Genomic DNA, 56849 nt, shown 5'->3' on the forward strand with positions numbered 1-56849 from the left:
GCCCGACCCCCGCACCGGCGCGGTGATCGTGCCCATCTACCAGACTTCGACCTACGCGCAGGACGGCGTCGGCGGTACTCGCGAGGGCGATTACGAGTACTCGCGCACCGCGAACCCGACCCGCAGCGCGCTGGAAGAGGCCCTCGCCTCGCTGGAGGGCGGCCGGCACGCCCTCGCCTTCGCGTCCGGCATGGCCGCGTCCGACGTGGTGCTGCGCAGCACGCTGCGCCCCGGCGACCACCTCGTGCTCGGCAACGACGCCTACGGCGGCACGTTCCGCCTGATCGACAAGGTGCTCAGCCTCTGGGGCGTCGAGCACACCGTCGCGGACCTCGGCAACCTCGACGAGGTGCGCGCCGCGATCCGGCCCGAGACCAAGCTGATCTGGTGCGAGTCGCCGACCAACCCGCTGCTCGGCATCGCCGACATCGCCGCGCTGGCCGGGGTCGCGCACGACGCCGGCGCCCGCCTGGTCGTCGACAACACCTTCGCGACGCCGTACCTGCAGAACCCGCTGTCGCTCGGCGCGGACATCGTGCTGCACTCGACCACCAAGTACCTCGGCGGTCACTCCGACGTCGTCGGCGGCGCGATCGTCACCAACGAGGACGAGCTGCGCGAGCAGTTCTTCTACCTGCGCAACGCCGCCGGCGCGGTCCCCGGGCCGTTCGACGCGTGGCTGACCCTGCGCGGCATCAAGACCCTGGCCCTGCGCATGGAGCGGCACAGCGACAACGCCGAGCTGGTCGTGCAGGCGCTGCTGAAGCACCCGAAGGTCGCGAAGGTCTACTACCCGGGCTTGCCGGAGCACCCCGGCCACGAGATCGCGGCGAAGCAGATGCGCCGCTTCGGCGGCATGGTCTCGTTCAGCCACGTCGACGGCGAGCAGGCGGCGCTGGACGTCGCCGCGCGCACGAAGCTCTTCATCCTTGCGGAGTCGCTCGGCGGCATCGAGTCGCTGATCGAGCACCCGGGCAAGATGACGCACGCGAGCACCGCGGGCTCGACGCTGCAGGTGCCGGCGGACCTGCTGCGCCTCTCGGTCGGCATCGAAGACGGCACCGACCTGGTCGCCGACCTGCTGACCGCGCTCGGCTGACGTCCTGAACACAGCGAAACGGCCCCGGAACCGACTGGTTCCGGGGCCGTTCCGCGAAGGCTTCGCGCAGGTCAGGGGTTGTAGTTGCCGTGCACCACGGTGCCGGGCTTCGGGGTGCCCGCGGCGGGCAGGTCCGCGCCGTCGACGCAGCCGCCGACCAGCTCGACGTGGCTGTCGTGGCGGATGTACTGAGCCGGCGACGCGCACGAAGCGCTGTCCACCGTGATGTAGGCGGCTCCGGTGAGGGCGGCGGCCGACGCCAGCCCGATCACGAGCGGGACCAGCCCGGCGGAGCGGGTGGCGCGCGCCCGTTGAGCGGCGTTCGCGGGTTTCCCCCGTGCCATGGTTGCTCCCTGTTTACCGCAAGTTGACACGCCAAGGGTACCCGGCTCCCGGTCCGATCAACCTGTGGATCTCCTGAGTGGCATCATCCGGCTCATGGAACTCGTCACCATCGAGCGGATCCAGGCCGCCCGCGAACTCCTCAAAGGAGTGACCCGGGTGACGCCGATGGAGCACGCGCGCGACCTGCGCCGGCTCCACGGCGGTCCGGTGCACCTGAAGTGCGAAAACCTGCAGCGCACGGGCTCGTTCAAGATCCGCGGCGCCTACACCCGCATCCACGGCCTCACCGACGAGGAGCGCGCGCGGGGCGTCGTCGCGGCCAGTGCCGGCAACCACGCGCAGGGCGTCGCGCTCGCGTCGTCGCTGCTCGGCGCCCGGTCGACGGTCTTCATGCCGCTGCGGGCGCCGCTGCCGAAGCTGGCCGCCACGCGCGGTTACGGTGCCGAGGTCCACCTGCACGGCGCGCTGCTCGAAGAGACCCTCGCCGCCGCGATCGAGTTCGGCGAGCGGACCGGCGCGGTGTTCATTCACCCCTTCGACCACCAGGACGTCATCGCCGGCCAGGGCACGGTCGGGCTCGAGATCCTCGAGCAGGTGCCCGGGGTCAAGACGATCCTCGTCGCCACCGGCGGCGGCGGGCTGGTCGGCGGGGTCGCCTCGGCCGTCAAAGCGGTGCGGCCGGACGTCAAGGTCATCGGCGTCCAGGCCGAGGAGGCCGCCGCGTACCCGCCGTCGCTGGTCGCGGGCGCGCCCGTCCGGCTGAGCCAGACGTCGACCATGGCCGACGGCATCGCGGTCGGCGAGCCGGGCCCGGTCAGTTTCGCCCACGTCGCGTCGCTGGTCGACGACGTCGTGACGGTGTCGGAGCAGTCGCTCTCGCGGGCGGTGCTGCTCTGCCTGGAACGGCGCAAGCTGGTCGTCGAGCCCGCCGGCGCGGCCACCGTCGCCGCGCTGCTGCAGCACCCCGGCGCGTTCGAGCCGCCGGTGGTGGCGATCCTCTCCGGCGGTAACGTCGACCCGGTGCTGCTCCTGCAGATCATCCAGCACGGCATGACCGCGGGCGGCCGCTACCTGCGGCTGCACCTGCGGGTCCCGGACCGGCCGGGGTCGCTCGTGGGCGTGCTGTCGTGCGTCAGCGGGCAGGGCGCGAACGTGCTCGACGTCGAGCACTCCCGGATCTCCGGCAGCCTCGACCTCGGCGAGGCCGACGTCGCCCTGGCGCTGGAGACCCGCGGTCCCGAGCACTGCAAGGAGATCGAGATCGCGCTGACGAACGCCGGATATACGGTCGTCTAAGGCTTTCCGGTCACAGCCGCTCGCCGGTGATCGCCGCCAGCGCCAGGACCGTGGCCTCGGCGGAGACCTCCGACGGCGCGGCGAACCGCCGGGCCCGGATGTGGGCGACCAGGTCCGGATCCGGCGGCACCCCGTGCTCACGCAGGTAGTACCCGACGGCGCCGGGCCAGGCCCACGCCCCGTCGGTGCGGAAGTTCATCGGCACGGCGTCGGTCCGCTCCGGCGCGAACACGTCGGCGCCGTTGCTGCGGGACGCCAGGATGACCGGCGCCGCCTCCAGGTAGGCCAGCAACCGCTCGATCTCGGCCGGGACGAGGGCCGGCCGCCGGATGACCGGCCGGCCCGACGCGTCGAGACCGTCGTGGACGCGGGGCGTGCGCACCTTCTCGTCCGGGCCGAGCGGCGCCTGCGGGACCGGGGTCGACGTCGGCAGGCCGGCCCGCTCCCGCAGCCAGCCGGGGATCTGCTCGTCGGCGCGCGGGAAGAACCGCAGCTCGTCCTGGAAACCGATGGGCGGGGGCTGGTGCCGGAACGGCGGTTCGAGGTCCGGCCGCCCGAAGTCGGCGTCGGCCGGCCCGCCGGGGTCGAACACGAGGACCGCGCCGAGCCAGGTGCCGAGCCCGGGCTGGTACATGCCCGCCCGCAGGACGCCGAGCAGCCGCACGGCTTCCGGGTGCGGCGGCAGCGTCCGGGGGAGCCCGTCCGGGGCGGTCACCAGCAGGTCGGCCTCGATGTGCCGCCCGGCCGCGCGGTACTCGACCCGCAGCTGCCGCCAGCCCGGTGGCACCTGCCCCGTCAGCACCGCGCCGATCTGCCGGACGAGCTCATGCTGCTGCTCCGGCCGCAACGGTCCTCGTGGCTGGCTCACGGTTCATCCCCCTCCGGGTTCACTGACGAGCGGCCGCGGTCACGAACCGAGCTTCGCCCGGAACCACGGCGGGGTGTTTTCGGGGGTGCGCGGGTAGCGCTCCTGGTCCAGCGCGTACTGCTCGGGCGCCGGCGGGTTCCGGAACGGCGGCTCGTCGTCCCGGTTGAACCGCGCCTGGAACCGGTCGGGCCGGTCGATCACCATGTCCATCGAGTACCACGTGCCGATGCCGTCGGCGTACATCCCCCGGCGCAGTTTCGCCAGCGGCTTCGACACTTCCCGCGGCACGGGCACCGGCTGCCGGGCGCCGTTGTCCAGCGCCGCGCCGAGCCCGACGTCGACGTGCTTGCCGACGGCCATGAAGTCGAACACCAGCCGCTGCCAGTTCGGCGGGGCCGCCGCGATGAGCGACTCGGCGATCTCGCCGAGCAGCTCGTTCTGCTCGATGGGGGTCAGCGTCATGCTGTCCGGTCCTCCGTTTTCGTCCACCGGTGGGGGATTCGTCGTGGTGACCCTAGTCTTCCGGCACCGCCACGGCCGCCGCGTCGGCCAGCACCGCGCGCAGCCAGTCCGGGATCCGCTCGTCCGCACGGGGAAAAGCGGCGACGTCGCGGGCGAACGCCACCGGCGGCAGCTCCGGGAACCACCGCGGGTCCTGGTCGTAGTTGAACGACGCCTCGGGCTCTTCGCCCGCGCGCAGCCGGAAGCTCGCGGAGAACCAGGTGCCCCGGCCCGGCTGGTACATCACCTCGCGCAGCGCGGCGATCAGGTTCGTCACCGCGGGCGGCGCGACCTCCGGCGAGCTGCCGTCGGCCATGGCGACCGTCAGTTCGGTCTGGTAGGCCACGACCGTCGCCCACACCCGGAACGTGACGCGCCGCCAGTTCGGCGGCAGCGCCAGCCCGACCGCGTCGAAGATCGCCGGGACCAGCTCATCAGGGCTCGCCATAACGCCTCACCGTCGCGTTGGGGTCGATGTTCTCCGGCACGTTGACGAACACCCGCTCGTACACCCGGGAAACGCGCTCGCCCGTCTCCGGGTCGACCTCGGTGACCCGCCACCGCATGACGTCCTCTTCGGACAGTCCGTCGGCCCGCCGCGGCGTGCTCACCTGCAGCAGTTCGACCTCACGGTCGGGTGGGTTGTGGTACGAGGCGAGCTGTTCCTCCTGGCGCCGCCAGGTTTCCGGCGGATCCCAGCCGTCGCGGGCGTGCCCGCTGTTGGACGCGGCCATCTGCCCGTGCATGTTGCCGTAGCCCGGGGGGCCACCGCCCTCGGTGGAGACGAGGTGACCGCCCGCCCACCGGACTTCGCCGTGGTCGGGGTCGCCGCGGTAGGCGTTCTGACCTTCGTGGCCCGCCCGGCCCTGCCCGGTGAACCGGCCGCCGGCGTCGCGGTAGTCCTCGTTCGACTCGCGGTACTCGGGCTGCCCCGTCGCGGCGTCCGTCTGGCCACGGGCATCCGTGTGGTAGTCCAGTTTCTTCGCCGGGTCGTTGAAGTTGTCGACGCGGTACTGGCAGTCGGGCAGCAGCGGGTAGTTGAAGTCCGGGTTCGCGGGCAGCTTGACGCCGTCGGCCGTCCGGCCGCCACCGGGCGTGCACTCCACCCACTTGACCTTGCCCTCGGAGTCGGTGAAGAACCGCGTCTCCGACGCGATCTCCCCGGTCTTGGTCTTGTTGACCACCCGGTATTCGGTGTCGGGCTTGAGCTCGACGTCGCCGAGCACCCGGGGCTGGGTCGGCACCGGTGTCGAGAAGTCGCCCGGCGTGGTGCGGTCCCGCGGGCGCGGGCCGGACTCGATCGTCTGCGGCGAGTCGGGCGGCCGGTGGTACGGGTTGGCCGGCGAGTCGTGCGGGTGCTCGTGCCCGGGGCGGTCGAAGTCGACGAGCCGTTCGTCGTACCTCGGGTCCGTGGGCGAGATTTCGTGCTCGCCCCAGCCGTCGAGGTCGAACTCGTCGTCGTCTTCGTCCGCGTGGGAGGGCGAGCCGTCCTCGTCGCCATCGCCGCGGTGCCGGGCACTCTCGGCGTCGACGTCGTGCGGGTCGCCGTGGTGGCTGTCCGGCGCGAAGCCGTCGTCGCCGGCGCGGTGGGCCGTGCCGTCCGGGTGGTGGGTGTTCCACTCGCCGTCCGGCGGGATGCGCGGGCGCATCTTCCCGTCCGGGCCGATTTCGTAGTCGGACGAGAAGACCCGGCCGTGCGCATCGGTCCACGCCGGCTTCGTCGGGGCCATCACCTCGGTGTCGAGCTCACGGGAAAGCCGGTGCGCGAAGTCGTTGGAACTGGCGTCGCACCCGATCAGTCGGACGGGCCGGCCGTCGTAGTCACCGTTGCGGCGCAAGACATCCGCGAACTCTTCCGGCGTGTAGAGCCGGTCACCGATGCGGGCGTGGCCATCCGGAGTGACGTGCACATCGACGGTGTAGCGGCCATCGGGATCGGGCTGCACGCGGTGCGGCAGGTCGCCCATGTCCGGGTCACCGGCGTGGTAGGAGCTACCGGACGGCGTGCTTTCGGCGTGCCGCGCGTTGACCTCGTCCGGGCTGAGCGGCTCGCCGTGGTGGGGCGGACTGCCGTCCGTGTCGTGGTGGCCGCTTTCGTTTTCGTGCGGACGGTGTTCGTGCGGGCCGTGGCTTTCGGGATTGTGCGGACCACCGGGACCGGTGTGCCCGGGACCGCCCGGCCGGGTGCCGGGGGTGTGGCCGCCGGGGCGGGTGTCGGGCCCGTGGGTGCCGGGCCCGAAGCCGCGAGCCGCCGGCGCGGGCGCATCCGGAGTGCGCGGTCGCGGGGCGTCACCAGGCCGCCCCTCGGGGAGATCGCGGCCGGGACGCGGACGTCCATCGGGAATGTCAGTGCGCGGGCGGCCTTCAGGAAGGTCGGTGCGCGGCCGCCCTTCAGGGAGGTCGGTGCGTGGGCGCCCCTCGGGAGTGCCGGTGCGTGGACGGCCGTCGGGCAGGTCGCCGCCGGTGCGGGGCCGCCCGGGTGCGTCGACGTGCGGCGAGTGCGCCCCGGGGCTGCCCGGGGTACCGGTCCAGCCGGCACCGCCACCGGTGCGCGGGGTACCGCCACCAGGCCCACCGCCACCGCCGGGCCCGCCACCGGGCGGCATACCCCCACCCATCGGCGCGCCACCCTGCGGCGGAACACCGGAGGCGGCACCGTCCCCACCGCGCGGCGACGGGAACTGACCCCCCGGATCACCGGTGTGCAAGGGGGCGGGAGCGGTACCACTGGCGGAGGTGGTGCCATCGCCCCGCAGCGGCGCGGCACTGCCAGGACTGTCCCCACCGGCGTGCGAGCCGGGCCCATCAGCCCGCCCAGCGGGCGACGAGTGCGAAGGGCTCCCCGAGCCGGAGTGACCGGGCGCCCCGGAGTGTGTCGGTGCGGGGCCACTGTCGGCGGCCCGCACGGAGGGGCTGGAGTCCCCGGAATGCGAGGGAGAGCTGTCACCCGCACGGGTCGGCGACGAGCTCGAATCGCCGACGCGGGAGGGCGAGTTGTCACCCGCGTGTGCGGAGGGACTGCTGTCGGTGGCTCGTGCAGAGGGGCTGGAGTCGCCCGCGTGCGTGGGCGAACTATCGCCAGCGCGTGCCGCGGGGCTGGAATTTCCGGCGTGGGAAGCCGAGCTTTCGCCCGCATGCGTGGAGGGGCTGCTGTCCGCGGCCCGCGCGGAGGGGCTGGAGTCTCCGGCGTGCGAGGGCGGGCTGTTGCCCGCCCGGGTCTGCGAAGGGCCGTTGTCCGCGGCCCGCGCGGAGGGGCTGGAGTCCCCGGCATGCGTGGGCGAACTGTCGCCGGCGTGTGCCGAAGGGTTGGAATTCCCGGCGTGGGAAGGCGAACCGTCCGCGGCGCGGGAAGGCGCGTTGTCGCCCGCATGTGCGGAAGGGCTGCTGTCCGCGGTCCGCGCCGACGGGCTGGAGTCGCCCGCGTGCGTGGGTGAGCTGTCCCCGGCGTGGGAAGACGAGCCGTCCCTAGCGTGCGAAGGCGAGCTGTCGCCCGCGCGGGTCGACGGGCCCACGTTCCCCGCCTGCGAGGGAGAGTCACCGCGAGCCGTCGAGGGGCTCGAGTCGCCGGTCGGCGAGCCCCCGTCGCTGGCCGATGTGTTGCCGTCGGGTGCGTTGTCGCCGCTCGGAGAACCGGGCTCCTCGCGGCTCGGACTCCGACGTGAGCCCGCGTCGGGCGAGGAGTCCGTGTTCATCGGGTCCGCACTCGGCGAGTCCGAATCCCCGTGGCTGCCACCGGAATCGGTCGCGGAATCACCGGAGCCGTCACCGCTGTGGGAACCGTCGGAACCGTCCGGCGAGCTGTCGCCTTCCGAACCGCCGTGGGCTCTCGTGTGGACGCCTCCCTCGCCCTTGGGGACCTTGTGGACGAAGCCGCCCTCCTTGATCTTCAGCCCGTCCAAGCCGCTGACCTTGCCCAGGACCTTGCCGAAGACTTTGGCGATCTTCTCGAAGATGTCGACGAGCTTCGACAGCAGCGGCGACACCTTGCGGATCGTGTCGGTCAGCTTCTTGAGCAGGTCGCCGATCTTCTTGCCCCACTTGGCGATCGCGGCCGACGCCTGTGCGACGACGACCGGTGTGCCGAAGCCCAGTGAGAAGACTTCCTCCATCACCCACGCGATGAGCTTGCCGACCAGGTCCGCGATCAGCTGGCGCACGGTCTCCCGGACGAACGAGACGACCTGGCCCATGATCATGGTGACCGTGCTGATCGCGCCGGCGACCGTTGCCGCGCCGGACAGGGCGTCGCTGTGCTCGGTGGCGAACTTGCGGTACGCGTCGGCGCCCGCGCCCTGCCAGCCGGCCGTGCCCGTCTTGACCGCGTTGTCGAAGTCGGTCTTCCGCTCGCCCAGCGCCTTCGAGACGTTGCCCCAGGTGTCCGCGTACGACTGGATGACCGGCGGGTTGCCCGCGAGCGAGTCCAGCATGTCCTTCAACGGCTGGATGTGCTCCATCAGGAACGACGCCACCGACGACATCAGGTACCCGAACGGGTCGACGGCCGCGCCCGCGATCTCGCCGGCCAGGCTCAGCACACCCAGGCCGCCGGAAACCCAGTCGCCGTCCTTGATCCCGTTGAACGCGTCCATCGACGACTCGGCGATGCCGATGCCGCCGGCCCAGCCGTAGTCGCCGTTGCCTGCGGTCAGCGCGCCCGGCCCGTCGGGGTCCTGCTTGGCGTCCGCGACGAGCGGGTTGCCCTCGGGCATCAGGCACCGTCCGTGGACTTGGTCAGATCGTCGGCGACCCCGGCTTCGTAGGTGTGGTACGCCGCCGCGGCTCCGCGCACCTTGCCGGAGACGGCGGTCATCGCCTGCACGGCGTCCTTGAGCGCGTCGATTCCGTACTGCTCCACCGGGTCGAGCAGCATCCGGAACGGCTGGCAGAGGATGCCGTAGGCGTCCGTCGGCATGCTGACCTGGTTCGCCGCGTCGACGGCCTGCTGCAGCCCGTCACCGATGGCGTCCAGCTGCTTGGCGTGCGCGGTGAGGTCGGTGCTGAGTTCCACGTCTGACACGGTTTTCCCCCTCAGGAAAGGATCGGGCCGCCGAAGTCGTCGTCATCGTCGTTGTCGGCCGGACGGCGACGACGAGGCGGCTGCGGCGGCTGCGGCGGTGCCGGCGGTTGCGGTGCTGGCGGCGGAGTGCGCGGCGGCTGCTCTTCGTTGTCGTCGGGCAGGAACCGGCGGACGCGGTCGGGTTCCGGGAACGCGGGTTCGGGCTCCGGCGGCGGCTGCGGGAACGTGCTCTGCGCCTCGCGGACGATCTCCACGGCGGCCTGGTCACCCGTGCCGGTGGTCTCGGTCATGGCCTGCTGCAGCAGTTCCGGGATCCGCGCCTGCGCGCGCTGCACCAGCTGCATCACCTGCGCCGAGACCTCGGCCATCCGCTTGGCGCCGGCGGCGGACTCCGCGATGACGAGGTTCTTCAGCAGGCCGCGCGAATCGACCGTCACCGTGACGAGGCCGTCCTTCGACCGCTCGGTGACCGTCTGGCCCTGCATGCGATCGGCCAGCGCCTGGTACCGCGCGGCGTTGTCCTCGAGCCGCTTGGTCCAGTTGTCGATCATCTCGTCGCTCGCGTCGACGCTGTCCGGCATCCCGGCCCTCCCTCTCGACGTCTCCACACTGACGGATCGGCGCCGCCCGCGGTTCCGTCTGCGTCCTCAAAACACGCCAAAGGCCACCATAGGGGACCCGGAGGTGCCCGATGGTGGCCTTCGCCGTATCGCGTGTATCAGAGGTTGCCGCGGCGGTCCTGTTCACGCTCGATGGCTTCGAACAGGGCCTTGAAGTTGCCCTTGCCGAAGCCCAGCGAACCGTGGCGCTCGATGAGCTCGTAGAACACGGTCGGCCGGTCGCCGATCGGCTTGGTGAAGATCTGCAGCAGGTAGCCGTCCTCGTCGCGGTCGACGAGGATGCTGTGCTCCTTGAGCGTCTCGATCGACACGCGGACGTTGCCGATGCGGGCGCGCAGCTCCGGGTCCTCGTAGTACGACGCCGGGGTGTCCAGGAACTCGACGCCGGCGGCGCGCATCGCGGTGACCGTGGCGATGATGTCGTTGGTGGCCAGCGCGATGTGCTGGCAGCCCGCGCCGCCGTAGAACTCGAGGTACTCGTCGATCTGCGACTTCTTCTTCGCCACGGCGGGCTCGTTCAGCGGGAACTTGACCCGGTGGTTGCCGTTCGAGACGACCTTGCTCATCAGGGCCGAGTACTCGGTCGCGATGTCGTCGCCGACGAACTCCGCCATGTTCACGAAGCCCATGACGCGGTGGTACCAGTCGACCCAGTAGTCCATCTTGCCGAGCTCGACGTTGCCGACGCAGTGGTCGACGGCCTGGAACAGCCGCTTCGGCGCGCCTTCGGGCCGCTTGACGGTGCTCTCGCGCGGCTCGTAGCCGGGCAGGTAGATGCCGGTGTAGCGCGACCGGTCGACCAGCGAGTGGCGGGTTTCGCCGTAGGTCGCGATCGCGGCGACGCGCACGGTGCCGTGCTCGTCGGAGACGTCGTGCGGCTCCTCGAGAACGGTCGCGCCCTGCGCGCGGGCGTGCTCGATGCACTTGTCGACGTCGGTGGTCTCCAGCGCCAGGTCGATGACGCCGTCGCCGTGCTTGCGGTGGTGCTCGAGCAGCGCCGAGTCCGGCCGCACGCCACCGGTGATGACGAACCGGGCCGAGCCGGACTTGAGCACGTAGGACTTGCGCTCGAAGTTCCCCGTCTCGGGGCCGGAGTAGGCGACGAGCTGCATCCCGAACGCGATCTGGTAGTACCAGGCGGTCTGGGTCGCGTTGCCGGCGATGAACACGACCGCGTCCATGGCCTTGACCGGGAACGGGTCTGTCGAGGCGTCGTGGTCGACGAGGCCGACGAGCTGACGCAGCTGGTCGTAGCTGACGTCGTCGAGGGCACCCTGGTGGGGTTCGGCAGTCTGGGTCATACCTCGAAGGATCCGCCTCGTGAGGCAAGATGTGCAATGGTCTCAGTTTTTGCTGGACAATATGATCGGTGTCTGCGGGACATCGGCTGTCATCATGGACAACTTGTGCAGGGAAGAGGGCAATGTCGGAGAACCTCGACGCATTGGACGCGCGGCTGCTGCTGTTGCTCACGGACACCCCGCGGCTGGGGGTGCTGGAGTGCGCCCGCCGCCTCGGGGTGGCCCGCGGCACGGTCCAGGCGCGCCTGGACCGCCTGGCCGAGCGCGGCATCCTCGGCGGGTTCCCGCCGGAGCTCGACCTGGCGGCGATGGGCTACGGCCTCACGGCGTTCGCGGTGATCGAGATAGCGCAGGGCCGCCGCGCGGAGGTGGCGCAGGCCCTCGCGGCGATCGACGAGGTCTGCGAGGTCCACGCGACGACGGGTCAGGGCGACTTGTTCGTCCGCATGGTGGCGCGGGGCAACGACGACCTGCAGCGGGTGATCGACGAGGTGGTCGGCGTCCCGGACGTCCAGCGGACGTCGACGTCGATCGCGCTGTCGACGCCGGTCCCGCCGCGCGTCCGCCCCCTGCTGGAACGCACCGCCCGGTCGTGAGTGGTTAGGGCGGTTCTAACCGCCCTAACCACTCACGACCCGGGACGAGCGTCAGCCTTCGTCGATGACCTGGGTCAGGTAGCGCTTCGCCGAGCGCTGCACGACCTCGAAGCCGTCGGTGCGCACGATCGCGTCCCACCACGCGCCGTAGATCGCCTCGAAGTGGTAGCCCGCCAGCAGTTCCGCCGCGCGGCGGACGATGTGCGGGCGCTCCGGGACGAGGTTCGGGTAGCTGTACATGAAACCGACGTGCGTGCGGTCGGGGATCACCTGCACGATGTCGCCCGACAGCAACGCGCCGCGGCCCGCTTCGCCCGCCGGCCAGTGCAGGACCGTGCCGCCGTCGAAGTGGACGCCCAGGTTGATCAGCCGCAGGTCGGGAGCGACGTCCAGGGTCGTGCCGGACCACAGTTTCACCGACGGGTCGGGCCGGCCGATCCACTGCTGATCGCCTTCGTGGAGGTAGATCGGCGCGTCGAAGGCGTGCGCCCACTCGACCATCGTCGTGTAGTAGTGCGGGTGGCTGATCGCGATGCCGGTGATGCCGCCGAGGGCGCGGACCCGCTCGACGAGCGCGTCGTCGAGGTAGGCCGCGCAGTCCCAGAGGAAGTTGCCGGACTCCGCCTGCACCAGCAGGGCGCGTTCGCCGATCGCGAACCCGGGGTTCGAGCCGACGCCGACGATGCCGGGGCCCTGTTCTTCGACGCGCGGAGTGTAGGTACCGCTCGCGCGGAGTGCGGCCAGGTTCGTCCACTGCTGCCCGGCTGCCGGGACGTACTGGCGTTCGTCTTCGCAGACCGGGCAGTTGTCCCGGGCCTCGGCGTACTGCATGCCGCAGGCCTGGCAGATCGGTTCCGTGCTCACTGACGTCCTCCCGGAATGTGGCTCCTGGGAGGACACGCTAGCTGCGGGGACGCGCGCCCGGCGACGGATAAACCGGGCGCGCCCGGACCGCTACTTGCCGTCGCTGTAGGGAACGGCCTTGACGAGGGTCACCTTCTGGGACTTGCCGTTCGGCAGTTCGTACTCACGCGACTCGCCCTCCTTGGCGCCGAGCAGGGCCTTGCCCAGCGGCGACTCGGGGGAGTAGACGTCGAGGCCGCCCTCGGCGCCCTCTTCGCGGGTGGCGAGCAGGAACTTCTCCTCGTCGTCGTCACCGTCGTACCGGACGGTCAGCACCTTGCCCGGGCCGGCGGTGCCGTCGTTGGCCGGCGCCTCGCCGACCTTGGCCCCGCGCAGCAGCTCCTGCAGGTGCCGGATGCGTGCCTCGGCCTGGCCCTGTTCCTCACGGGCGGCGTGGTAGCCGCCGTTCTCCTTGAGGTCGCCCTCTTCGCGGCTGTCGTTGATGCGCGCGGCGATAACCGGCCGATTCTCGATCATCTCGTCGAGCTCGGTCTTGAGCCGGTCGTAGGCATCCTGGGTCAGCCAGGTCACCTTGGTGTCGCTCACGGTCACCATCTCCTCGTCGGGCCTGCCAGGCTTGCGTGTTCAAGCCGGCCCACACGGGCCTAGGTGCCCGCGTGGCTGAGATAAAGGAAAAACACGGCCCGTCGTGGGCCGTGCTGAGGGGTCAGACTATCACGGCAGGACAGGGCCAAGCCCCTTATTTCCGCGCGTCGTGGGCGTTGAGCGCGCGGTTCACCCCGTTGGCCGCTATGGGGTTGACAGGTACCGTGGTATGTCGTACGAGCAGCCGTACACGTCGGCGGTCACCGGAGCCCCGATGCTCTTGATCGTGGTGGTGATGGTGCTGTACTTCGCGCCGGCGGGAATCAGGAGCTCTTTGCGGCCGCTCTCGGCGCCGGTCTTGTCGCGGACGCGGACGACGCACACGCCCGGCCGGTTGTTGTCGTCGCGGGTCACGTTGAGGGTGATTTCCATCGCGTTGCCCGGTTTGCCGCTGAAGGCGACGCGCTCGGCGTCGATCGGCGCGGACCCGAGGTTGACGTAGGCGACGTACGCGACCACCCCGCTGACGACCAGGGCGATGGCCAGGAACAACCAGCGCCGCCAGCGCCGGGAGGTGGGTGCGCGGTCGGTGCCGTAGCGGCCTTCGGGGAGCGCCGACGCGCTGCTCCCGACGACCGTTTCCGCCGGTCCGCCTGCCAACCCGGGGCCTCCTGCTCGAACTCGTCGTACCCCTGGGGACAATGGGTGTCGTCCGGCACGGGTACCGCCTACGGGATCGAGTATCCGCTGGCCGGGTGGGCGGCCCGCAGGTGGGTCCCGGTGCGGATACGGAATAAGGGTGGAAAGGGAGTCGTTCGGAGCATGGTGGAAGCTGACGAGCTGAGGAACACCGCCGGGCCGCGCCTGCGCATGATGGCCGTGCACGCGCACCCGGACGACGAGTCCAGCAAGGGCGCCGCCAGCATGGCGCGCTACGCCGCCGAGGGCCACGAGGTGCTGGTCGTCACGTGCACCGGGGGTGAAGCGGGGAGCATTCTGAACCCCGCGATGGACCGTCCCGAGGTGCTGGCGAACATGAGCGAGGTCCGCCGGGAGGAGATGGCCCGCGCGGCCAAGATCCTCGGTGTGAGCCAGCGCTGGCTGGGCTTCGTCGACTCCGGCCTGCCGGAGGGCGACCCCCTGCCGCCGGTGCCCGAGGGCTCGTTCGCGGTGGTGCCGCTGGAGGAGTCCACCGAGGCGCTGGTGCGCGTGATCCGGGAGTTCCGCCCGCACGTCATCACCACCTACGACGAGAACGGCGGCTACCCGCACCCCGACCACATCCGCACCCACGAGGTGTCGATGGCGGCGTGGGACGCGGCGGCCGACCCGGACCGCTTCCCCGACGCCGGCGAGCCGTGGCAGCCGCTGAAGCTGTACTACATGCACGGGTTCTCGAAGGCCCGGATGGTGGCCTTCGACGCCGCCTTGAAGGAGGCCGGGCTCGAGTCGCCGTACACCGAGTGGCTGGCGAAGTGGGACCCCGACCGGGCCGATGTGATGGAGCGGGTGACGACCCGCGTCGAGTGCGGTGAATACTTCGAGGCGCGGGACGAGGCGCTGAAGGCGCACGCCACGCAGATCGACCCGAACAGCCGCTGGTTCTTCGTCCCCTTGGAGATCCAGCGGGCGATCTGGCCGACCGAAGAGTACGAGCTGGTCAAGTCGCAGGTGGACAGCACGTTGCCGGAGGATGACCTGTTCGCCGGCATCAAGGAGAAGGTGAACACATGAGTCTGACGCTGCCGGCCGTCGTGGCGCTTCCGGTGACCGCGTCGGCAGTGGTGCTGGCGCAGCAACCCGGCAACGGCGACAACGGCGGGCAGGGGGAGGACTTCGGTAAGTCTTCTCCGGTCGGCTTCCTGGTGCTGATCCTGTTCCTCATCGCGGTGGCGTTCCTGGTCCGCTCGATGACGAAGCACCTCAAGCGCGTCCCGGCGAGCTTCGACGAGCCGGCCGAGAAGGCCGAGCCGGCCGCGGGCGAGCCTGCCGAGCCCGAGGCCGAGCCGGTCGTGGAGAAGAAGGCGGCCGGGGACACCTCGCCCGCCAAGGCCGACTGACCCGCGTCAGCACCGCCCCGCGTCGTGCGTCAGCAGGGCGATCCGGGTGCGGCGCCGCGTCCTTCAGCAGGAACCCGCTCGCCCCGGCGCGCAGGGCCAGCAGCACGTTCCCGTCCGTGTCGAACGTCATCAGCACGATCACTTCCGGCGGGTCCGGCCGCGCATCAGCGTCAGCCCGGCGCGGACGAGGTCGTCGTCGTCCACCAGCAGCAACCGGGTCATCGCGGCCTCGGCAGCCAGGCCCGCAGCCGGAACTCGCCGCCGGTCCGCTGGTGGTCGAGCTGCCCGCCGGCCAGCCGGACGCGCTCGGTGAGGCCGACGAGCCCGTGCCCGGCCACTCGCTGGGGATCCCCGGCCGGGCCGAGCGGGTTGGTGACGTCGATCTCCAGCCGGGCCCCGGCCTCCCCGCCCAGCGCGATCCGCACCGGCTGGCCCGGCGCGTGCTTGCGGGCGTTCGTCAGTGCTTCCTGGACGACGCGGTAGGCCGTGCGTCCCGCCATCCCCGGCACCCCGCCGACCTCGCCGGTCACCTGCACCGCCGTGCCGACCGCGCGGGACTCCTCGACGAGCCCCGGCAGCCCGTCGGTCGGCCGCCAGAGGCCGGGCAGGGCGTGGGCCGCGACACCGGCCACGGCGACGGCGACCGCGTGGCTCCACGGCCGTGACCGCGCGACCTGCAGCACGGCGGGCGGCGTCGCGAGGGGCGAGAGGACGGCCAGCACCGCCAGCGCGAGCGTGCTCCGCACCGGCCGGCGGAACACCAGCGGCACGAGCGCGCAGCCGAGCAGCCCGGCCAGGACGTCGTAGGCCCGCAGGTCACCGGACGCGTACTGCCCCCAAGCCGTCGCGGCCGCACCGACGACCGCCGCGGCCGTCAGCGGGCCAGGGCGGACGCAGGTCGCCGAGCCGGTCATCACCGGCTGAGGGCATGGCCGCGAGGTGACGATGGCGGATTTGGGACGCCGAGCGGCCAGAATCCTCCATCGCCGAACGCCCGTTCCCGCGTCGAACGGCCGGCGGCCCGCGACCACTAGAGCCGCGGGTCCACCGGGTCCGACTCCAGCGCCAGCACCGCGAAGACGCACTCGTGGACCCGCCACAGCGGCTCACCCCGCGCGACGCGCTCCAGCGCTTCCAGCCCGAGCGCGTACTCCCGCAGGGCCAGCATCCGCTTGCGGTTGAGCCCCCGCTTGCGCAGCCGCTCGAGGTTCTCCGGCAGCGTGTAGTCCGGGCCGTAGATGATCCGCAGGTACTCGCGCCCGCGCACCTTCACCCCCGGCTGCGCCAGCCCGCGCGCGCCGCGGGTCAGGTTGGCCGCCGGCTTGACGACCATGCCCTCGCCGCCCGCGGCCGTCAGCTCCTCCCACCACGCGACGCCCGCGGCGACCGACGTCTCGTCGAGGACGTCCACCGCCAGCGTCCGGGTGCGCTGGAACCGCGGTCCGGCCAGCTTCTCCAGCACCGACAGGTGCCACGAGTGCGGCCGGTCGTGGTAGCTCGCGCCTTCCGAGGCCAGCAGCTGGAACGGCGCCAGCCGGACGCCGTCCAACCCCGTCGTCGGCCAGCAGTAACGCCGGTACGCCGCCCGGTAGGAGTCCACAGTGGACTCCCGCGACGCCGTCCGCGCCAGCAGGTCCGTGACGTCGATGCCGCGTGCGGCCGCCGTCGCCAGCGCGGCGACGGCGGCGGGCAGCACGGCCTGGGCGGCCGCGCCGACCGACGCGTACTGGTTCGAGATCAGCGAACCCGCCTTCGCACTCCAGGGCAGCAGCTCGGCGTCGAGCAGCAGCCAGCCGCTGTCCAGCTCCTCGAACAGCCCGGCCGCCGCCGCGCGCACGTCCGCCAGCAGCTCGAGATTCTGTGCCGTCGAGAAGAACGGCCGTCCGGTGCGCGTGTACACCGCTCCGCCGCCCTGGACCCCGAAGCGCTTGTAGGCGACGTCGTCGTCCCGGCACACGAGCACGACGGCTCGCGAGCCCATGTGCTTCTCCTGGCACAGCACCGACTGCACGCCGGCCGCGCGGTACTCGGCGAACGCCTCGTCCGGGTACTCCAGGTAATCCTCGCGCGAAGACGTCGAACACGGCGCCATCGTCGGCGGCAGGTAGGCGAGCCAGCGCGGGTCCACCGCGAACCGGCTCATCACCTCCAGCGCCGCGGCCGACTGCTCCGCCGAGACGCCGACCCGGCCGTGCTGCATGGTCTGCACGACCCGCTTGCCGGTGACGTCGGCCAGCTCCAGCACGGCAGGCTCACGCCCACCGAGCGGCCGCGACGCGTCGAGCGGCTTGGTCGGCTCGTACCAGACCTGGTGCGCCTTCACCGAGACGACGTCGCGCTCCGGGTACCGCAGCGCCGTCAGCTTCCCGCCGAAGACGGCCCCGGTGTCGAGGCACATGGTGTTGTTGACCCACTCCGGTTCCAGCGTCGGCGTGTGCCCGTAGAGGACCATCGCGGACCCGCGGTAGTCGCGCGCCCACGGCAGCCGCACCGGCAGGCCGTACTCGTCGGTCTCGCCGGTCGTGTCGCCGTAGAGCGCCATGCTGCGGACCCGCCCGGACGCGCGCCCGTGGTAGCGCTCGGGCAGCCCCGCGTGCGCGACGACGAGCTTGCCGCCGTCGAGGACGTAGTGCGCGATCAGGCCGTCGCAGAACTCGTGCGCCTGACGGCGGAACTCCTCGGTCTCGGCGCCGAGCTGTTCCAGCGACTCGGCGAGCCCGTGCGCGACGTTGACCTTCCGCCCGTGCAGCGCGCGCACCAGCTTCTGCTCGTGGTTCCCGCAGACGACCAGGGCGTTCCCCGACGAGGCCATTCCCATGACGCGCCGCAGCACGCCCGGGGTGTCCGGCCCGCGGTCGACGAGGTCGCCGACGAACACCGCGGTCCGCCCTTCGGGGTGCACGCCGTCGGCGTAGCCCAGCTCGGCCAGCAGCTCCTCGAGCTCGGCTGCGCAGCCGTGGACGTCGCCGATGACGTCGAACGGCCCGGTCAGCTCGCGCTTGTCGTTGCGCAGCGGCTCGACGGTGATCTCCGCCTCGGCCACCTCGGTCTCGCCGCGCAGCACGTGCACGCGCCGGAAACCCTCGCGCTCCAACGACTTCAGCGACCGCTGCAGCTCACCGCGCTGCCGCCGGATCACGTGCTCGCCGAAGTCGCGGTCGGGCCGCCCGGCGTTGCGCGCCGCGCACACGCCCAGCGGCAGGTCGAGCACGATCGCCGTCGGCAGCACGTCGTGCTCCTTCGCGAGTTTCACCAGGCTCGCCCGCGACGCGCGCTGGACGTTCGTCGCGTCGATGACGGTCAGCCGCCCGGCCGCGAGCCGCTTGCCCGCAACGTAGTGCAGCGTGTCGAAGGCGTCGGCGGACGCGGACTGGTCGTTCTCGTCGTCGGCGACGAGCCCGCGGAAGAAGTCGCTGGAGAGCACCTGGGTCGGCGCGAAGTGCGTGCGTGCGAACGTCGACTTGCCGGAGCCGGAAGCGCCGACGAGCACGACGAGGGACATCTCGGGAACGGTCAGCTTCACGCGGCCACCTCCTTGTCACTGGTCGTGAAGACCGCCATCTGGGTCGGCGGTCCTGAATCCTGGTCCTCCGGTCCGACCGGCAGGTAACGAACGGCGTAGCGGTTGCGGGCCGCGACGCCGTCCGCCCACTCGCGGAACTCCGCCCGGGTCCATTCGAACCGGTGATCGGCGTGCCGGAAATGCCCCATCGGGAGGAATTCGAACAGCCGGTTGTACTCCGCGTTGGGCGTCGTGACGATCACCGTGCGCGGCGCCGCGACCCCGAACACCGCGTGCTCCAGGGCCGGCAGGCGCTCTTCGTCGACGTGCTCGACGACCTCCATCAGCACGGCCGCGTCGTACCCGGCCAGCGCCGGGTCGGCGTAGGTCAGCGCGGACTGGCGCAGCGTCACGCGGCTGCGGTCCTTGAGCCGCTTCTCGGCGATGTCGAGGGCCCTCGCGGAGACGTCGACGCCGACGATCTCGGTGAACGACGGCTCCTTCTCGAGCACGCGCAGCAGCGCGCCGGGACCGCAGCCGAGGTCGAGGACGCGCTGGGCGCCGGCGGCCCGGAGCGCGGCGAGCACGCTGCCGTGCCGCTGCGTGGACAGCGGTTCGGGCCGGTCGGGAACCTCGGTGACCAGGGCTTCGGCCTCGGCCGGGACGTCGTCCGCCTCGGCGAGCCGCGACAGCGCGTAGTTGACGACCGGACGGCGTCGCTCCAGGTAGCGGTTGGTGATGAGCGTCCGCTCGGGATGCCCGCCGAGCCAGCCGTCGCCGGCGCGCAGCAGCTTGTCGGCCTCGTCCTGGCCGACCCAGTAGTGCTTGTCGCCGTCGAGCGCGGGCAGCAGGACGTAGAGGTGGCGCAGCGCGTCGGCGACGCGCTGGGTGCCGGCCAGCCGCAGGTCGACATAACGGCTCTCGCCCCACTGCGGGAACTCCGGGTCGAGCGGGATCGGCGTGGCCGTGACGCGCCAGCCGAGCGGCTCGAACAGCTTATGGACGGCCTCGGCCCCACCGCGCGCGGACAGCGACGGCACGTGGATCTCCAGGTCGAAGGCCTCGTCGACCAGCTCGGGACGCGCGGCGCAGCGCCCGGCGAGCGCCGTCGTGAACGCCGCCCGCAGCGCCACCGCGAGGTACGAGCCACCGGCGTAGGGCCGGTCGTTGACGTACTGCGTCAACGACGTCCCGCCGCCGCGCACGAGCTCGATCGCGTCGATGTCGACGAACAACGCGGCGGTGCACCTCTCCGGCATCGCCTCGGGGTAGAAGACGTGCGCGGTGCCGGCGGAGAGCGCGACCGACTGGGCTTTCTCCGGATGCTTGTGCAGGAGGAAGCCCAGGTCGGTGGCGGGGGTACGGGTGGTCGTGATGGTCAACAGCACCGCGCAAGTGTGGCTGACGCCCCGGTGACCGCGCGCCCGGTTTTCCGGAGTGCGACCCTGAAGGCATGAACCGCCTCGCCAGCGCGACCAGCCCGTACCTGCTCCAGCACGCGGAGAACCCGGTCGAGTGGTGGCAGTGGGGCGCGGACGCGCTCGCCGAAGCCCGCCGGCGGAACGTGCCGATCCTGCTTTCCGTGGGCTACGCCGCGTGCCACTGGTGCCACGTCATGGCGCACGAGTCGTTCGAAGACGCCGAAACCGCCGCCGTGATGAACGCGAACTTCGTCAACATCAAGGTCGACCGCGAGGAGCGGCCGGACATCGACGCCGTCTACATGGCCGCCACGCAGGCGATGACCGGGCAGGGCGGCTGGCCGATGACCTGCTTCCTCACCCCGGACGGCGAGCCGTTCCACTGCGGCACCTACTACCCGCCGACGCCGCGGCCGGGCATGCCGTCGTTCCGGCAGCTGCTCGGCGCCGTCAGCGAGGCGTGGGGGGAACGGCCCGACGAGCTGCTGGAGGGCGCGAAGCAGATCGTCGCGCACATCGCCGAGCAGACCGGGCCGCTGCAGGAGTCCATTGTGGACGACGCCGTGCTCGCGGCCGCCGTCGAAAAGCTGCAGGGGGACGCCGATCCGGTCAACGGCGGGTTCGGCCGCGCGCCGAAGTTCCCGCCGTCGATGGTGCTGGAGTTCCTGCTGCGCCACTACGAGCGCACCGGCTCCGAGGCCGCGCTGTTCCTGGCGGACTCGACGGCGGAGGCGATGGCGCGCGGCGGGCTGTACGACCAGCTCGCCGGCGGCTTCGCGCGGTACTCGGTGGACGCCGAGTGGATCGTGCCGCACTTCGAGAAGATGTTGTACGACAACGCGTTGCTGCTGCGCTTCTACGCCCACCTCGCCCGCCGCACCGGCTCGCGGACCGGATCGCGCGTCGCCACCGGGACCGCCGAGTTCCTCGCCGCGGAACTGCGGACACCTCAGGGTGGTTTCGCGTCGTCGCTGGACGCGGACACCGAGGGTGTCGAAGGTCTGACGTACGTCTGGACGCCGGCGCAGCTGCGCGAGGTGCTCGGCGACGAGGACGGCAAGGTGGCGGCCGACCTGTTCGGCGTCACGCCCGAGGGCACCTTCGAGGACGGCGCGTCGACGTTGCGCCTGCTCGCGGACACGCCGTTCGAGGACATCCGGTACACGCTCCTCGACGAGCGCGCGAAGCGGCCGCAGCCGGGCCGGGACGACAAGGTGATCGCGTCCTGGAATGGCCTGGTGATCACGGCGCTGGCCGAGGCGGGCGCCGCGCTCGATCGTCCACAGTGGATCCAGTGGGCGGTCGACGCGGCCGAGCTGCTGCTGCGCGTCCACGTCGTCGACGGCCGCCTGCGCCGCAGCTCGCGCGACGGCGTCGTCGGGGAGTCGGCGGGCGTGCTGGAGGACTACGCCTGCGTCGCCGACGGTTTTCTGGCCCTGCACCAGGCCACGGGCGAGGCGAAGTGGCTCACCGAGGCGACCCGGCTGCTCGACCTGGCCCTGACGCACTTCGCGTCCCCGGACGTCCCGGGCGCGTACTTCGACACCGCCGACGACGCCGAGACGCTGGTCCAACGCCCGGCCGACCCGGGGGACAACGCGAGCCCGGCCGGAGCGTCGGCGCTGGCCGGCGCGCTGCTGACGGCGTCCGCGCTCGCGGGCCACGAAAGCGCGTCGCGTTATCGCGAGGCCGCGGAGCAGGCGGTGCGCCGGGTCGGGGTGCTCGCCGGCCGGGCGCCGCGGTTCACCGGGCACTGGCTGTCGGTCGCGGAGGCGATGCAGGCCGGTCCGGTGCAGGTCGCGGTGGTCGGTGCCGACCCGGCGTTGCGCCTCGCGGCGGCCCGCGGCGTCCACGGCGGCGGCATCGTGCTGGCGGGTGCGCCGGACGCCCCGGGCGTCCCGCTGCTGGCCGACCGCCCGCTGGTCAAGGGCGCCGCGGCGGCGTACGTCTGCCGCGGCTACGTCTGCGACCGCCCGGTCACCACCCCGGAAGCCCTCGCCGCCCAGCTCTGACCGTCACTTTCACGTGAAAGTGCCGCTTTGCGCTCTGGGTGAACGACGTCCACGTTCGCGTGTTTCCGGCGTAGCGTCGGTTGCGTTGTAATCATGTAATCGGAGGTGCGACATGGGACGAGGCTGGAGAGGCGGCGGCCGCGGCTGGCAGCAGGCCGAGGTGCCGTCGGCGGACGACGCGGCGGCCTGGTTCGGCGGGCGCCTGCCCGACGGCTGGTTCACCGGAGCGCCGGAAGTCACGGTCGACCGGGAAGAGATCATCTTGGTCGGCGAGCTGCCGGCGCTGACCGACGAGCACGCCGACGACGCGGCCCGCGCCGCGGCCGAGGACGGCCGGATCAGCCGGTTCCGCGAGGAGACGCGCGACGCGCGCATCGAGATCGCGCGCCAGGCCGAGCACCGCTACCAGCGCAAAGTCGCCTGGGGCGCCAAGCTCGGCGGCACGACCGCGCTGTTCACCACCCACTCGGCGCCGGTGATGACCCGGCTCCGGCAGCCGGAACGCCTGGTGCTCGACACGCTGGTCGACGCCGGTGTCGCGCGCTCGCGGTCGGAGGCGCTGGCCTGGGCCGTGCGCCTGGTCGGCGAGCACGCCGACAGCTGGCTAGGCGACCTGCGGGAAGCCATGACCAAGGTCGACGACCTGCGCACGAAGGGCCCGGACCTGGCCTGAGCGGCGATGGCGACACGCCAACCCCGGCGGCGAGTGGCGGGGTGCTGCCCCCTCGGCGGCACCCCGCCACTCGCCGTCAGTCGGCGACCAGGATCGCCTTCCGGAACCCGAAGCCCGCCTCGCGCTGCCGGCGCACGACCCAGCAGCCCGGGGCGATGCCGGTCGCGCCGTGCTCCGGGTGCACGAGGTACACCGGCAAGGCGTTGCGCACCACCGCGATCGCGAGGTTTTCGGGGTCGCTCACCCAGGTCGTCAGCCGGCACGAGCCGTGGTCGGCGACGAGGGTGTGCGGGTTGTTGCCGTCTTCGCCCCGCACGAGTTCGATGCCTTCGTCGGGCAGAGAGCGCCAGCCCCGGGCGTCGACGCCGGTCATCTCCTGCGGGACGACGATCAGGTCGCCCTGGGCTTGCAGGCCGTCGATGACCGGCACGGCGACCTGCCGGTCGAGGTGGCCGAGGACGTCGAGTCCGGTGTGGTCGAGCAGTTCCGCGAGATACATAAGGATCACCTTCGGGGGGTTCAGGTCCGACGGCTCAGCTGCGCGTACTGGGCTCCGCTGAGCCCGTACGTCCAGCCGGCGGCGTCGAGGGGATGGTCGAATCCGGCGGGGACGCGCAGTCCGTAACGACGACGGGTGCCGTCGCGCTCGACGGAGCCGTTCACCGCCAGCAGCAAGCGCGCCGGGGTCCGCCACGGCTCCGGCCACGCGTCGTAGAGCAGCAGTTCCGAGCCGGGGTTGCCGGGATCGTCGGCGCGGGCGAGGAGCCGCAGGCCGGCGTCCTCGATGAACGCCGTCCAGCCCACGTGCTCGATGGCGCAGCGGCGCACTTCGACGTTGCGCTCGCCGGTGATCCGGTCCGCGGTGGGCGCGTCGATCACCCACGGCGGCACCCGCGTCCCGTGCCACGCGTGCACGGTCCAGCCGTCGGGGAACGCCAGCGCCGGCCCGTTCCCGTTGTGCAGCCGGGCTTCGCCGTAGTCCGACGGCAGCTGCTCGGTGCGCGCGACGAGCGGCCGGTCGGCGACGACGCAAACGTTTTCGCGAGGCCACCACCAGCCGCAGGACCGGGCGAGCGTGGCCCACAGCTCCAGCTGCGCGACGTCGTCGGCGGCGAACCGCACGCCGTCGACGCGCTGGTGGAGGTCGTAGTGCGCCACCCAGTAGGCGTCCTGCTGGCCGTACCAGTGCAGGCCGGACGACGTCGCGAGCTCGCCGCGCAGCGCCCCGGCGACGGAGTCCCGGATCGTTCGGCGCAACGCGGGCGCGACACCGTTGTTGAGGAATTCACGCACCGAAGCGCCGTCGCGTGGCGGATCAGGCTGCCGGTACCGGTTTCGCCAGGCCCCGATGTGCTGGTCGAGCCGCCAGCGCAAGGATGTCACCAGCGTCGCGATCCGCGCATCGACCGGCAGGTCACCGCTGAGCGAAAGCGTTTGCGCGGGCGGGATCAGCGCGACGGCGGCCGCGGGCGAACTGACCCGGACGAACTCGGGTGGCGACTGCCCGGCCAGCGCGTACAGCTCGCTGATGACGGCTTCCGCGGTCCCGCGCTCGGCGGGTTCGGTGCTCAGCGCGTGGCGCAGCCACTCATCGCGGATTTCGGGGACCCGGGAAACGTCGCCCGGGACGGGGATGCGGCGGGGTTCCCGCCGCGGGGTGCTCAACGCACCAGGGCGCGCACGCCCTTTCGAATCGACATGATCCGATGGTCGCAGGTGTTCCGTGGACCACGCAAGGGTGATCTGAACCTGCGGGATCCGCGCGGCTGGGGCACGCTGACTACTAACGAGTAGCAAGTACTTTTCGGAGGAAGCCGTGGACGTGCCCAATGTGCCCGCGAAGGTGGATCCGGACGCGCTGACCGCCGTCCTCGACGGCCGCTGGGCCGAGCTGCGCCGCGGCGTGCGCGCCGAGATGAGCGGCTCGGAGTTCCGTGACCCGATCGACCTCGACATCGAGGCCCACCGCGCCCAGGTGCTCGACCAGCTGCGCGCGCTCGCCGCGACCGACCGGCCCGGGCTGGGTTTCGACCCGGCCTACGGCGGGGGTGGTGACGTCGGCGGCTCGGTGACGTCGTTCGAGATGCTCGGTTTCGGCGACCTGTCGCTGATGGTGAAGGCCGGTGTCCAATGGGGACTGTTCGGCGGCGCCGTCCAGCTGCTGGGCACCGAGCGGCACCACGCGAAGTACTTGCGTGACACCATGACCCTCGACCTGCTCGGCTGCTTCGCGATGACCGAGCACGGTCACGGTTCCGACGTCCAGCACCTGCGGACCACGGCGACCTTTGTGGACGGTGGGTTCGTGGTGCACACACCGGACACCATGGCCAAGAAGGAGTACATCGGCAACGCGGCCCGCGACGGCCGGATGGCGGTGGTGTTCGCGCAGCTGGTCACCGGCGGCGAATCCCGCGGCGTGCACGCGTTCCTGGTGCCGATCCGGGACGAGGACGGCAATCCCGCGCCCGGAGTGTCCATCGAGGACTGTGGCCCGAAGGCGGGCCTGAACGGCGTCGACAACGGCCGGCTGAGCTTCGACAACGTCCGCATCCCGCGTGAGGCCCTGCTGAACCGCTTCGGCGACGTCGACGACGACGGCGTGTACTCGAGCTCGATCGAGAGCGACAGCCGCCGTTTCTTCACGATGCTGGGCGCGCTGATCCGCGGCCGGGTGAGCGTCGGCGGCAGCGCGGGCAGCGCGACGAAACGCGCACTGGCGCTGGCCGTCCGCTACGGCGAGGTCCGCCACCAGTTCACGAAACCGGACGGCGACGAGGTCGTCATCCTCGACTACCTGGCGCACCAGCGGAAACTGCTGCCCGCGCTGGCGAAGACGTACGCGCTGCACTTCGCCCAGGAGGAGCTGGTTTCGAAGCTGCACGACATCGATTCGTCGGCGGCGGAGGAAGAACAGCGCGAACTGGAGTCCCGAGCCGCGGGGCTGAAGGCCATGAACACCTGGCACGCGACGGCGACGATCCAGACCGCGCGCGAGGCGTGCGGCGGCTCGGGTTACCTCTCGGAGAACCTGCTGGCCGGGCTGAAGGCCGACACGGACGTCTTCACGACGTTCGAGGGCGACAACACGGTGCTGCTGCAGCTGGTCGCGAAGGGCCTGCTGACCAGCTTCAAGCAGGACTTCGAGGACCTGAGCCCGCTGGCGACGGCGCGCTTCTTCGCCGAGCAGGTGGTCAGCACGGTCCTGGAGCGCACGTCCGCCCGCAAGGCGTTCGAGCGGCTCACGGAGGCGTCCGATTCGGACGTGTTCTTCCGCCGCGACTGGCAGCTCGGGCTGTTCGAGGACCGCGAAGAGCACGTCGTCGAAGGCGTGGTGAAGCGCCTGCGCAAGGCGGGCGACGACCCGTTCGGCGTGTTCAACGCGGCCCAGGACCACGTGCTGCGGGCGGGCCGGGTGCACGTCGAGCGCCTGATCCTGACGGCGTTCGCCGCGGCCGTCGAGCGCTGCGAGGACCCGGAGGCCCGCTCGGTGCTGGAGCGCGTCTGCGACCTGTACGCGCTGTCGGCGATCGAGGAGGACCTGGCCTGGTTCCTGGGCCACGGCCGCCTGTCGGCGTCCCGCGGAAAGGCCGTGACGGCGGCGGTGAACAGCCTGTGCGCGGAGCTGCGGCCGCACGCCCGGACGCTGGTGGACGCGTTCGCGATCCCGGAGCAGTTCCTGCGCGCGCCGATGCTGACGTCCTGACCTGCGGTACCGACCTGCGGTACCGACGAAAAGGGGGCGGCGCGCGATGCGCGTCCGCCCCGGTTCCCGGAGTGACCCCGGGCGGCCGGCTTCGGGGAGCCGGCCGCCCGCTCAGGGTTACGACTTGCGGTGCTTGCCGTTGTCGTCGGTGACCTCGAACTGCTCCTTGCGGACCTTGCCGGACACCGTCTGGTCTTCGGTGACCGTCTCGGTCTTGAGGCGCGCCCGCTCGACGGCGACGGTTTCCTTGTTCACGACCGGCTTTTCGGCGTGCAGGATGATGTCCTGCTCGTCTTCGCCGATCTCGGCCCGCCCGGCGCGGCCGTCCTTGATCGGCTCGCGCTCGATGCGCACCTCTTCGTGGCTCACCGGCACGGTGATCTGCTGCTCTTCGGTGACGACGTACTTGCGCAGCCGCACGCGCCCGGTCTCGACCTGCTCGGTCCCGACGTTCAGCCGCTCCTCGGAGCGCGTCATCGTCCGGTCGTCGTCGCGGCCCATCTTGTCGCGACCGGCCTTGTCCCGGCCGTCCACCCCGGACCGGCCGTCCATTTCGGACCGCCCGCGGCCGGCGTCGCCCATGGCGGCCTGCCGGGTCCCCGCACTGTCCATTCCGGACTTCTCGCGGCCCGTGCCCTTGCCCTGGGCCGCGCGGTCGTCCATCTGCCCGTCGGGCGACATCCGCGGCACCGGCAGGCCGTAGTGCTTGTAGAGCTGCGCGCTCTCCTCCGGCGAGAGGTGGCCGTCGGCGTCGATGCGGGGCGCGTCGGAGACGCTGTCCTTGTCGACCTGGACGTGCACGCCATCCTGGTCGGTGTGCGCACCGGAAAGCGGGACGAAGCTCTCCTTGGTCCCGAAGAGGCCGGTCTTCACCGTGATCCACTCCGGCTGGTGCGTCGCGTCGGCGAGGTAGACGTTGCCGACCTTCCCGAGCTTGTGGCCGTTCGGGTCGACGACGGCACTGTCGATGAGCTCCTGGGGCTGCATGGTCTTGGCCATCGCTGTGCTGCTCCTTCCACGCGTTGAGTGTGTCTGGGGCAACGGTCGGCCGTGGCCTTGATCACGGCAACCGTCGTGGTGTCCCTGTGGGTGACCCCCGAAGGTGCGGGTTTGAAGCACCGCCCGCGGGCTAAGTCCGAGGTGTCGCCGCAGGTCAGGGCCGTGGCCCGGGACACGATCCGCGGGCCCGGGGTTGGTGCGAAGGTGTGTAACCCCGGGCGGCTGGGAAAGACAGGGCATGGACGAGTGCGAAGTGATGTGGCGCGTCCCGGCCGACGCGGACGCCGTGATGCAGTTCGTCGGCTGGGACCACCCGCTGCCGGCGGTGGTGCTGAAGCTCGGCGAGGTGACGGTGACGCTCGCGCCGCCGCGCAACCGAGCGGAGGAGTCGGAGTTCGCGCGTTTCCTGGTCAAGCTAGCGGCGGCCGCGAGGGAGGCGGCGAGGCAGGTCGTGTGACCGGCACCACTGTCACAATCGCGCGCGCCACTTCGTCAAGGTTGCTGAAACCGGACGGCGAAAGGGAAACCATGGAAGCGCGCATCAACATGTTCGAGAACGAGGTCGCCGGCAAGTTCGTCAAGCGCCTGATCGCGGCGTCCCGCCCGGTAGAGGAGTCAACGCTCCCGAAGGCGACGCAGGAGCTGGTGAAGATCCGAGCCAGCCAGATCAACGGCTGCGGCGTCTGCCTGGACATGCACACGAAGGACGCGGCACACCAGGGCGAGACGGCGTTGCGCCTGAACCTGGTGGCGGCATGGCGCGAGGCAACGGTCTACACCGAGGCAGAGCGCGCGGCCCTGGCCCTGGCGGAGGAAGGAACGCGCCTGGCGGACACCCACCACGGCGTCACGGACGAAACCTGGGCCGAGGTCCGCAAGCACTACGACGACGAGCAGATCGGCGCACTGATAGTCCTGGTGGCGACGATCAACGCCTGGAACCGCCTGAACGTGATCACCCGCAACCCAGCGGGCGACTACGAGCCCGGAATGTGGAGCTGACGTCGCGGGAGGGGACTCCTCGCGAGTCCCCTCCCCGCGCGTGCGTCAGAACTCGGCTAGGCGTACATGGCCAGCCAGATCGCGATGTAGTGGCAAATCGCCGCCAGCACGGTGCACGCGTGGAAGTACTCGTGGTACCCGAAGGTATCCGGCCAGTGGTTCGGCCACTTGAAGCCGTAGAACGCCGCTCCCAGTGTGTAGAACAGCCCGCCCACGCACAGCAGCACCAACGCCGCGACTCCCGCGTGGGACAGCAGTTCCGGGAAGACGAACACCGCGACGTAGCCCAGTGCGATGTAGATCGGGACGCCCAGCCAGCGCGGTGCGTGCGGCCACAGCATCTTCAGCGCCACGCCCAGAACAGCGCCGCCCCAGACGATCGACAGGACCACGTAGCCCGTGGGCTTGGGCATCGCCAGCAGGGTGAACGGGGTGTACGTGCCCGCGATGAACAGGAAGATCATCGAGTGATCCGCCCGCTTCATCCACTTGTACGCGCGGGGGCTCCACAACCGGCGGTGGTACAGCGCGCTCACGCCGAACAGGCCCAGGATCGTGAGGCCGTAGATCGACACCGCCAGGGTGGCGATCGCGGACACTGTGGACGCGGCCAGGGTGATCAGCGCGGCCGTCGCCGCGAGGGCGCCGAAGAACGTCCAGAAGTGGATGTGGCCCCGGAGTCGGGGGCGCAGGTCCACTACGGGCTCTGGGGGTTCGGTCTGCACACTCACTCAACCAGGTTAGGGGACCGTAGGTTCCCGGGCAGCGGTCAAGTCACACGCCTCACACCGGGTGCGTACTCTTCCTCGACGTGAGTGTTCGCTCCTTCTTGTCCGACGTCGTGTACAGCGCCTACGGCAGGCGCCTCATCCAGCAAGCCCGCGGCCGGCATCCCCGGCACATCGCCATCATGCTCGACGGCAACCGCCGGTGGGCGCGTGAAGCGGGCTTCGCGGACGTCGCGGACGGCCATCGGGCCGGCGCGAAGAAGATCGCGGACTTCCTGAGCTGGTGCCACGAGGCCGACGTCGAGGTCGTCACCATGTGGCTGCTCTCGACCGACAACCTCAACCGCGACCCGGACGAGCTCACACCGCTGCTGAAGATCATCACCGACGTCACCGACGAGCTCGCCGCGCCGGGCACGCAGTGGCGGCTCCGGATCGTCGGGGCGCTCGACCTGCTACCCGCCGAAGTCGCCAAGCGACTCAGCGAAGCCGCCGCCCGCACCGAAGGGCGCACCGGCATGGAGGTCAACGTCGCGGTCGGTTACGGCGGGCGCCAGGAAATCGCGGACGCCGTGCGCAAGCTGCTGCTCCACCACGCCGACGAGGGCACCAGCATTCACGAGCTGGCGAAGATCCTCGACGTCGACCACATCTCCGAGCACCTCTACACCTCGGGGCAGCCGGATCCGGATCTCATCATCCGCACTTCCGGAGAACAACGCCTTTCCGGATTCCTGCTCTGGCAGTCCGCGCATTCGGAATTCTGGTTCACCGAAGCTTATTGGCCGGCATTCCGCCGGGTCGACTTCCTGCGGGCGATCCGCGACTACGCCTGGCGGCACCGCCGGTTCGGTTCCTGAGCACCTCGGAAACGGCGAAAAGCCCCGGAGTGGACTCCGGGGCCTTGCGCGCGACCTGACTCAGTGGTGGTGGTGCTCCAGCGAGTGCAGCACCAGCGCCGGCGAGGTCAGCACACCGGCGTAGGCACCGGCGACCAGGGACGCCGCGCCGTAGCCGAGCGCGCCACCACCCTCGATGAACGTGGCGTAGGCGTCGCCGAACGACGGGTCCGGGGTGTAGCCGTGGTCGTTCGTCGTGGCGGCGAACGCGGTGCTGCCGATCATCATGAGGCCCGCAGCGGTGGCGGCCACGAAACCAGCCTTCTTCAGCACTTCGCACACTCCTAGGTAGAACTGTTGGGATCCGGGGCACCGGCGGACCGGTGGTGTGTCCCGCAGTCAAAAAATTACTCGCTTATCGGGCTTCTCGTACGTCTTGTACGCCCATTGTGTGAGCCCGATGCAGGGCCTTTCACTCGGTACGGTTCTCTCTTCGCTACGCAAAATGCATTCCTCAACCGAACGTGGTAGAACCCCGAAGCCGATCTTGTAAATACGCCGAGTCAGTGAATTGACCAAGATCATTCGGGCGGGTGGGTATCGATCGAGACGGCGACTACTCAGAGCCACCGTCACCCGGCGTTGATGTCGGACGACCGACAGTGAGGTGACGATCTGGCGAATCACCGGGTTGGCTTCCTGCGCGATCACCGATTCGTAGGTACCTTCCGAGTTGAGGGCACGCGATCCGTGCGGGTCCTCGCGGGAGGCCCTGGTCGTGACGGTGATCGAGGGGGCGGCACAGCCGCCCACGAGACGCACGAGGGGGCCGGCACCCGGCCCTCGTGGCCGCGCCGCCTGACAGCTCGTCAGGCGGAGTGGTCCAGCCAGGGAGGTGCCCGGCCCAGCGAGTGCGGGCGTGAGGTGCACACGCCCTCGAGGGAGATGCCGTCGTGACTGCGCAGCGTTTACCCCGTAAGGCCTCTGGCCGTTCTTCGACCGGTGCCGTTCCTGGCCCGGAGAAAGCCTCGACCTCGCCACAAACCCAGCAGCACATGTACGTGCTCGACACGTCGGTCCTCCTTTCGGACCCGTGGGCGGTGACCCGGTTCGCCGAACACGCAGTCGTGCTTCCGCTGGTCGTCATCAGTGAACTGGAGGCGAAGCGCCACCACCCGGAGCTGGGCTGGTTCGCCCGGGAATCCCTGCGCATGCTCGACGACCTGCGCCGGCAGCACGGCAGGCTCGACGCGCCGCTCCCCATCGGGGACCACGGCGGCACGCTGCAGGTGGAGCTGAACCACTCGGACCCGACGGTGCTCCCGATCGGGTTCCGGACGGACTCCAACGACCACCGGATCCTCGCCTGCGCGCTCAACCTGGCGGCGGAGTTCCCGGCGGTCACGCTGGTGACCAAGGACATCCCGCTGCGGGTCAAGGCCGGGGCCGTCGGCCTCGAAGCGGACGAGTACCGCGCGCAGGACGTCACGCCGTCGGGCTGGACGGGCATGGCGGACGTGGACGTCGAGCACGAGGTGCTGGACACGCTCTTCAGCGGCGGCACCGTCGACCCGGTCGAGTACGGCCTGGACGAGCTCGCCGAGCTGCCCTGCCACACCGGGCTGCGGCTGCTCGCGGGCAGCTCCAGCGGGCTCGGGCGGATCACGGCCGACAAGCGCATCCGGCTGGTCCGGGGCGACCGCGAGGCGTTCGGCCTGCACGGCCGCAGCGCCGAGCAGCGCATCGCACTCGACCTGCTGCTCGACGCCGACGTCGGCATCGTCTCCCTCGGCGGCCGCGCCGGCACCGGCAAGTCGGCGCTCGCGCTGTGCGCCGGGCTCGAAGCCGTGATGGAACGCCGGCAGCACCGCAAGGTCGTGGTGTTCCGGCCGGTCTACGCGGTCGGCGGCCAGGACCTCGGCTACCTGCCCGGTTCCGAGAGCGAGAAGATGCAGCCCTGGGCGCAGGCGGTGTTCGACACCCTCGGCGCGCTGGTCAGCCAGGAAGTCCTGGACGAGGTGTTCGACCGCGGCATGCTCGAGGTGCTGCCGCTGACGCACATCCGCGGCCGCTCGCTGCACGACGCGTTCGTCATCGTCGACGAGGCGCAGTCACTGGAGCGCAACGTCCTGCTGACGGTGCTCTCCCGCCTCGGCACGGCGTCGCGCGTGGTGCTCACCCACGACGTCGCCCAGCGCGACAACCTGCGGGTCGGGCGGCACGACGGCGTCTCGGCGGTGATCGAGAAGCTCAAGGGCCACCCGCTCTTCGCGCACGTCACGCTGACGCGCTCGGAGCGCTCGCCGATCGCCGCCCTGGTCACCGAGATGCTGGAGGACCACGGCTGAGCTTGAAGGTCCGTGAAGGCCTCCTTACCGGCTCTTCTGGCCGGTAAGGAGGCCTTCACGGCGTTTACCAGCCCGAGGGGAGCGGGCGGCCCTCCGCGAAGCCGGCCGCCGACTGGACGCCCAGTACCGCGCGCTCGTGGAACTGCTCCAGGGTGCGCGCGCCCGCGTAGGTGCACGAGGACCGGACGCCGGAGCCGATCGAGTCCAGCAGGTCCTCGACGCTCGGGCGCGCCGGGTCGAGGGACATCCGCGACGACGAGATGCCCTCCTCGAACAGCGCCTTGCGTGCGCGGTCGAACGAGCCGTCCGTGCGGGTCCGCGCGCCCACCGCGCGCTTCGACGCCATGCCGAACGACTCCTTGTAGGGCCGGCCCTGCTCGTCGAACCGCAGGTCGCCGGGGGATTCGTAGGTGCCGGCGAACCACGAGCCGACCATCGCCGCGGACGCGCCCGCGGCCAGCGCCAGCGCGACGTCGCGCGGGTGGCGGACGCCGCCGTCGGCCCAGACGTGCTTGCCCAGCTCGCGCGCGGCGGCCGCGCACTCGGCGACGGCGGAGAACTGCGGGCGGCCGACGCCGGTCATCATCCGGGTCGTGCACATCGCGCCCGGCCCGACACCGACCTTGACGACGTCCGCTCCGGCCTGGATCAGGTCACGCGTGCCCTCGGCCGTGACGACGTTCCCGGCGACCACCGGGACCTGCGGCGACACCGACCGGACGGCCTTCAGCGCGGCGATCATCTTCTCCTGGTGGCCGTGCGCGGTGTCGACGACCAGCACGTCGACACCCGCCTCCAGCACGGCCGCGGCCTTCGCCGCGACGTCGCCGTTGACCCCGACGGCGGCCGCGACGCGCAGCCTGCCGCCGTCGTCGACCGCCGGGGTGTAGATGTCGGCGCGCAGCGCGCCGACCGCGGTCAGCACGCCCGCGAGCCGGCCGTCGGCGTCCAGGCCCAGCGCCAGGTGGGCGCCCTGGGCGTGCAGCAGCTCGAAGACGTGCCGCGGCGGCGTGTCCAGCGGGACGACGGCGGTCGGCGGCTGCGCGACGTCGGCGAGCCGCGCGAAGCGGTCGACGTTCGCGCACGCCGCTTCGGTCACGATGCCGGTCGGGCGGCCTTCGCCGTCGACGACCACGACGGCGCCGTGGGAGCGCTTGTGGACCAGGTTGAGGGCGTCGGCGACGGCGTCACCGCCGGTCAGCACCAGGGGCGTGTCCCAGACGGTGTGGCGGCTCTTGACCCAGCCGACGATGTCGGCGACGGCCGCGCTGTCGACGTCCTGGGGCAGCACCACCAGCCCGCCGCGGCGGGCGACGGTCTCGGCCATCCGGCGGCCGGCGACGGCGGTCATGTTCGCCACGACGATCGGGATGGTGGCGCCGGTGCCGTCCGCGGTGGACAGGTCGACGTCGAAGCGGGACTCCACGTCCGAACGGTTCGGCAACAGGAACACGTCGTCGTAGGTCAGGTCGTGGGCGGGCCGGTGGCCGTCGAGGAAACGCACGAGTCCCCAGGCTACGTGGCTCGGCGGGAGACGGCGAACGCGGCCGGGTGCGTGGGAGGATCGGGGCATGAGCCGCCGCGACCGGGACGCCGAGGGGCGAGCACGCAACGCACGGCCGCGCGACGGCCTCGGCCGCCCGCTGCCGTACGGCGCCGACGGCGTCGAGCGGCAGCCGGAGGGCATCGTCCGGACCCCGGCGCAAACGCTTGCGGAAGCCCAGCACCTGCTCGACGACGGCAAGCCGTTCCACGCGCACGAGGTCTTCGAGGACGCCTGGAAGACCTCGGACGGCCCGGACCGCGAGCTGTGGCGCGGCCTCGCGCAACTGGCGGTCGGCCTGACACACGCGGCACGCGGCAACACGTCCGGAGCGGCATCGCTGCTGGAGCGCGGCGCGGCGAACATCGAGCCGTTCCGGAGCGAACCACCGCACGGGATCGACGTCGCGGGGCTGCAGCAGTGGGCGCGGGACCTGGTGGCAGAGGCGAAGCAGCGGGTCCGGGTGGAGCCCGTCCCGCCGCGGCTGACGTGCTGACCGCCCTGGGAGCCACGCGCTCGGCCACCTCGTCGCCCGGAAGCACACTTCCTGAGGCGGCACTTTCACGTGAAAGTGCCGCCGCTTCTCAGGGCTGTTCCCAGCCGCTCGAAGCGGACTTCTCCGCGCCGAGCTTCGTGCCCTCGCCGTGGCCCGTGTGGACCTTGGTGGCGTCCGGGAGGGTGAACAGCTTCTCGCGGATGGACTTCACGATGGTCGGGTAGTCCGAATAGGACCGTCCGGTGGCTCCCGGGCCGCCGTGGAACAGGGTGTCGCCGGTGAACAGGACGCCCAGCTCTTCGGCGTACAGGCAGACCGCGCCCGGTGCGTGGCCCGGCGTGTGGATGACGCGCAGGTCCGTGCCCGCGATGGTGATCGTCTGGCCGTCGGCGAGCTCGCCGTCCGGTGTGCGGTCCGGGTGCGTGAGGTCCCAGACGACCCGGTCCGCCGGGTGCAGCAGGATCGGCGCGCCGGTGGCTTCGGCGAGCGCCGGGGCGGCGTTGACGTGGTCGTTGTGCGCGTGCGTGCAGACGATCGCGACCAGTTTCCGGTCGCCGACGACGTTCTCGATCGCCTTCGCGTCGTGCGCGGCGTCGATCACGATCACCTCCGCGTCGTCGCCCACGATCCACACGTTGTTGTCGACGTCCCAGCTGCCTCCGTCGAGCTCGAAGACGCCGGAGGTCACCAGGTTCTGCACGATCGCGGTCATGCGGCAGACCCTAGTGGGCTGTCGCCGCGTCGATGGCATACCGGCGGTATCTACTTTCGGGTAAGGTTACCGCCGGTAAGTACGCTACGAGGGGAGCACGCGATGACCCACGACCTGCTGGCCGAGCCGCTCAAGCTGCGCTGCGGCGCCGTGCTGCCCAACCGGCTGGTCAAGTCGGCGCTCAGCGAGCAGCTCGGCGACCGGCGCAACGCCCCGACCCGCGAGCTGGCCGAGCTGTACCGGACCTGGGCCCGCGGCGGCGCCGGCGCGTTGATCACCGGCAACGTCATGGTCGACCCGAGCGCGCTGGGCGAGCCGCGCAACGTCGCGCTGAGCCCCGACCCCGACGTCTACCGGCCGTGGGCGCGGTCGGTCGAGGGCACCGGCACGCAGCTCTGGGTGCAGCTGAATCACCCGGGCCGGCAGAGCCCGCGCTACTTGTCACGGCAGCCGGTCGCGCCGTCCGCCGTGCCCTTCGGCGATCGAGGCGTGCGTACCGCCTTCGCCGCTCCGCGCGCCCTGACCGGCGAAGAGATCGAAGCGATCATCGAACGCTTCGGCGTCGCGGCCCGCACGTTCGTCGACGCGGGCTTCGCGGGCGTGCAGATCCACGGCGCGCACGGCTACCTCGTCTCCCAGTTCCTCTCGCCGCTGACCAACCGGCGGACCGACGCGTGGGGCGGTGACGCCGCCGGTCGACGGCGGTTCCTGCTCGAGGTCGTGCGGCGCGTGCGGGACGCCGTCGGGGACGACGTCCCGGTGTCGGTCAAGCTCAACAGCGCCGACTTCCAGCGCGGTGGCTTCACCGAGGACGAGTCGCTCGAGGTCGTCCACGCGCTCGGCGAAGCCGGGCTGGATCTGCTGGAAGTCTCCGGCGGCACGTACGAGAAGGCCGTGATGATGGGCTCGGGCCGGGCGAGCACTCAAGCGCGCGAAGCGTACTTCCTGGACTACGCGGCGAAGGCGCGCAACGTCTCCGACGTCGCGCTGATGGTCACCGGCGGTTTCACCACGCCCGGCGGGATGGCCGACGCGCTCGGCTCCGGCGAACTCGACGTCATCGGCCTCGGCCGGCCGCTCGTCGTCGACCCCGGGCTGCCCGCGCGGTTGCTGGCCGGCGAGGACGTCGAGGCGCAGCGGCGCTGCCCGAAGACCGGCATCCGGCTGGCCGACAGCCTGCTGGAGATCCAGTGGCACACCCGGCAGATGCACCGGATCGCGTCCGGGCGGCCGGTCGACCGGCGGGGTGCGGCGCTGACGCTCGTGCAGGCCGGGGTCACCGACGGGCTCAACGCGTTCCGCCGCGTCCGCGGCTAGCCGACTGGGCCTGGCTCAGACGACTTCGGGCTGCGGCTCGGCGGTCGCGGCCCGGTGGAGCGCGCGGCGGTGGAACGCCCGGTCGGCCAGGAACAACCCCGCCGCGAGCGCGGTGAAGAGGACCCCGATGACGACGCAGTTGAGCGTCACGCGGCCGTAGCCGAGCGCGTCCGCGTCGACGAACGGGTACGGGTAGAAGCCGGTGAACGCGCCGCGCACCAGCGTGAACGCGAGCCACGCCGCCGGGTAGATCAGCGACCACCACACAGTGGGCCAGGTCAGCGCGCCGCGCGGGCCGGCGAGGAGCCAGCCGAGCACGAACAGGATCGGCGTCACCTTGTGCAGCATGGTGTCGGCGAACAGCGAGAGCCCGTTCAGCTCGTACAGGCCGGAGAGGGCGACCTGGTAGACGACGCCGGTCACGATGATGCCGGCGAGCGCGTCGAGCCAGAACACGCGGAACGGCCCGGTGACGCGGGCGGCGCCCAGCGCGACCAGCAGCGAGGTCACGGCGACCAGCAGGTTCGAGTCGATCGTGAAGAAGCAGAACATGTTCGCGATCCGCGCGCCCGCGGTGCGGTACTGCCCGGTGGTGTCGCCCGCGGTGGCGATCACCTGGCTGACCAGGCCGGTCAGCGCGACCACGGCGATGACCGCGAACGAGACGCGCGTGAGCTTCGAGCCGTGCATCCTCGGAGGATACCGGCTGGTAACCGCCGGTGGATCCTTTGTGGACCACTCGATCGTGTCGTGCTCGGCTGCTGTCGTTGAACCCGAGCGCGCCCCGGGCGGTGTGCGTCCGGGGCGCGCCCGGTGGCTTACTTCAGCGCCTTGACCAGCGCGGGAACGAAGACCGATGCGTCGACCGTGCCCCAGCCGCTGGCGACGTCGAAGCCCTTCGCCGCGGTGAAGCCGGTGACGCCGTCCTGGCTGTTGTCGCCTTCGGTCACGTCGATGATGCCCGCCTTCGTGCCGGCCGGGCCCAGCTTCGTGTACAGCGCCGGGTTGATCTGGCCGAGCTTGCCGCCCTTGGCCTGCACGGCCAGTGCGAGCACGCCGGCGAACAGCGGCGCGGACTGCGACGTGCCGAACACGCCTTCCATGCTGATGTCCGGGAACGAGCGCATCTTGCTGCCGGTGATCTTCTTGACGCCGTCCTGCCAGTTCGGCCGCGCGTACGTCTTGGAGAGGCCGGCACCTTCGGAGAAGCCGTTGTCGGCGACGTTCACGACGTCATCCGGCTTGGTGCGGGCGCCGGTCGTGTCGAGGTGCAGCTGGGTGCCGCCGAGCGTCGTGACGCGCGGGTCGGACGCCGGCCAGCTCGCGACGCGGTACGGGTAGTTGCCCGGGCCGTAGAGGTAGCCGCCGGTCGGGCCGTCGTCACCGGAGGAGGCGACCATCGTGATGCCGGCCTTGCTCGCGCGCTCCAGCGCCGGGTCGAGCGTCTTGATCGAGTCGAACGACGGGAAGTTCTCCTCGGTCGTGCCGAAGCTCATCGAGATGACGTCGGTCAGCTTGTGCTCGGTCAGGTAGTCGACCGCGTGCATCATCTCGGGCAGGCCGGTGAAGCCCTGCGTCTCGGCGACCGGGGTGGCCGCGACGATGATCTTCGCGTTCGGCGCCAAGGCGTGCATCATCGTGACGTCGAGGTCGGTCTCGCCGCCCCAGCCCTGGCAGGTCGCGGTGTCGACGCCGGGGTCGGTGCACGCCGGCACCGGACCGGACGGCTGCAGGATCTCGACGTTCGCCGGCGGCAGGCCGTGGTTCTTCGAGTAGGTGTCGAGCACCTGCTTGACCTGGTCGTCGCCGAACGACACCAGCGTCGTGACGGTGCTGCCCGCGCCGGTGATGCCCTGGTTCCAGAGCTTCGTCGCGTTGTAGGCGGTGCTCTCCTTCGGCAACGTCGACATCGCGGCTTCCAGCTTCGCGACACGCTTCTGCACGGTGTCCGCGCCGACGAACGACTGCGCGGCCGCCGAGAAGTGGTGCTTCGACGGCTGGTGCCCGGCGTCCGGCGTGCTCGGCACGGGCGTCGCACCGGCGGGTGCGGCGAACGCGGTCACGAGCAGGGTCGTGCTCGCGAGCAAGCCGGCGGCAGCGCGCAGTCTCATGCTTTTCTCCCCTGGCTGAAGGAACTCCGTCAGCCACTCTGGTCAGGAAGGGGAGAAGGCAACATCGACTTTCGTCTTTCCTTTTAGGAGGAAAGCACCACCGACGCGCGAGATGTCGTTATCAAGACTTTCGTTGTCCGCCTCCTTCCGAGCGGTCGCCCTGCAACAGGCCGCGGACCGCGTCGATCGTGTCCGCGTCCCCGGCTTCCTTGTCCGGGCGGTAGCGGACCACCCGGGCGAAGCGCAGCGCGAGGCCGCCGGGGTAGCGCGTGCTGACCTGGGCGCTGTCCAGCTCGATCTCCACCACGACCTCCGGGCGGACGTACACCGTCCAGTCGTCGCGTTGGGTTTCGATCTCCTGGAACGTCGCCGTCTGCCAGGCGAGCAGCTCGTCGGTCATGCCCTTGAACGTCTTGCCCACCATGATCGGCGGGCCGCCGTCCGGGTCGCGGGCGCCCAGGTGCAGGTTCGACAGCTTGCCCGTGCGCCGGCCGTGACCCCACTCCGCCGCGAGCACCACGAGGTCGATCGTGTGCACCGGCTTGACCTTGAGCCACGCCCGCCCGCGCCGCCCGGCCGCGTACGGCGCCGCCAGGTCCTTGACCATCACGCCCTCGTGCCCGGCGTCCATCGCCGCCTCCAGCACCTCGGCGGCCCGCGCAACGCCCACCTCGCCGGGGATCACGTGCGCCCCGGCGACCTTGCGCAGCGCCGCGTTGCGCTCGGACAGCGGCGCGTCCAGCAGATCGACGCCGTCGAGGTGCAGGCAGTCGAAGAAGTACGGCCGCAGCAGCAGCGCCTTCACCTGCTCCTCGCGGGTGCTGCCGAACCGGCTCATCGTGTCCTGGAACGGCCGCGGCCGCCCGGCGTCGGTCAGGGCCAGCGTTTCGCCGTCGAGCACCACCGATTCGCACGGCAGCGCCCGCACCAGCTCGACCAGTTCCTGGACGCTGCCGGTGATCTCGCGCAACGTCCGCGTCCAGACGTGCACCTCGTCACCCTGGCGGTGCACCTGGATCCGCGCACCGTCCATTTTGTACTCGACGATCGCTACGGCGTGCTCGGTGACGGCCTCTTCCAGCGACTCCGCCGGCGACGCCAGCATCGGCCGGATCGGCGTGCCCAGCGTGAGCCGGAACTCCGCCAGCGCCGCCTGCCCGCCGGTCAGGGCCGCGACGCCGGTGGTCGGCAGCTTGCCGGAGAGCATGAACGCCCGCCGGACGTCCACGGCCGGAACGTCGGCCGCCGCCGCGACCGCGTCGACCATCACGCCTTCGAGCGCGCCCTGCCGCAGCTCGCCGGTGACCAGCCGGAACAGGAACTCCTGCTCGCCCTTAGTGAGCCGGACGAACAGCGCGCGCAGCACCTCCTGCCGCCGTGTCGACGAGCCGGTGCCCGCCGCCACGCCCGCGGCCTCGGTCAACGCCGTGTCGACCTCGGCGACCGTGATCGTGGGCTCGTCGGCCGGTGACGTGCCGAGCCCGGCCAGGGTGCGCCAGCCCGCACCCAGCCGGTCCTGCGCCGTCTGCCCGGTCAGGTACGCGATCACCACGGGCAGCTCCGCGACCTCGGCCGCGCGCAGCAGCGCGGCCAGGAGGGCGATCTTCGCCTTCCTGGACCTCGTCGCCGCCAGGTCGGCGGACGCCCGGACTATCTCGCTGAGCAACACCCGGACATCATGACCCCGACCACCGACAATTTCTCGTCGGCGGGACATCTGCCCTGGTCAAGGCCACTACGGACGGAAGTTCACCGGCCGGTCGGCGCTAGGGGCCTCGGCGATCCAGCTGGCCAGCAGGCCGAGCGCGCGGGCGGACTCCGAACCGGGTTCGGCGTGGTAGATCACCATGCCCTGGTCCGGGTCGTCGGGCAGGCGCAGCGTCTCGTAGCGCAGCCGCAGCTCGCCGACGACCGGGTTCCGCATGAGCTTCCAGCCCTGGGCCTTCTCCTGCACGTGGTGCTCGGCCCACAACGTGCGGAACCGCGCGCTGGCCAGGGAAAGCTCGCCGATCAGCTGAGCGAACCCCGGGTCGCCGGGGTGCCGGCCGCTCTCGGCGCGCAGGTTCGCGACCAGCTCGCGGCACACCGCGTCGTACTCGGGGTGCAGCTGCTTCGCGCGCTCGTCCAGGAAGAACAGCTTCGGCATGCTGCGCTCGTCGAGGTTGCCGAAGTCGAACGCGACCGCGCCGCCGAGCGCGTTCCACGCCAGCACGTCCAGGTAGCGGCCGAAGATGAACGCGGGTGCCTGGACGGCGTCCAGCATGAGCTGCAGCTCGGGCCGGACGCGCTGGGGCCCGAGCCGGTCGCGGCGCTTCGGCGCGGCGAGGTTGCGCAGGTAGGACTCCTCGTCCGGCCGCAGCCGCAACGCGTGGGCCAGCGCGTCGAGGATCGCGTCCGAGACGTTCTTCGCGCGGCCCTGCTCCAGCCGCGTGTAGTAGTCGACGCTGATGCCCGCGAGCTGCGCGATCTCCTCGCGTCGCAGCCCGGCAACGCGGCGCCGGGTGATCCCCTGCGGCAGGCCGACTTCCTCCGGTTCGAGGGCGGCGCGACGCGCCTTCAGGAAGGCGCCGAGCTCGGCTGCGTCACTCATGTCGACAAGTATCCCCCGGATCCCGACAGGTCAGCCTGGTACTGCCGGACCCAGGCAGGACGCGGCCTGGCTCGGCCCCGGAACCACCCGCAGGGTGAAGGCATGAAACGACGAATTCTGGGTGGCACGGGGATCTCGGTCAGCGAGTACGCGTTCGGCGCCATGATGCTCAGCCAGTGGGGCAACCCGGACCACGAAGAGGGCGTCCGGATGCTGCACACCGCGCTCGACGCGGGCGTGAACTTCTGGGACACCGCGGACATGTACTCGAACGGCGAGAACGAGCAGATCGTCGGGAAGGCGCTCAAGGGCCGTCGCGACGACGTCGTGCTGGCCACCAAGGGTTTCTTCCGGATGGGCGACGACCCGAACCAGGGCGGTCTTTCGCGGCGCTGGCTGACCCGCGCGCTGGAGGACAGCCTGCGGCGCCTCGACACCGACTACGTCGACCTCTACCAGGTCCACCGGCCGGACCCGGCGACCGACATCGAGGAGACGCTCTCGGTGCTCTCGGATTTCGTCCGGTCCGGGAAGGTGCGCGCGGTCGGGTCGTCCGACTTCCCGGCCGAGCAGATCGTGGAAGCCCAGTGGGTGGCGGAAAAGCGCGGCCTGGTGCGGTTCCGCGCCGAGCAGCCGCCGTACTCGATCTTCAACCGGGCGATCGAGGCCGCGGTGCTGCCGACGGCGCAGAAGTACGGCATGGGCGTGCTCACGTGGAGCCCGCTGGCCAGCGGCTGGCTGTCGGGCAAGTACCTGAAGCCGTCCGATGTGGACCTTTCCGAAGGCCGGCGGACGTTGCAGGCGCACAAGTTCGACCCGGCGCTGCCGGAGAACGCCGTCAAGTTCGAGGCGATCGCGCAGCTGAAGAAGATCGCCGACGACCTGGGCCGACCTATGACCCATCTGGCGACGGCGTTCGTCCGGGCGCACCCGGGCGTGACGTCGGCGATCATCGGCCCGCGCACGCCGGCCCAGCTCGACGACCTGCTGGCGGGCGCCGATCTGGAGCTGGACGGCGACGTGCTGGACCGGATCGATGAGATCGTCCCGCCGGGCACCGACCTGAACCCCGCGGAGAAGGACTACACCCCGCCGGCGCTGGCGGACAAGCTCCTGCGCCGGCGGTAGCCGCTCACTTGCCGCCGCGGGCCATGCGGAGCACGTCGAGGGCGTCGTCGAGCTGCGCTTCGGTGAGCTTGCCGTCCTTGACGTAGCCGCGTTCGATGACGACCTCGCGGATCGTCTTCAGCTCCTTCAAGGCCTGCTTCGCGACCGCGGCGGCTTCTTCGTAACCGATGTACTTGTTCAACGGCGTCACGATCGACGGCGAGCCCTCGGCGTACTGCCGGGTGCGTTCGACGTTCGCCGTGACGCCGTCGAACACCTTGTCCGCCAGCAGCCGCGAGACGGCGGCGAGCAGCCGGGCCGACTCGAGGACGTTGCGGGCGATCACCGGCAGGTTGACGTTGAGCTGGAAGTTGCCCGCGGCACCGGCGAAGGCGACGGCCGCGTCGTTGCCGATCACCTGCGCGACGACCTGCAGCGTCGCCTCCGGGAGCACCGGGTTCACCTTGCCCGGCATGATCGACGAGCCCGGCTGCAGGTCCGGCAGCGCCAGCTCGCCGAGGCCGGTGCGCGGGCCGGAACCCAGCCAGCGCAGGTCGTTCGCGATCTTGTTGAGCGACACGGCGAGCGTGCGCAGGTGCCCGGACGTCTCGACGACACTATCCTGCGTCGCCTGCGCCTCGAAGTGGTCGCGGGCCTCGGTCAGCGGCAGCCCGGTCACTTCGGCGAGCTCTGCGGCGACGGCTCCGCCAAAGCCATCGGGGGCGTTCAGCCCGGATCCGACGGCGGTGCCGCCGATCGGCAGCTCACCGAGGCGCGGCAGGCCGGACTTCAGCCGTTCGATGCCGTAGCGGACCTGCGACGCCCACGCGCCGGCCTCCTGGCCCAGCGTGATCGGCACCGCGTCCATCAGGTGCGTGCGGCCGGACTTCACGACGTCCGTCCACTCCGCGGCGCGCGTCTCGATGGCGCCGGCGAGGTGGTCGAGCGCCGGGATGACGTCCTTGAGCACGGCCTCGGTCGCGGCGACGTGGATCGTCGTCGGGAAGGTGTCGTTGGACGACTGCGACGCGTTGACGTGGTCGTTCGGGTGCACGTCCCGGCCGAGGGTTTTGCTCGCCAGGGTCGCGATGACCTCGTTGGCGTTCATGTTCGACGACGTCCCCGAGCCGGTCTGGAAGACGTCGATCGGGAAGTGCGCGTCGTGGGCGCCCTCGGCGACCTCGTCGGCGGCCTTGGCGATGGCGTCGGCGACATCGGCGTCGAGGACGCCGAGCTTGAGGTTGACGCGCGCGGCGGCCGCCTTGAGCAGGCCGAGCGCGCGGATCTGGGCACGCTCCAGGCCCCGGCCGGAGATGGGGAAGTTCTCGACGGCCCGCTGCGTCTGCGCACGGTAGAGCGCGTCGACCGGCACGCGGACCTCGCCCATCGTGTCGTGTTCGATCCGGTATTCCTGGTCAGCCATGACACCGATTCTGGACCTGTTGACGGGCCACCGCGTGGTGGCGTTGCGCACCCTGCGCCGGGGTTGTCCGCCTGCTGAGCGGCCGGAGGTCGCGCGCCGCGATGCCGCGGGTGTGCCCGGCCCCGGCAAGCGGCCCCCACCCTCCCGAGGGGGGCGTCCCCACGTCCAGTTTATCGGCGGGCGGTGACCAAACCGGCGTTCGTGACCGTGGGTGGCCGAGTTGTCCACATCCGAGGTGGCCTGTGGATGTCCCGCCCCGCGCGAACGGTCCGTTCGTGCCGAATCGGCTGTGAACCGCCCACTGGCGTCAGCGTGAGCGGTGCCGGGGTGGGGTCTGCAGGCGCATTCCGGTCGTTCGCGAGTGGTCGGTTCGCGCCGAGTGGGGCACGAGCGGGCCGTTCGCGCCGAGCGCGTGGGTGCGAGCGGGCCGTTCGCGCCGCGGGGCGAGACCACCCGCGGCCACCGCGTGGTGGCGTCGGCCACCTCCGGGCCTCCGCGAGGCTAGGATCGGGTGTGTTCTCGATCACCGCCATCCACCACTGGCTGGAGCGAGCATGACTGAAGCTTCTGGGGACTCCTACGACCTCGTGATCATCGGCGCGGGCCCGACCGGCCTCTTCGCCGCCTACTACGCCGGGTTTCGCGGGCTGTCGATGGCCATCGTCGACTCGCTGCCCGAGCCCGGCGGCCAGGTGACCGCGATGTACCCCGAGAAGATGATCTACGACGTCGGCGGGTTCGCCGCGGTCAAGGGGCGCGACCTCGTCGACGGCCTCGTGCAGCAGGCCGCGCCGTGGAAGCCGACCTACCTGCTGGGGCGCAAGGCCGAGAAGCTCGAGACGCTCGGAAACGGCGTCGAGCTCACCCTCGACGGCGGGGAGACCCTGCGCGCCGGCGCCGTGCTGATCACCGCGGGCATCGGCGAGTTCACCCCGCGGCCGCTGCCCGCCGGCGACGGCTGGCTCGGGCGCGGCATGGTCCACTTCGTGCCGGCGCTGCAGGCGCACGCCGGGCAGCACGTCGTGGTCGTCGGCGGTGGCGACTCGGCGTTCGACTGGGTGCTCGCGCTGCACCCCGTCGCGGCCAGCGTGACGCTCGTGCACCGCCGCGCGAAGTTCCGCGCCGCCGAGTCGATCGTCCGGCAGGCGCGGGAGCTCGGCACCCGGATCATCACCGACGCCGAGGTCACGGCGTTCGTCGAGGATGCGAGCGGTGCTCTCGAAGCCGTCGACGTCTCGGTCAAGGCGACCGGCGAAGAGCGGCTGCCGGCCAACTCCGTCGTCGCCGCGCTCGGGTTCACCGCCGACCTCGGGCCGATCGAGAGCTGGGGCCTGGAGATCGACCACCGCGCCATCGCCGTCGACTCGACGATGGCGACCCCGCGCGAACGCGTCTACGCGGCGGGCGACGTCGCCGCCTACCCGGGCAAGGTCAAGCTGATCGCGACCGGCTTCGGCGAGGCCGCGACGGCCGTCAACAACATCGCCGTCGCGCTCGACCCGGACGCGCACCTGTTCCCGGGCCACTCCAGCAACGCGGAGTAGGTCAGGCCTTCGTCTTCTCCGCGATCCACGGCGCGTAGGCGACCACGGACGTGTAGATCGACGGCGCCGTCGCGCACACCGGGTTGTCGTTGCCCGGGCGGCTCGTGACGCCGGCCAGCAGCCAGTGGTCGCCGTCGCGCACGACCTCCGGGCCGCCGGAGTCGCCGAAGCACGCGCCGGCCTTGCCGCCCGGGTTGTCCGTGCACAGCTCGGCCGTGCCGTCGAACACCGACGTGCACTTCGCGCCCTCGACGATGTGCGTGTCGAGCTGCTGGAGCGCCGTCGGGATCTGACCGCAGTTGACCTTCGGGCAGGTCTGGCCCCAGCCGAGGATGCGGGTCGCCGTCCCCGGTGACGCCGTCGTCGCGACCGCGATCGGCGCCGCCTTGACCGGCGTCGCGAGCCGCAGCAGCGCGATGTCGCCCGCCGGGTTCTGCGTGTCGAAGGCCGGGTTGACGATGACCTCGGCGGTCTGCGCGACCTCGCCGCCCTGCCCGGAGTCGTTCGAGCCCACCCGCGGCGTCACCGCGGCCGGGGCCTTGTCGAAGACGCAGTGCGCGGCCGTGACCACCCATGTCGGCGCGATCAGCGCGCCGGCGCAGAAGAGCTTCCCGGACGTCGAGTGCAGCGACACCGCGAACGGGTACGGCTGGTCGGCGACGCCGCCGCCGACGATGCCGGGTTCGGCCGCGGCGGTGCCCGGGACCAGGACGAACGCGAGGACCGTCAGCAGTGCCAGCAGTCGCCTGGTCACGAATCTCCTTTACGGCAGCGGGGGCACCACGTCGTCGTCGCCGGCGCTCAGGTTGCCGTCGAAGTCGATCGAGGAGTACGCCCGGAGCTTGTCGAGCCGGTGGTAGCCGTCGATCATTCTGACGGTCCCGGACTTGGACCGCATCACGATGGACTGCGTCGTCGCGCCGCCCTCGCGGTAGTTGACGCCGCGCAGCAGGTCGCCGTCGGTGACGCCGGTGGCGCAGAAGAACACGTTGTCGCCGCGCACGAGGTCGTCGTTGAGCAGGACACGGTCGAGGTCGTGACCGGCGGCGATGGCCTTCTCGCGCTCGGCGTCGTCCTTCGGCCACAGCCGGCCCTGCAGCTCGCCGCCGAGGCACTTCATCGCGCAGGCCGCGATGATGCCCTCGGGGGTGCCGCCGATGCCGATCAGCATGTCGACGCCGGTGGTCGGGCGGGCCGCGGCGATCGCGCCCGCGACGTCGCCGTCGGAGATGAAGCGGATCCGCGCGCCGGCGTCGCGGACCTCCTTGATGATCTGCTCGTGGCGCGGCCGGTCCAGGATGCACACCGTGACGTCGCCGACGCTGCTGTTCTTCGCCTTGGCGACGCGCCGGATGTTCTCCGCGATCGGCGCGCCGAGCTCCACCTTGCCCGCGGCTTCCGGCCCGACGGCCAGCTTCTCCATGTAGAACACGGCGGACGGGTCGAACATCGCGCCGCGCTCGGCGACCGCGAGCACCGCGAGGGCGTTGGGCATGCCCTTGGCCATCAGCGTGGTGCCGTCGACCGGGTCGACCGCGACGTCGCAGTCCGGGCCGTCGCCGTTGCCGACCTCTTCGCCGTTGAACAGCATGGGCGCTTCGTCCTTCTCGCCCTCGCCGATCACCACGACGCCGCGCATGGACACGGTCGACACGAGCTGGCGCATCGCGTCGACGGCCGCGCCGTCCCCGCCGATCTTGTCGCCGCGGCCGACCCAGCGGCCGGCCGCCATCGCGGCGGCTTCGGTCACCCGGACCAGCTCCATCGCGAGGTTGCGGTCGGGCGCTTCACGACGTTGTGGGGCGCTGGAGCTGGTCATGCGGGCCTCCCGGAATGCGGAGTTCGGCGGACGCCCAGTCTCTCAGATACCGCGGGTCGGTCGAGGCACCGACGGCATGGCGAACGTCACTGGCCGTTGCCGGGCTCGTCCTCGACGGACGCCAAGGCGGCCTCGATGCGCTCCCGCGCGCCCTCGAGGTGCCGCTCGCAGACCTTCGCGAGCTTCTCGCCCTTCTCCCACAACTCGAGCGACTGCTCGAGCGACAGCCCGCCGGCTTCGAGCTCGCGGACGACCTCGACGAGGCGGTCACGGGCCTGCTCGTAGCCGAGTTCCTCAGTGGCTGGTTCGCTCACGCTGGACGTTCTCCGACCTTCCGGGATGGGTTGTTGGCGCACACTACCGCGCTCGCCATCGCGTGGTCGTACCCGACGAACGCCAGGGCGAACTCCTGCCCGTCACCCTCCGCGATCGCCTCTTCGAGGTTCTCCTGCGCCCCGGCCACCCGCAGGCGATGCCCGGCGCCGTCGGCGAACCACCAGCGCGAGCCGACCTGCATCGACGTCGCCTCGGACAACCGCCGCAGCTGCGGGCCCAGGTCGCGGCGGGCGGCGGTACCGCAGCCCGCGAGCAGCGCCGTCCAGCACTCGGCGGCCGCCCGGTCGGTGCGTATCGCCTGGTCCAGCAGGGGACGCGCGCCCAGGCGCCGGGCCGCGTCCATGGTCAATGGGAGGAACGTCGCCGCCCGTGGGTTCACTCCCGTGCTCCTTCCGCCACCGCCGTGATCGCGCCGTCGCCCACGCGCACGCGCAGCTGGGCACCGGCCTCGACTTCGGAGACGGAGCGGAGCACCTGGAGGTTGCCTTCGGCGTCGAGGAACTGCACGACGGCGTAACCGCGTTCGAGCGTCGCGGCCGGGCCGAGCGCGGTGAGCCGGGCCCGCGCGCTGGCGATTTCGGCCTGGTCCTTGGCGAGCAGCGTCAGCATCGCGCGGCGCGCGCGTTCGCGGTGCACGTCGACGTCGTCCTGGCGCCGCTGGACCGGGCCGAGCGGGTCGGCCAGCGACGGGCGGCTGCGCAGCTGCGTCAGCAGCCGGGTCTGGGTGTCGACCCAGCCGTGCAGCGCGCGGCGGCCGCGGTCGCGCATCTGCCGGACGCGCTCGGACTCCTCGCGGACGTCCGGCACGATCCGCTTGCTGGCGTCGGTCGGCGTCGAGCAGCGCAGGTCGGCGACGTAGTCGAGCAGCGGGGTGTCGGGCTCGTGCCCGATCGCGCTGACCACCGGCGTCCCGGTGGCCGACACCGCGCGGCAGAGCGCCTCGTCGGAGAACGGCAGCAGGTCTTCGACGCTGCCGCCGCCGCGGGCGATGACGATGACGTCGATGTCCGGGTCGGCGTCGTGGATCCGCAGCGCGCGCATGATCTGCGGCACGGCCTGCGAGCCCTGCACCGCGGTGTTGACGACCTTGAACCGGACGTGCGGCCAGCGTTTTTGCGCATTGGCCAGTACATCCCGCTCGGCCGCCGACGCGCGCCCGGTGATCAGCCCGACACCCTTCGGCAGGAACGGGATCGGCCGCTTGCGCTGCGCGGAGAAGAGGCCTTCGGCGGTCAGCAGCTTCTTCAGGCGTTCGATCCGGGCGAGCAGCTCGCCGATGCCGACCGCACGGATCTCGTCGGCGCGCAGGCTGATCGTGCCGCGGCCGAAGAAGAACGACGGCTTCGCGTGCACGAGGACGCTGGCGCCCTCGCGCAACGGCGGCTCCATCTCGCGGATCAGCCAGTTCGGGCAGGTCACCGACATCGAGACGTCCGCGGACGGGTCGCGCAGCGTCAGGAACGCGGTCTGCGTGTTCGGCCGGGAGTTGACCTGGGTGACCTGGCCTTCGACCCAGACGGCGCCGAGCCGGTGGACCCAGTCGCCGATCTTGCGCGCGACCGTGCGGACCGGCCACGGGTTTTCGGCGGTGCTCGACGGGGCGGCCTGTGCGGGTTCGGTGCTCACGGGCCTTCCGTGCCGTCGCCGGTCTCTTCGGCCTTGCGGGCGTTGGCGATCCGGCGGCTGAGCATCCCGGTGAACGACGAGCGATCGGCGTGGGCGCGCTCGTACTCGAGGATCGTCTCGAGCTGCGGGATCGACAACTGGCGCAGCCGGGCCCGCAGCTGCGGCAGCGTGAGCTGGTCGTAGCCGGTCAGCCCGGCGGGACCTTCATACCCGCCGGCGCTGGTCTTCGGGATTTCGCTCTTGGCCTTCTTGTCGATCTTGGGCGTGCCGGGCTTCGGCTTGGAGGCTTTCTCCGGCGCGCTTTCGGGCGCGTCGAACTCGCCGTCGGCGTGGTCCTCGGCGAGCGCGCGCTCTTCCTCGGCCCACGGATCGCCCAGTTCCGCTTCGAGTTCGGAAAGTGACGGAACGTGACCGTTGACCTCCGAACGGGGTTCGGGCACGTCGGCGACCGGCGTGAGGTTGGGCCGGACGGGCGGAACCTCGACGTCTTCGTCGAAGGTCGCCCAGCTGGGGGTGTCCTCGACGGGCCGCAGGTTCGACAGGGCGTTGTCGCCCTTGATCGCCAGCTCGGTGACGTGCTGCTGCACCCGCATGGAGGCCTGCAGCACCTGGCTGACGACGGTCACCGGGAGCCCGGCGAGCTGCCGGGGAAGCTCACGAACCCGCTCGGCGGTGCTGACGGCGAGGCCCGCGGCGACCCGGAGGGGGAGCGGGAATGGCTTCATGCGTCCAGCCTGCCGTATTTACGCCATCCTGCCCAACCCGAAGGTGATGTTCGGGCGCGTTGCGTGACCCCGCGCACAGCACGACCGGGGGACGAAGCTCACCCGAAAGGGACTGCGGGTTCGTCGGCGGACTGCCCGTACCCTGGGTGCCATGAGTTCAGCGAGTCCCGGAATCGAGCCCGCGGGTACCCCGACGATCACCGGAACCGCCTCCGGCAAGAAGCGCGTGCTGCTCGCGAAGCCGCGTGGCTACTGCGCCGGCGTGGACCGCGCGGTGATCGCCGTCGAGAAGGCCCTGGAGGTCTACGGCGCGCCGGTGTACGTGCGCAAGGAGATCGTCCACAACCGCCACGTGGTCGAGACGCTGCGCGAGCGCGGCGCGATCTTCGTCGACGAGACGTCCGAGGTGCCCGAGGGCGCGCTCGTGGTGTTCTCCGCCCACGGCGTCTCGCCGATGGTGCACGCCGAAGCCGCCGACCGGAACCTGCGCACGATCGACGCGACCTGCCCCCTGGTGACGAAGGTGCACAAGGAGGTCAACAGGTTCGCCAAGGACGACTACGACATCCTCCTGATCGGCCACGAAGGCCACGAAGAGGTCGAGGGTACGGCCGGCGAGGCGCCGGACAAGGTGCAGCTGGTCGACAAGGCCGAGGACGTCGACAAGGTCGAGGTGCGCGACCCGTCGAAGGTGATCTGGCTGTCCCAGACGACCCTCTCGGTCGACGAGACGATGGAGCGCGTCGACCAGCTCCGCGAGCGGTTCCCCGGTCTGGCGGACCCGCCGAGCGACGACATCTGTTACGCCACCACGAACCGCCAGGTGGCGGTCAAGGCGATGGCGGCCGAGTGCGACCTGGTCCTGGTGGTCGGCTCGACCAACTCGTCCAACTCGAAGCGCCTGGTCGAGGTGGCCCTGAAGGCGGGCTCCCGCACGTCGTACCTGATCGACTACGCGCGTGAGATCGACGAAGCCTGGCTGGAGGGCGTCACCACGGTGGGCGTCACGAGCGGCGCGTCGGTCCCGGACGTGCTGGTGATGGAGGTCCTCGACTGGCTGTCGGAGCGCGGCTACGGCGATGTCGACGAAGTGACCACGGCGAACGAGAAGATCACCTTCGCGCCGCCGAAGGAGCTTCGCAAGGTCTGAGTTTCCGCACTTTCGGCGGCGGGCTGAGGTTTCGGCTCGCCGCCGAGTGCTTTCCGGGGTGAGTCCTGCTGCTCTCACAGGATTTACCGCCGAAACACCGAAGGCGGTCACCTCCCGAGGGAGTAACCGCCTTCAAGCGTTCGTCAGCGTTCTTCGTCGTCCCAGGGACGGTTCCGCCGCGGCGGGGCTCCTCGCCCACCCGCGGACGGACGGCGGGGCGGCGGGGTGTCCCGGCCGTCTTCGGCCGGGGGCCGCGGACGGCGGCGGGGTGCGTCGCCGCGGGGCTCGCGACGGCGGGGGTCCGCTTCCTCTGGGCGGGGACGGCGGTTCGCTGGCGGGGGCTTGCGAGTGCCGCGGGTGCCCGGGTCGCGCTCGGCGGGCGCGCCCGCCGCACGAGGGGTGCGACGCTCGCCTTCCGCGGGTGGACGCGGCCTGCGCGGCGGTTCGCCTTCACGGCCACGACGGGCGCCCTGCGGCACCGGCGTCTGACCGGTGCGGCTCGAGCCGGGCGGCCGCGGCCGCCCACCCGCCGACGTCGCCGCGGCGCGAGCCGCGGGCTTCTCGTCGTCCTCGTCCGCGCGCCGGCGGTCGGCCTTGCCGCCCTTGGCCTTCACCGGGGCGTCCGGGTCCTTCTCGCGGAAGATCCGGACGAACCCGATCAGCAGCGTGACGCCGGTGGTGATCGCCATCATCGGGAAGGCGTTGATCAGCGGGGTGCCGATGTTCAGCGCCTTCGAAAGCATGTCGTCGCCCTGTGACCCGGAAGTCAGCAGGATCACGCTGGGCACGGTCACGGCCAGCACCAGCGGCGGCATCACCATCGGCCCGAAGATGCCCCGGCGCCGCACCGCGCCGACCGCGATCACCGCGCCCAGGACGTAACAGACCGTGAAGATGGCGGGGATGCTGCCCTGGCTCGGCTTGCCGACGAGGGCGCCGACGATCGCCAGGCCGAGGCCGACCAGGACCGCCGCCCACCAGGGGAGTCCACGCCTCGAACCGACGACTGGACGCTCGTCCCACGGCACGGGGACGTCGTCGGCATCTGGATCGCTCTGGCGATCGCGAATCGCGGTCACGAGACAACACCGTATCTCGTGGTTGTGAAGATCTTGCTAGCACCGCCGCAGAGTTGGTTGTACCGCCACCCGGCGGCGTGAGCCGAATGGCTGCGGGCAACCACCGCGGGTGGTCGCGATCGGCATCTTCCAGGGTGCTCGACCGGTGCCGGCCGTCACGCGCCGTTGAGCACGTCGTCGCTGGTAGGACGGTTTCCGGTCACCTCGCGGTCACCTTCCGGACAGCGCTCCGCCGGGTGGGCCGGATGGCCGTGTCCCGGTGGCGTTCGCCGAGGTGGCAAATCGCCTCATCGGGCACCACGACTCCACCGCTCGGGTACACCCGTCCGAGGCCGCGTCCACCGCACCGGGTCAGGCCCCCGACGCCGTCCAGGTCCGCGCGCGCGGGTCGAACCTCGCAGCGAACCCGTCGAACAGCCCGGTTTCCCGGCGTCTCCCGTCGAGTCGCTCGGCACCGCGCCGGTGGTTCGCCACCACTCTCGCAGCGTTCGCCACGCCCTGCCGATCAGGCGATCGCGGCCCTCTCGGACGCGTCTCGCCGGGCCGAGCAGGCCGTCCCGCCGTGACCGTGAGTCAGCTGACCGCCCGTGGTCCAGTCCTCTCAGCTCGCCGCCAGTTCGTCTCCCTTCCGCACCTGGGGCACCGCGGCCGGGCTGCCCGACGCGTCCGTCAGGGGAGCCACCGTCACCCGGAACGTCTCCAGTGCCTCCAGCTCCCGCCGCCTCGCCGAGATGAACCGCTGCAGGTGCGTGCTGGACAGGTTGAGCGCCTCCACCGCGCCGCCCGCGGCCCGGTGCGCCGCGGCCGCGCCGGCCCGCACCTGCTCGACGTCGGCCTCCAGCGTGCGGTCGCTCGCCGCGAACAGGGCCGCCGACGCGAGCACGCCGAAACCGGTCGGGCCGCACAGGAACACCCGCCGGTCGATCAGCCAGCGCAGCAGTTCCGGGTCGGTGTCCAGCGCCGCGATCACGGCGGCGTCGGACGGGACGAACATGATCGTGCCGTAGATCGCGTCCGCCCAGCGCTGGTAGCCCTTGCCGGCCAGCTCGGCCGCCCGGGACCGGATCTGCCGGACGTGCGCGCGCAACGCGTCCAGCCGTTCCTCCGGGTTGTCGGTCTCGATCGCTTCGGCCCAGGTCGCCATGCTCGCCTTGGCGTCGACCGGCACCGTGCGCCCGCCGCCGACGCTCAGCACCATGTCCGGTTTCGCCGCGCCGCCGCCCGCGAGGTCGGTCTGCAGGGTGAAGTGCAGGTCCTCGCGGAGCCCGAGCGCCCGCGCCGTTTCGACCAGTACCTGCTCGCCCAGCTCACCGCGTCCGCTGATCGAGGCGAACGCGACCTCGTACCGGCGCAGCGCGAGCTGCTGCTGATCCGCCTTCGCCCGCTCGGCCGCGACCAGCCGGGCCGCGGCGTCCGCGCGCCGCATGCCGTCGTTGTACAGCCGCCACAGCACGGCGACCGCGACCAGCAGCAGGACCGCGAGCACGACCGCCGCCGTGGTCAGCACTGTCGCCACCTGAATCTCCTCCCTCGGGGCCGCCTGGATCGGACCGCGCAGACATCATGGCGGACCCCACCGACAAAAAACGCACCCGACCCGTCGCTCTGGGTAGCTGACCTGCGAACACTTCACATTCGCGCAGGGCGTGTCCGATCAAGCCCCTGTCGTGCTCGTACACACGTTCGAGTGGGATGGCGGCGAGCCTCCGCGATTTCGTCGGAGCCGGGTCGTACCTTGGCCCCGTGAGATTCCTGCACACGTCCGACTGGCACGTCGGCCGCACCTTCCACGGTGCGGACCTGCTGGCGGAACAGGAAGCGGTGCTCGGGCACCTCGCCGACCTCGTGGCCGGCGAGGCGATCGACGCCGTCCTGGTGGCGGGGGACATCTACGACCGCGCGGTGCCGTCGGCCGAGGCCGTGCGGGTGGCCACCGCGGCGGTAGCCCGGATCCGCGCGGCCGGCGCGCAGCTGATCGTCACGCCCGGCAACCACGACTCCGCGCCCCGGCTGGGCGCGTTCGCCGAGTTCGCCGCGGCGGGCGGGCTGCACCTGCGCACCACCGTCGGCGGCCTGGCCGAACCGGTGCTGCTGCGGGACGACCACGGCCCGGTCGCGTGCTACGGAATCCCTTACCTGGAACCGGAACCGTCGCGGCACGCGCTGGGCGTGCCGGACGCGCGCGGGCACACGGGCGTGCTCACCGAGGCCATGCGCCGGATCCGCGAAGACCTCGCCGGCCGCCCCGGCGTGCGGTCGGTCGTGCTCGCGCACGCGTTCGTCACCGGCGGCGAGCCGACCGATTCGGAGCGGACCATCGCGGTCGGCGGTGTCGAGCAGGTGCCGGGCTCGGTCTTCGACGGCGTCGACTACGTCGCGCTCGGCCACCTCCACGGCCCGCAGACCCTCGCCGAGCACCTGCGTTACTCCGGCAGCCCGCTGGCGTACTCGTTTTCCGAGGCCCGGCAACGGAAGTCGGTCTGGCTGGTCGACTTCGACGCCGGCGGGCTGGCGGAAGTCCGCCGGCGCGAGCTGCCGGTGCCGCGGCCGCTGGCCACCCTGCGCGGCGAACTCGAAGACCTGCTCGTGGCCCCGGAACACGACGCCGTCCTCGAGCACTTCCTGTCGATCACGGTCACCGATCGCGTGCGCCCGGTGGACGCGATGCGGCGGCTGCGCACGCGGTTCCGGCACGCCGTCCACCTGGAGTGGGAGCCCGAAGGCGGGTACGCCGGTGCCCCGCTGCGGTACTCCGACGCCGTCCGCGGCCGCTCGGACATCGAGATCTCGCGCAGCTTCCTCGACGACTGCCGCGGCGCCCCGCCGAGCGAGCGCGAAGAGAAGCTCCTGTTCCACGCGCTGGAAGCGGCCGACCGGGGGGCGCTCGCGAAATGAGGCTGCACAGGCTGGAGGTCGAGGCCTTCGGGCCGTACCTCGGGCGCCAGGTGGTCGACTTCGAGGTCCTCGGCGCGGACGGGCTCTTCCTCCTCCACGGCGAAACCGGCGCGGGCAAGACCACGCTGCTCGACGCCATCGCGTTCGCGTTGTTCGGCGTGGTTCCGGGTGCCCGCAACGAGGCCAAGCGGCTGCGCTGCGACCTGGCCGTGCCGGACCAGGTCACCGAGGTCGCGCTGGAGCTCACCGTGCAGGGGCACCGGCTGAAGATCGTGCGCAACCCCGAGTACCAGCGGCCGAAGCGGCGCGGCGAGGGCACGACGACGCAGCAGGCGAAGGTGTCGCTGAGCTGGATCGGCACCGCGCCGGGCGGGATGGCGCCGGAGGGCCTGATCCGGATCGAGGAGGTCGCGCGCACGGTCGAGCGGCTGCTCGGCATGACCGCGGCCCAGTTCTTCCAGGTGGTGCTGCTGCCGCAGGGCGAGTTCGCCCGCTTCCTGCGGTCGGACACCTCCGAGCGCGAAAAGCTGCTGGAGCGGCTGTTCGGCACCGAGCGCTTCGCCGACGTCGAACGCTGGTTCGCGGACCTGCGGGCCGAGCGCGGCCGGGAGCTGGAGGCGCGGCAGCAGTCCGTGCGCGAACTGCTGGCGCGGTACGCGCAGGAGGCGCAGCAGGACCCGCCCGAATCGGATCCCGTGGAATGGGTGGACGCGGTGCTGGCGGCGGCCACCGAACGCGTCGGGCAGGTCACGGCCGAGGAGGAGCGGGCGCGAGCCGCGGCGCAGCGGGCGGACGTGCACCTGCAGGAAGAGCGCGCCGACGCGGAGAAGATCCGCCGGGTCAGCACCGCACACCTGCGGCTGCTCGAGGTCACCGAGCAGGCACCACAGCGCGCCGAGTGGGCCCAGGAGGTCGCGGCGGCGCGGCGGGCAGCCGGCGTGGCCGTCGAAGCGGACCTGCTGGACCGGCGGGCCGCGGAGCTGACCGACGCCGAGCAGGCGGAGAAGGCCTGCGGCGCGGAGCTGCGGGAGTTCGGCACGCGTGCGACCGGCGACCTGAAGGCGCGGGCGGCAACAGCGCGCGAAGAGGCAGGCGCGGTCGCGGAACTGGTCGCCGAGGCCGAGCAGCAGCAGCTCGACACCATGCGGCGCGACGACCTGAAACTGTCCTCCGTCACGGCCGCGAAGCAGGCCGAAGAACTGACCGCCGAGCTGGCCGCGATCCCCGGCCAGCTGGCGAAACTGCGGGCGGACGCCCAGGCCGCCGCCGAAGCCGGGGCCAAGCTCGACGGGGCTCGCGCCCGCGTCGACGAGCTGAGGGCCGTCGCGCGTGACACCGCCGAGCTGCCCGAGGCACAGGCGAAGGTCGGGCGTGGCGAGGCGAAACTGCGCGAGGTCGTGGACACGCACCAAGCGGCCCGGCAACGGCGGCTCGACCTGCGCGAGCGGCGGCTCGACGGCATGGCGGCCGAGCTCGCCGCCGCGCTGCCCGACGGCGCGCCCTGCCCGGTCTGCGGCTCCGCGGAGCACCCGGCGCCGGCGAACCGGGACGCGATCCTCGTCGATCCGGCCGAAGAACGGGCAGCCGAGGAAGCCGAGCAGGCGGCGGACGCGATGCGGCAGCGGGTCGTCACCGCGCTGGAAGAAGCGAAGGCGCGGCTGGCGGGGCTGGTCGAGCGGCTGGCCGGGCGGACCGCCGAGACCGTCACGGCCGAGCTGTCCGAAGCCCGCGCCACCGTCGCCACGCTGACCCAGCAGTCGGAAGCGAAAGCGAAGCTCGGTCAGCAGGTCGTGCTGCTGGAGCGGGACTTGGAGCTGCGGACGGAACGGCGTCGCCGGGCCGAGCAGGCGGTGGCCGAGGCCACGGCCGACGTCCGGGCCCTGGAAGAACGGCTGGCCGAGCGCGAACGCCGCTTGGTCGCCGGGCGCGGCGAGTTCGCGGACGTCGGGGCGCGGCGGACGCACCTGATCGGGTTGGCCGAGGCGCTCGAAGCC

The 56849-nt window shown here is 71.6% G+C and carries 53 protein-coding genes (2 of these 53 running past the window's edge); 19 read left to right on the top strand and 34 right to left on the bottom strand.

What is annotated here, in order from left to right; translation table 11 throughout:
- On the top strand, positions 1-1099 hold the 3' portion of the coding sequence (locus OG570_RS18080; RefSeq protein ID WP_247057719.1) for a cystathionine gamma-synthase. 59 nt of this gene lie to the left of the window's left edge; the window shows 1099 of its 1158 coding nt (coding positions 60-1158); its start codon lies beyond the left edge, outside the window; its stop codon occupies positions 1097-1099.
- A gap of 71 nt (positions 1100-1170) precedes the next feature.
- Here OG570_RS18080 and OG570_RS18085 read toward each other — a convergent pair whose 3' ends face one another.
- Positions 1171-1443 (bottom strand): hypothetical protein, encoded by a 273-nt coding sequence (locus tag OG570_RS18085; protein WP_326957838.1) that lies wholly within the window; start codon positions 1441-1443, stop codon positions 1171-1173.
- Between the two features lie 94 nt (positions 1444-1537).
- Between OG570_RS18085 and ilvA the strand changes: the two genes are divergently transcribed.
- The gene (gene ilvA, locus OG570_RS18090; protein ID WP_247057714.1) at positions 1538-2740 is read left to right on the top strand and encodes a threonine ammonia-lyase; all 1203 of its coding nucleotides are present in this window, start codon (positions 1538-1540) and stop codon (positions 2738-2740) included.
- 10 nt (positions 2741-2750) lie between these two features.
- On the opposite strand, the gene OG570_RS18095 is transcribed toward ilvA, so the two are convergent.
- The 7 genes from OG570_RS18095 to hppD form a co-directional block, all read right to left on the bottom strand.
- Positions 2751-3608, bottom strand: a complete 858-nt coding sequence (locus tag OG570_RS18095) for a ferredoxin (protein WP_326944374.1) — start codon at positions 3606-3608, stop codon at positions 2751-2753.
- A gap of 39 nt (positions 3609-3647) precedes the next feature.
- Positions 3648-4070: a hypothetical protein gene (locus OG570_RS18100; RefSeq protein WP_326957840.1), complete on the bottom strand. Its 423-nt coding sequence runs from the start codon at positions 4068-4070 to the stop codon at positions 3648-3650.
- A 52-nt stretch (positions 4071-4122) separates the two neighbouring features.
- Positions 4123-4557: a hypothetical protein gene (locus OG570_RS18105; RefSeq protein WP_326957842.1), complete on the bottom strand. Its 435-nt coding sequence runs from the start codon at positions 4555-4557 to the stop codon at positions 4123-4125.
- Positions 4544-8818, bottom strand: a complete 4275-nt coding sequence (locus tag OG570_RS18110) for a hypothetical protein (RefSeq protein WP_326957844.1) — start codon at positions 8816-8818, stop codon at positions 4544-4546. The genes OG570_RS18105 and OG570_RS18110 overlap by 14 nt, the downstream gene beginning before the upstream one ends.
- Positions 8818-9126, bottom strand: coding sequence for a type VII secretion target (locus OG570_RS18115; protein ID WP_326957846.1), 309 nt, complete (start codon positions 9124-9126; stop codon positions 8818-8820). The genes OG570_RS18110 and OG570_RS18115 overlap by 1 nt, the downstream gene beginning before the upstream one ends.
- An 11-nt stretch (positions 9127-9137) precedes the next feature.
- A complete protein-coding gene (locus tag OG570_RS18120) occupies positions 9138-9707 on the bottom strand; it encodes a YbaB/EbfC family nucleoid-associated protein (protein ID WP_326957848.1) in 570 nt (189 codons plus the stop codon).
- A gap of 137 nt (positions 9708-9844) precedes the next feature.
- Complete coding sequence (gene hppD, locus OG570_RS18125; protein ID WP_326944370.1) at positions 9845-11047, bottom strand: 4-hydroxyphenylpyruvate dioxygenase; 1203 nt, start codon at positions 11045-11047, stop codon at positions 9845-9847.
- 122 nt (positions 11048-11169) lie between these two features.
- Here hppD and OG570_RS18130 point away from each other — a divergent pair, with 122 nt between their 5' ends.
- Positions 11170-11643 carry an Lrp/AsnC family transcriptional regulator gene (locus OG570_RS18130; RefSeq protein WP_326944369.1) on the top strand — a complete coding sequence of 158 codons (474 nt, stop codon included), beginning with the start codon at positions 11170-11172 and terminating at the stop codon, positions 11641-11643.
- 51 nt (positions 11644-11694) lie between these two features.
- On the opposite strand, the gene OG570_RS18135 is transcribed toward OG570_RS18130, so the two are convergent.
- From OG570_RS18135 to OG570_RS18145, 3 genes are all read right to left on the bottom strand, one after another.
- Positions 11695-12507: an MBL fold metallo-hydrolase gene (locus tag OG570_RS18135; RefSeq protein ID WP_326957850.1), complete on the bottom strand. Its 813-nt coding sequence runs from the start codon at positions 12505-12507 to the stop codon at positions 11695-11697.
- 90 nt (positions 12508-12597) lie between these two features.
- A complete protein-coding gene (gene greA, locus OG570_RS18140) occupies positions 12598-13101 on the bottom strand; it encodes a transcription elongation factor GreA (protein ID WP_247057692.1) in 504 nt (167 codons plus the stop codon).
- 195 nt (positions 13102-13296) lie between these two features.
- Entirely contained in the window at positions 13297-13752 is a 456-nt protein-coding gene (locus OG570_RS18145; RefSeq protein ID WP_326944367.1) for a DUF4307 domain-containing protein, read from the bottom strand.
- Positions 13753-13914: 162 nt separating this feature from the next.
- Here OG570_RS18145 and mca point away from each other — a divergent pair, with 162 nt between their 5' ends.
- Together mca and OG570_RS18155 are read left to right on the top strand one after the other, a co-directional pair.
- Entirely contained in the window at positions 13915-14826 is a 912-nt protein-coding gene (mca, locus tag OG570_RS18150) for a mycothiol conjugate amidase Mca (RefSeq protein ID WP_326944366.1), read from the top strand.
- Positions 14823-15152, top strand: a complete 330-nt coding sequence (locus OG570_RS18155) for a hypothetical protein (protein WP_326957852.1) — start codon at positions 14823-14825, stop codon at positions 15150-15152. The genes mca and OG570_RS18155 overlap by 4 nt, the downstream gene beginning before the upstream one ends.
- A 218-nt stretch (positions 15153-15370) precedes the next feature.
- On the opposite strand, the gene OG570_RS18165 is transcribed toward OG570_RS18155, so the two are convergent.
- The 3 genes from OG570_RS18165 to OG570_RS18175 all read right to left on the bottom strand — a co-directional run bounded on the left by OG570_RS18165 (position 15371) and on the right by OG570_RS18175 (position 20042).
- Positions 15371-16066, bottom strand: coding sequence for a sensor histidine kinase (locus OG570_RS18165; protein ID WP_326960064.1), 696 nt, complete (start codon positions 16064-16066; stop codon positions 15371-15373).
- 116 nt (positions 16067-16182) lie between these two features.
- The gene (locus OG570_RS18170) at positions 16183-18675 is read right to left on the bottom strand and encodes a polynucleotide kinase-phosphatase (protein ID WP_326957854.1); all 2493 of its coding nucleotides are present in this window, start codon (positions 18673-18675) and stop codon (positions 16183-16185) included.
- A complete protein-coding gene (locus OG570_RS18175; protein WP_326957856.1) occupies positions 18672-20042 on the bottom strand; it encodes a 3' terminal RNA ribose 2'-O-methyltransferase Hen1 in 1371 nt (456 codons plus the stop codon). Before OG570_RS18175 ends, OG570_RS18170 begins: the two co-directional genes overlap by 4 nt.
- A 65-nt stretch (positions 20043-20107) precedes the next feature.
- On the opposite strand from OG570_RS18175, the gene OG570_RS18180 reads away from it, so the two are divergent.
- A complete protein-coding gene (locus tag OG570_RS18180) occupies positions 20108-22087 on the top strand; it encodes a thioredoxin domain-containing protein (RefSeq protein ID WP_326957858.1) in 1980 nt (659 codons plus the stop codon).
- 112 nt (positions 22088-22199) lie between these two features.
- Positions 22200-22760 carry a hypothetical protein gene (locus OG570_RS18185; protein ID WP_326957860.1) on the top strand — a complete coding sequence of 187 codons (561 nt, stop codon included), beginning with the start codon at positions 22200-22202 and terminating at the stop codon, positions 22758-22760.
- Positions 22761-22836: 76 nt separating this feature from the next.
- Here the strand turns inward: OG570_RS18185 and OG570_RS18190 are convergent, their stop codons facing one another.
- Together OG570_RS18190 and OG570_RS18195 are read right to left on the bottom strand one after the other, a co-directional pair.
- Positions 22837-23259 (bottom strand): hypothetical protein, encoded by a 423-nt coding sequence (locus tag OG570_RS18190; protein WP_247057671.1) that lies wholly within the window; start codon positions 23257-23259, stop codon positions 22837-22839.
- A gap of 20 nt (positions 23260-23279) precedes the next feature.
- Complete coding sequence (locus OG570_RS18195) at positions 23280-24425, bottom strand: DUF6745 domain-containing protein (RefSeq protein ID WP_326957863.1); 1146 nt, start codon at positions 24423-24425, stop codon at positions 23280-23282.
- 151 nt (positions 24426-24576) lie between these two features.
- On the opposite strand from OG570_RS18195, the gene OG570_RS18200 reads away from it, so the two are divergent.
- Positions 24577-26466, top strand: coding sequence for an acyl-CoA dehydrogenase family protein (locus tag OG570_RS18200; RefSeq protein ID WP_326957866.1), 1890 nt, complete (start codon positions 24577-24579; stop codon positions 26464-26466).
- Between the two features lie 117 nt (positions 26467-26583).
- Here the strand turns inward: OG570_RS18200 and OG570_RS18205 are convergent, their stop codons facing one another.
- Positions 26584-27465 carry a PRC and DUF2382 domain-containing protein gene (locus OG570_RS18205; RefSeq protein ID WP_326957868.1) on the bottom strand — a complete coding sequence of 294 codons (882 nt, stop codon included), beginning with the start codon at positions 27463-27465 and terminating at the stop codon, positions 26584-26586.
- A gap of 238 nt (positions 27466-27703) precedes the next feature.
- On the opposite strand from OG570_RS18205, the gene OG570_RS18210 reads away from it, so the two are divergent.
- Together OG570_RS18210 and OG570_RS18215 are read left to right on the top strand one after the other, a co-directional pair.
- A complete protein-coding gene (locus tag OG570_RS18210) occupies positions 27704-27922 on the top strand; it encodes a hypothetical protein (protein WP_247057662.1) in 219 nt (72 codons plus the stop codon).
- Positions 27923-27993: 71 nt separating this feature from the next.
- Complete coding sequence (locus OG570_RS18215; protein ID WP_326960066.1) at positions 27994-28467, top strand: carboxymuconolactone decarboxylase family protein; 474 nt, start codon at positions 27994-27996, stop codon at positions 28465-28467.
- A gap of 56 nt (positions 28468-28523) precedes the next feature.
- Here OG570_RS18215 and trhA read toward each other — a convergent pair whose 3' ends face one another.
- Positions 28524-29165, bottom strand: coding sequence for a PAQR family membrane homeostasis protein TrhA (gene trhA / locus OG570_RS18220; protein WP_371827657.1), 642 nt, complete (start codon positions 29163-29165; stop codon positions 28524-28526).
- 113 nt (positions 29166-29278) lie between these two features.
- On the opposite strand from trhA, the gene OG570_RS18225 reads away from it, so the two are divergent.
- Entirely contained in the window at positions 29279-30055 is a 777-nt protein-coding gene (locus OG570_RS18225; RefSeq protein WP_256475555.1) for an isoprenyl transferase, read from the top strand.
- 60 nt (positions 30056-30115) lie between these two features.
- Here OG570_RS18225 and OG570_RS18230 read toward each other — a convergent pair whose 3' ends face one another.
- Positions 30116-30367: a hypothetical protein gene (locus OG570_RS18230; RefSeq protein WP_326957871.1), complete on the bottom strand. Its 252-nt coding sequence runs from the start codon at positions 30365-30367 to the stop codon at positions 30116-30118.
- A gap of 722 nt (positions 30368-31089) precedes the next feature.
- Between OG570_RS18230 and OG570_RS18235 the strand changes: the two genes are divergently transcribed.
- A complete protein-coding gene (locus OG570_RS18235; RefSeq protein ID WP_247057643.1) occupies positions 31090-32382 on the top strand; it encodes a PhoH family protein in 1293 nt (430 codons plus the stop codon).
- Positions 32383-32446: 64 nt separating this feature from the next.
- Here OG570_RS18235 and OG570_RS18240 read toward each other — a convergent pair whose 3' ends face one another.
- Entirely contained in the window at positions 32447-33886 is a 1440-nt protein-coding gene (locus OG570_RS18240) for a GuaB1 family IMP dehydrogenase-related protein (RefSeq protein ID WP_326957873.1), read from the bottom strand.
- A 67-nt stretch (positions 33887-33953) separates the two neighbouring features.
- On the opposite strand from OG570_RS18240, the gene OG570_RS18245 reads away from it, so the two are divergent.
- Positions 33954-34421: a DUF309 domain-containing protein gene (locus tag OG570_RS18245; protein WP_326957875.1), complete on the top strand. Its 468-nt coding sequence runs from the start codon at positions 33954-33956 to the stop codon at positions 34419-34421.
- Positions 34422-34509: 88 nt separating this feature from the next.
- Here the strand turns inward: OG570_RS18245 and OG570_RS18250 are convergent, their stop codons facing one another.
- Positions 34510-35133 (bottom strand): MBL fold metallo-hydrolase, encoded by a 624-nt coding sequence (locus OG570_RS18250; RefSeq protein ID WP_326957877.1) that lies wholly within the window; start codon positions 35131-35133, stop codon positions 34510-34512.
- Between the two features lie 102 nt (positions 35134-35235).
- Here OG570_RS18250 and OG570_RS18255 point away from each other — a divergent pair, with 102 nt between their 5' ends.
- On the top strand, positions 35236-36450 hold the full coding sequence (locus OG570_RS18255) for an NADH:flavin oxidoreductase/NADH oxidase family protein (protein ID WP_326957880.1): 1215 nt from the start codon (positions 35236-35238) through the stop codon (positions 36448-36450).
- 15 nt (positions 36451-36465) lie between these two features.
- On the opposite strand, the gene OG570_RS18260 is transcribed toward OG570_RS18255, so the two are convergent.
- The 4 genes from OG570_RS18260 to OG570_RS18275 form a co-directional block, all read right to left on the bottom strand.
- Positions 36466-37140 (bottom strand): Pr6Pr family membrane protein, encoded by a 675-nt coding sequence (locus OG570_RS18260; RefSeq protein WP_326957882.1) that lies wholly within the window; start codon positions 37138-37140, stop codon positions 36466-36468.
- A 128-nt stretch (positions 37141-37268) separates the two neighbouring features.
- Positions 37269-38561 (bottom strand): S53 family peptidase, encoded by a 1293-nt coding sequence (locus tag OG570_RS18265; RefSeq protein ID WP_326944338.1) that lies wholly within the window; start codon positions 38559-38561, stop codon positions 37269-37271.
- Between the two features lie 121 nt (positions 38562-38682).
- The gene (locus OG570_RS18270; RefSeq protein ID WP_326957885.1) at positions 38683-40230 is read right to left on the bottom strand and encodes an ATP-dependent DNA ligase; all 1548 of its coding nucleotides are present in this window, start codon (positions 40228-40230) and stop codon (positions 38683-38685) included.
- A gap of 66 nt (positions 40231-40296) precedes the next feature.
- Complete coding sequence (locus tag OG570_RS18275; protein ID WP_326957887.1) at positions 40297-41151, bottom strand: helix-turn-helix domain-containing protein; 855 nt, start codon at positions 41149-41151, stop codon at positions 40297-40299.
- A 102-nt stretch (positions 41152-41253) separates the two neighbouring features.
- Here OG570_RS18275 and OG570_RS18280 point away from each other — a divergent pair, with 102 nt between their 5' ends.
- Positions 41254-42279: an aldo/keto reductase gene (locus OG570_RS18280; RefSeq protein ID WP_326957889.1), complete on the top strand. Its 1026-nt coding sequence runs from the start codon at positions 41254-41256 to the stop codon at positions 42277-42279.
- Positions 42280-42283: 4 nt separating this feature from the next.
- Here OG570_RS18280 and OG570_RS18285 read toward each other — a convergent pair whose 3' ends face one another.
- On the bottom strand, positions 42284-43681 hold the full coding sequence (locus OG570_RS18285) for a class II fumarate hydratase (RefSeq protein ID WP_326957891.1): 1398 nt from the start codon (positions 43679-43681) through the stop codon (positions 42284-42286).
- 554 nt (positions 43682-44235) lie between these two features.
- Here OG570_RS18285 and OG570_RS18290 point away from each other — a divergent pair.
- On the top strand, positions 44236-45225 hold the full coding sequence (locus OG570_RS18290; RefSeq protein WP_326944333.1) for an NAD(P)/FAD-dependent oxidoreductase: 990 nt from the start codon (positions 44236-44238) through the stop codon (positions 45223-45225).
- A gap of 1 nt (position 45226) precedes the next feature.
- Here OG570_RS18290 and OG570_RS18295 read toward each other — a convergent pair whose 3' ends face one another.
- The 6 genes from OG570_RS18295 to OG570_RS18320 all read right to left on the bottom strand — a co-directional run bounded on the left by OG570_RS18295 (position 45227) and on the right by OG570_RS18320 (position 49731).
- A complete protein-coding gene (locus OG570_RS18295; protein WP_247057618.1) occupies positions 45227-45979 on the bottom strand; it encodes a S1 family peptidase in 753 nt (250 codons plus the stop codon).
- A 9-nt stretch (positions 45980-45988) separates the two neighbouring features.
- Complete coding sequence (gene glpX, locus OG570_RS18300; protein ID WP_326957893.1) at positions 45989-47044, bottom strand: class II fructose-bisphosphatase; 1056 nt, start codon at positions 47042-47044, stop codon at positions 45989-45991.
- Positions 47045-47130: 86 nt separating this feature from the next.
- Positions 47131-47358 carry an exodeoxyribonuclease VII small subunit gene (locus OG570_RS18305; RefSeq protein WP_326957895.1) on the bottom strand — a complete coding sequence of 76 codons (228 nt, stop codon included), beginning with the start codon at positions 47356-47358 and terminating at the stop codon, positions 47131-47133.
- Positions 47355-47723, bottom strand: coding sequence for a hypothetical protein (locus OG570_RS18310; RefSeq protein ID WP_247063663.1), 369 nt, complete (start codon positions 47721-47723; stop codon positions 47355-47357). The genes OG570_RS18305 and OG570_RS18310 overlap by 4 nt, the downstream gene beginning before the upstream one ends.
- Before the next feature lie 32 nt (positions 47724-47755).
- Positions 47756-49006, bottom strand: coding sequence for an exodeoxyribonuclease VII large subunit (xseA, locus tag OG570_RS18315; RefSeq protein ID WP_326944331.1), 1251 nt, complete (start codon positions 49004-49006; stop codon positions 47756-47758).
- Positions 49003-49731, bottom strand: coding sequence for a lipid droplet-associated protein (locus tag OG570_RS18320; protein WP_326957897.1), 729 nt, complete (start codon positions 49729-49731; stop codon positions 49003-49005). Before OG570_RS18320 ends, xseA begins: the two co-directional genes overlap by 4 nt.
- A gap of 151 nt (positions 49732-49882) precedes the next feature.
- Between OG570_RS18320 and OG570_RS18325 the strand changes: the two genes are divergently transcribed.
- Entirely contained in the window at positions 49883-50881 is a 999-nt protein-coding gene (locus tag OG570_RS18325; RefSeq protein WP_247057609.1) for a 4-hydroxy-3-methylbut-2-enyl diphosphate reductase, read from the top strand.
- A gap of 143 nt (positions 50882-51024) precedes the next feature.
- On the opposite strand, the gene OG570_RS18330 is transcribed toward OG570_RS18325, so the two are convergent.
- Both OG570_RS18330 and rmuC read right to left on the bottom strand, forming a co-directional pair.
- A complete protein-coding gene (locus OG570_RS18330) occupies positions 51025-51960 on the bottom strand; it encodes a DUF6542 domain-containing protein (RefSeq protein WP_326944329.1) in 936 nt (311 codons plus the stop codon).
- 601 nt (positions 51961-52561) lie between these two features.
- Positions 52562-53476, bottom strand: a complete 915-nt coding sequence (gene rmuC / locus OG570_RS18335; protein WP_247057605.1) for a DNA recombination protein RmuC — start codon at positions 53474-53476, stop codon at positions 52562-52564.
- 227 nt (positions 53477-53703) lie between these two features.
- Between rmuC and OG570_RS18340 the strand changes: the two genes are divergently transcribed.
- Together OG570_RS18340 and OG570_RS18345 are read left to right on the top strand one after the other, a co-directional pair.
- A complete protein-coding gene (locus OG570_RS18340; protein ID WP_326957899.1) occupies positions 53704-54855 on the top strand; it encodes an exonuclease SbcCD subunit D in 1152 nt (383 codons plus the stop codon).
- Positions 54852-56849, top strand: the 5' portion of a protein-coding gene (locus OG570_RS18345) for an SMC family ATPase (protein ID WP_326957901.1). It continues 954 nt past the right edge of the window; the window shows 1998 of its 2952 coding nt (coding positions 1-1998); it begins with the start codon at positions 54852-54854; its stop codon lies beyond the right edge, outside the window. The genes OG570_RS18340 and OG570_RS18345 overlap by 4 nt, the downstream gene beginning before the upstream one ends.

Source organism: Amycolatopsis sp. NBC_01286, assembly GCF_035982555.1.
Lineage (GTDB): Bacteria > Actinomycetota > Actinomycetes > Mycobacteriales > Pseudonocardiaceae > Amycolatopsis.

Bases quoted from the DNA above. Each gene is read 5' to 3' on its own strand.
- OG570_RS18085 (WP_326957838.1), bottom strand. From the start codon at position 1,443: ATGGCACGGGGGAAACCCGCGAACGCCGCTCAACGGGCGCGCGCCACC.
- ilvA (WP_247057714.1), top strand. From the start codon at position 1,538: ATGGAACTCGTCACCATCGAGCGGATCCAGGCCGCCCGCGAACTCCTC.
- OG570_RS18100 (WP_326957840.1), bottom strand. From the start codon at position 4,070: ATGACGCTGACCCCCATCGAGCAGAACGAGCTGCTCGGCGAGATCGCC.
- OG570_RS18105 (WP_326957842.1), bottom strand. From the start codon at position 4,557: ATGGCGAGCCCTGATGAGCTGGTCCCGGCGATCTTCGACGCGGTCGGG.
- OG570_RS18110 (WP_326957844.1), bottom strand. From the start codon at position 8,818: ATGCCCGAGGGCAACCCGCTCGTCGCGGACGCCAAGCAGGACCCCGAC.
- OG570_RS18120 (WP_326957848.1), bottom strand. From the start codon at position 9,707: ATGCCGGACAGCGTCGACGCGAGCGACGAGATGATCGACAACTGGACC.
- hppD (WP_326944370.1), bottom strand. From the start codon at position 11,047: ATGACCCAGACTGCCGAACCCCACCAGGGTGCCCTCGACGACGTCAGC.
- OG570_RS18130 (WP_326944369.1), top strand. From the start codon at position 11,170: ATGTCGGAGAACCTCGACGCATTGGACGCGCGGCTGCTGCTGTTGCTC.
- greA (WP_247057692.1), bottom strand. From the start codon at position 13,101: ATGGTGACCGTGAGCGACACCAAGGTGACCTGGCTGACCCAGGATGCC.
- mca (WP_326944366.1), top strand. From the start codon at position 13,915: ATGGTGGAAGCTGACGAGCTGAGGAACACCGCCGGGCCGCGCCTGCGC.
- OG570_RS18155 (WP_326957852.1), top strand. From the start codon at position 14,823: ATGAGTCTGACGCTGCCGGCCGTCGTGGCGCTTCCGGTGACCGCGTCG.
- OG570_RS18165 (WP_326960064.1), bottom strand. From the start codon at position 16,066: ATGACCGGCTCGGCGACCTGCGTCCGCCCTGGCCCGCTGACGGCCGCG.
- OG570_RS18180 (WP_326957858.1), top strand. From the start codon at position 20,108: ATGAACCGCCTCGCCAGCGCGACCAGCCCGTACCTGCTCCAGCACGCG.
- OG570_RS18185 (WP_326957860.1), top strand. From the start codon at position 22,200: ATGGGACGAGGCTGGAGAGGCGGCGGCCGCGGCTGGCAGCAGGCCGAG.
- OG570_RS18190 (WP_247057671.1), bottom strand. From the start codon at position 23,259: ATGTATCTCGCGGAACTGCTCGACCACACCGGACTCGACGTCCTCGGC.
- OG570_RS18205 (WP_326957868.1), bottom strand. From the start codon at position 27,465: ATGGCCAAGACCATGCAGCCCCAGGAGCTCATCGACAGTGCCGTCGTC.
- OG570_RS18210 (WP_247057662.1), top strand. From the start codon at position 27,704: ATGGACGAGTGCGAAGTGATGTGGCGCGTCCCGGCCGACGCGGACGCC.
- OG570_RS18215 (WP_326960066.1), top strand. From the start codon at position 27,994: ATGGAAGCGCGCATCAACATGTTCGAGAACGAGGTCGCCGGCAAGTTC.
- OG570_RS18235 (WP_247057643.1), top strand. From the start codon at position 31,090: ATGTACGTGCTCGACACGTCGGTCCTCCTTTCGGACCCGTGGGCGGTG.
- OG570_RS18245 (WP_326957875.1), top strand. From the start codon at position 33,954: ATGAGCCGCCGCGACCGGGACGCCGAGGGGCGAGCACGCAACGCACGG.
- OG570_RS18250 (WP_326957877.1), bottom strand. From the start codon at position 35,133: ATGACCGCGATCGTGCAGAACCTGGTGACCTCCGGCGTCTTCGAGCTC.
- OG570_RS18255 (WP_326957880.1), top strand. From the start codon at position 35,236: ATGACCCACGACCTGCTGGCCGAGCCGCTCAAGCTGCGCTGCGGCGCC.
- OG570_RS18260 (WP_326957882.1), bottom strand. From the start codon at position 37,140: ATGCACGGCTCGAAGCTCACGCGCGTCTCGTTCGCGGTCATCGCCGTG.
- OG570_RS18265 (WP_326944338.1), bottom strand. From the start codon at position 38,561: ATGAGACTGCGCGCTGCCGCCGGCTTGCTCGCGAGCACGACCCTGCTC.
- OG570_RS18275 (WP_326957887.1), bottom strand. From the start codon at position 41,151: ATGAGTGACGCAGCCGAGCTCGGCGCCTTCCTGAAGGCGCGTCGCGCC.
- OG570_RS18280 (WP_326957889.1), top strand. From the start codon at position 41,254: ATGAAACGACGAATTCTGGGTGGCACGGGGATCTCGGTCAGCGAGTAC.
- OG570_RS18285 (WP_326957891.1), bottom strand. From the start codon at position 43,681: ATGGCTGACCAGGAATACCGGATCGAACACGACACGATGGGCGAGGTC.
- OG570_RS18290 (WP_326944333.1), top strand. From the start codon at position 44,236: ATGACTGAAGCTTCTGGGGACTCCTACGACCTCGTGATCATCGGCGCG.
- glpX (WP_326957893.1), bottom strand. From the start codon at position 47,044: ATGACCAGCTCCAGCGCCCCACAACGTCGTGAAGCGCCCGACCGCAAC.
- OG570_RS18310 (WP_247063663.1), bottom strand. From the start codon at position 47,723: ATGGACGCGGCCCGGCGCCTGGGCGCGCGTCCCCTGCTGGACCAGGCG.
- OG570_RS18320 (WP_326957897.1), bottom strand. From the start codon at position 49,731: ATGAAGCCATTCCCGCTCCCCCTCCGGGTCGCCGCGGGCCTCGCCGTC.
- OG570_RS18325 (WP_247057609.1), top strand. From the start codon at position 49,883: ATGAGTTCAGCGAGTCCCGGAATCGAGCCCGCGGGTACCCCGACGATC.